The following is a 45,673-nucleotide window of genomic DNA, read 5'->3' on the forward strand; positions in this document are numbered from 1 at the left end:
AGATGTGTATAAGATACAATATAATATAAATAATAATATAATAGTGAAAGTCTATTTATAGCATAATAGTGAAAGCTTATTTATAAGCACATAATAGTAAAACTTTTGTTGCTGAGCATGAATGTTTCAATTGTTGAGCATATGGAAAATTTACTCATAAAAGCGCTTATAAATAGGCTTTTTATTTGTTTGAAAATAAATGAATTACGTTAAAATCGCTTATAAAAGTGCCTGTAATTAACCGATATATAACGAAAATTAATCTATGGTGCATAGTAAGATTAGATGGATTTACTAAAAATAAGATTAAAAGGGATAAATTTTGGTACTATTTTTACGAAAATAAAATGAAATTGTATGAAATTTAATTTTAAGAATACAGTAAAAATAAGGGTTTGTACATTGAAAATCATTCATGAAGAAAAATTCATCAAATTTAATTGCGTGAAATACTTTACAAGAAAAATGACTGGTGCTATAGTCACAGTACAGAAAGACATAACCACATAGAAGTGGAACAAAGAAAGACCTATTTAGATGAGGAAACGTGGACACTCCTAAAGAATTCTTTCAGAGTTAAGCGGACATGTGATGACTGTCTTCTGATTATATATTTCTTTATATAAGAAGGAAGGTTTTCATTATGAAAAAACAATTCGCAACAATGTTAGCAGCAACAGCAGTGTTAGGTGTAACAACAGCATTTGCTGCAAATCCATTCTCCGATGTAACTCCAGACAGCTGGGCATATCAAGCAGTATCCCAATTGGCACAAGCTGGTATCGTTAATGGTTATCCAGATGGCACTTTCAAAGGCCAAAACAACATCACTCGTTATGAAATGGCTCAAATGGTAGCTAAAGCTATGGCTAATCAGGACCGTGCAAATGCGGAACAACAAGCTATGATTAACCGCTTGGCTGATGAATTCTCCAATGAATTGAACAGCTTGGGCGTTCGCGTATCCCGCTTGGAAGACCGCGTAGGTAATGTAAAAGTAACCGGTGATATGCGTCTTCGTTATCAAGGTTCCGAAGATAAGGGCGTTTACAAACCAAACAGCAAATCCTTAACTGACGGCCGTGCACGTGTACAGTTCAATGCTAATGTAAATGATAAAACAGAAGCAGTTGTTCGTGTAAAAGGTAATTACGAATTCGGTGATTCCAGTAAGGATTCCCAAGCAAAAATCGATCGTGCTTATGTAGATCATAAATTCGGTAGCAACGTATCCGCTAAAGCTGGTCGTTTCCAACAGACAATTGGTGGCGGTTTGATGTACGATGATACATTCGACGGTGCTCAATTGAACCTCGGCAATGACAAAGTTCAATTGCAAGGTGCTTATGGTTACATGATTGACGGCGCTGCTGAAGGCAACTCCAAATCCGATAACCCATCCGTATCCTATGTCGGCTTGAAGGGTAAAGTTGGTAAAGAATCCTCCGTCGGCGGTTTCTACTCCAGATTATCCAGCGGTGACTTGAACCACAATGGTGTAACAGTTAACTCCGATAAACAAAATGTTTACGGTTTCAATGCGGACTTCCGTAAAAATAAATTATGGGCCGGCGGCGAATGGTTGAAAGCTTCCAACGTAGATAACTCTCAAGCTTGGACAGCAGGTCTTGGTTACGGTAACTACGACATCGCTAAGAAAGGTACATGGGATGTGAAAGGTCAATATTTCAACCAAAAAGCTAATGCACCTATCGTAAGCTCTACATGGGATCAAGCATATGACTTGACTAATACATCTAACGGTTACAAAGGCTACATGGCTTCCGTAGATTATGCGGTACAAGATAATGTAGGTTTGAGCGCCGGCTACGGTTTCAACTCTAAAGACCAAGACGGTAACGACTTATCCGACTTCTACCGTGCAGAATTGAATTACAAATTCTAATTTAGTTAGAATCATAAAAAAAGACTTCTTCGGAAGTCTTTTTTTATGAAATCTTTTGTATATAATAGTATATATAAAGAAGAAATTTTTTGTATTTATTGGAGTTGTGAGTAAGTATTGTCTAGTATTTAACTGTAAACAAAGCACTATATATTGTATGAAATCTTTATGAAGTATATTGTATAAAACGGGATACAGTTAATTAATGAATATATTATTGATTAGCAGTACTTAATAATATTTATGAGAATTAATATTGAAAAAGAAGATGAAATACAAAGATTGAACTTTTTTCAAAATTTATTAAAGCTTCATGAAGATAGGATATAACTGGCTTCATCGAATTTTCAAAAAAGAAAATTTGCTTGTTGAGAACAAAAATGAGAAAAAGGGGTTTACACTCAAAATTGGTTGTGCTAATATCACCGTACAAGAAGTGACAAACACATGAAACGAGGAACTTCGATATAGAATATGGTGAGGAAACGTGGACACTCCCAAGAATTCTTAATCTGAAGGACTGAGTAAAATGTGAATGTTATGACTTGTAACATTTTAATTTTTTTAGTTTTTCAGAAAGAAGGAATTCAACTATGAAAAAACAATTCGCAGCTCTTTTTGCAGCAACAGCAGTTTTGGGTGTAACTACTGCATTCGCAGCTAACCCATTCTCCGACGTAACTCCAGATTCCTGGGCATACCAAGCAGTTTCCCAATTGGCTAACGCTGGTATCGTTAACGGTTACCCAGATGGCACTTTCAAAGGTCAAAACAACATTACTCGTTACGAAATGGCTCAAATGGTAGCTAAAGCTATGGCTAACCAAGACCGCGCTAACGCTGAACAACAAGCTATGATCAACCGTTTGGCTGATGAATTCTCCAACGAATTGAACAACTTGGGTGTTCGTGTAGCTCGTTTGGAAGACCGCGTTGGTAATGTAAAAGTTACTGGTGATGCTCGTCTTCGTTATCGTGATTCTTCCAAGAAAGCTTGGAATAATGGCAAATCCAAATTCGACGGCCGTGCTCGTGTACAATTCAATGCAAATGTAAACGATCGCACTGAAGCAGTTGTTCGTGTAACTTCCGGCAACTTTGAATTCGGTGATTCCCGTGAAGGCGGCAATGCAGATGCTAAAATCGACCGCGCTTATGTAAACCATAAATTCGGCGAACGCGTATCCGCTAAAGCTGGTCGTTTCAACCAAGTTATTGGTGGCGGTTTGATGTTCGATGGCACATTCGACGGTGCTCAATTGAACGTTGGCAACGACAAAATTAAGGCTCAAGCTGCATACGGTTACATGGTATCCGGCGAAGCTGAAGGCATGACTAAAGAAGAAAACGTAACTAACACATACATCGGCTTGAACGGTAAAGTAGGTAAAAACACAACAATTGGTGGCTTCTACAACCGTGTAAACCAAGATACTGACAATGATTACAAAAATATTTATGGCTTCAATGCGGATGCTAACTTCAACAAAGTTTGGGTTGGCGGTGAATGGTTGAAAGATTCTAAAGTAGATCGTTCTCAAGCTTGGACTGCAGGTCTTGGTTATGGTAACTACGACATCAAAAAAGCAGGTACTTGGGATGTGAAAGGTCAATACTTCAACCAAAAAGAAAATGCACCTATCGTAGATACTACTTATAATCAATTCTACACTACAAATGCTAAAGGTTGGATGGCAACTGTTGACTATGCATTGCAGAACAATGTTGGTTTGTCCGCTAATTACGGTTTCGACTGGAAAACTCAAAGCGGTGCCGATCTTGGTGACTTCTACCGTGCAGACCTTAACTACAAATTCTAATTTGATAGTTAAACATATAAAAGAGACTCCCTCGGGGGTCTCTTTTTTGTATATATTTATATGTACATTGTTAAAGCTATTAATAATTTTAATGAATTTTCAGTGAATGAGGCTATTGCTATTCCTTTTTGGTATGGAAATCATCCTTTATCTTATGGCTATTATGAATGAATACTCTGTATATTTCGTTATATTATGCATTATTCGCATATACTCAGGTATTTACATTTTTCATGTATGGCCGTAAGATGAGAATATAAATGGTAAGACCAAGGGGGAATGGCTATTTTTCTTGCACTACACACATTCAACCTTGTATGAGGACCTTGGAGAGGAGGCCCGATAGGACCAGACAATTCTGTCTGGTCCTATTTTTATTCCTCTATAAAATGGTATAATAAAGAGTATATTATTTGTTATATAAAGGAGGCGGGCATGGATCCTTCTTTTTCTCATATACAGATGGTGGCTATCGATTGTGATGAGACATTGGTACGCAGTGATAATACCGTATCGGATTATACCGTTGATGTGCTGCAACGGTTGCAGAAAAAGGGCGTTGCCGTTACGATTGCAACGGGGCGTATGTATCAGACGGCTCGTCCCATCGGGGAGGCATTACAGCTTGGCAATGTACCGATGATTTTATTTTCCGGCGGGCTGATTCAGGAATTAACCACCGGTCAGAAGCTGTTTGAACAGACCGTGCCTCTCACAGCGGTACGGCGAATCTTTCAGATGGCGGAAAAACATCATTGGCATATACAGTCCTATGTAGATGACCGATTGTTATGTCATCATCCGACGTGGCAATCCGAGCTGTATGAACGTCAGACGGGGGCGAAGCCCGAGTTCTTAGGTGATGATCTGTACGGTTTGAACAGGGAACCGAATAAGCTGATTGCTATCGATAAAGCGGAGCATATTGACGGCATTATCGACAGTTTACGACCATCGGTGAGTGATATGGTTACGATGGTGAGAAGTCAGGCTGATTTTCTGGAAATCATCGCACCTCATGTATCAAAGGGGCATGCATTGCAACGGTTGGCCGATTCTAATGCTATCCCTTTAGAACATATCGTATCGTTCGGCAATGCGGAGAATGACATTTCCATGCTGAGCAGGACGGGATTTTCCGTGGCCGTTGAGAACGCGACATCTGCTGTGAAAGCTATGGCAAAGGGCATTTGTGGGCATCATAATGAGGATGGTGTGGCACATTGGATTGAAGAGAATCTTTTATAATGGAGACAGGATATGGAAGCATTTCGTTTATTAATTGTAACGGGCATGTCCGGTGCCGGTAAGACACAGGTATTACAAGCTCTTGAAGATATGGGATATTTATGCGTCGATAATATCCCGCCTATATTGATTCCCAAATTGAGTGAAATCTGTCGTCAAGGCGGAGAAAAAACGAATCGCGTGGCCCTTGTCGTAGATATTCGGGGGGGCGAATTTTTTGAAGCCCTGTCCGCATCTCTTGACAGCTTGAAAGAGATGAAGGTGGATTATGAAATTGTATTCATGGATGCTACCGATGAAACATTGATACGGCGTTATAAAGAGAGTCGTCGCAGTCATCCGTTGGCTCCGGACGGACTCATCACGACAGGTCTTAAAAAGGAACGTCAGATCTTAAATTCCGTACGTCATAAGGCGGATTTCATCATCGATACGACGAACATGAAGACAGCCAGCCTGAAAGAGTATTTGAAGACCCGTTTCACTCAAGCTGATGACGGGCACGGTATGTCTATCACCGTGGTGAGCTTCGGATTTAAATACGGTATTCCTCTCGATGCGGATATGGTATGGGATGTACGATTCCTGCCGAATCCTTTCTATATTCCCGAGTATCGTCATAAGACCGGCCGCGTAAAGGTCGTCAATGATTATATTCATTCCTTTGAGGTGACGGAAGAGTTTAAACGGAGATATTTTGATACCATGGATTTTCTCGTGCCGAATTATGAGCAGGAGGGAAAATCTCAATTTATCATAGCTGTCGGCTGCACGGGTGGTATGCATCGCTCCGTGGCGATGGCGGAGACCTTATATGCTCATTTATTGCAGAATGGATATCATGTATCCGTTGAACATCGGGATATGATGAAAAATAATGTGGAAGAGGATTTTAATCCTCATGAAATTAATACACTGTGTGACTAGATAGGGGTTATTATGTTACGAAAAGGATGGTTCCGGTGGCTGATTCCGGGTCTAAATATCAAACGTTGGCTTACCCTGTTCAGTCTCGGTGTAGGTCTATTGATCATCGGCATTTCCTTGATGTTTAACTATCAATGGTTAGCCGTTCTTGAAGATATCGTGCTCGCGTTTTCTTATGAAATGACGGGCTTTTACAATTATAATATACTCGTCGCCGTTGGTGTTGTGCTCATCTCTGTCGGAGGTGTACTGATGCTGATCGGTACGAGTAAGGTCGTTAAGACCATTATTCGCGCCGTTTTACCGAATCCGGACAGCAAGGTGTCGGATATTATCTTTCAGAATATTCGCCTTGATAAAGGTCCTAAAATCGTCGTTATCGGCGGCGGTACGGGTCTGTCCAATTTATTGCGCGGCTTGAAAACTCATACGTCGAATTTATCGGCTATCGTTACTGTCGCTGATGACGGTGGTTCATCGGGCCGTCTGCGTGAAGACTTTCAAATGATTGCACCCGGTGATTTACGAAACTGCCTGGTTGCGTTGGCGGAACAAGAAGGTGTTATGGAAAATCTGTTCCGATATCGATTTGAAGGAGATAATGAATTATCAGGACACAGCTTCGGTAATCTGTTTATCACGGCCCTTGCGCAGGTGTATGACGGTGATATAGAGGAAGCCTTAGAGGCGGCCAGTAAGTTGTTGCGTGTACGCGGGCGCGTTATTCCGTCATCTACGGAATTTATTAAATTGCGCGCGGAAATGACAGATGGTACTATAGTTGAAGGTGAAAGTAATATTCCTAATTCGGGTAAATGTATTCGCCGCATGTACAGCGATCCGGCATTGCCGAAGCCGGAAGGGGCCGCATTGCGTGCCATCGATGAAGCCGATTTTATCATCATTGGGCCGGGGAGCCTGTATACGAGCATTATTCCGAACCTGCTTACCGATAAAATTGCATCTCACATTAGAGCAAGCAAAGCGAATAAGATTTATATCGCCAATGTTATGACTCAACCGGGGGAAACATCAGGCTATACATTAAATGACCATGTGGAGGCGCTTATCGCGCACGGCGGAGAGGGAATTATTGATACGGTTCTCGCTAATGACGGACCGTTGCCGATTCAGATGGTCGAACAATACAGCGCCGTCGGTTCAGAGCCGGTGGCGATCGATTCAAAGAAATTGCAGGCCAAAGGCATTCGTACGATTCGCGCGACGTTGATCAGTTCTCAGAAGCCGGCTGTTCACGATCCGGAGCGATTGGGCAAGGTCATCATGGATATCGTCCATGCTATGCAGTCCAATACGGAGCCGCATATTCTGGAATATTATTTACAACGGGATGATCATTAATCAGAGGAAATCCATATGTCATTTGCAGAAGATGTAAAAAATGAATTATGCCAATATGAATCATCCGGTGATGTGGATATGGCCATGAAAATTGAGGCGTCCTGCTTGTTGCGTATGAGCGGATCCATTATTCTGGGCCCTAACGGGGCCGTAGGCATTCGGCTGGCAACCGCCAATAATGCGGTTGCCCGTCGTCTGTTAGGCATTTTAAAAAAGCAATATGAACTGCCTACAAATGTACTGGTACGGCAGGGACTGAATTTAAGAAAAAAGAATATGTATACATTGTCCGTGGAGCCCTCTGCGGAAGGACGTCAGGCATTGGAAGATTTGGCCCTCTGGCCTATGACGGCACAGATTCCCAGAAGCTGGCTCAAATCGATGGAATCCCGTCGCGCCTTTTTGAGAGGGGCGTTTTTAGGGGGCGGATCCGTTAATAAGCCGCAGAGTGATTATCATCTGGAATTCATGACCGGCAATGAAGCTTTTGCGAGGGAGATTATTTATGTATTGAAATTATTTCATCTTCATGGCGGTCTGACGGAGCGTAAGGATGAGTTTGTGGTGTATCTCAAGGAAGGGGACGCCGTGACGAACTGCCTTCAAATCATGGGGGCTCAGTCGGCATTGATGGACTTTGAGAATGTGCGGATTATGAAAACCGTGCGTAATCAGATTAATCGTCAGGTGAATTGCGAGACGGCGAATCTGCAAAAAATTGTAGATGCCGCGGTTCGTCAGGTCAAAGCCATCCGTATTGTTGATGAATATTTAGGTATCGACAAATTACCGGAGAAATTGCGTGTTGTGGCCGGATTGCGACTGGAGAATCCGGAAGCCAGTTTAAAAGAGCTTGAAGAAATGATGAACGGTAAATTGTCTAAATCCGGTATTGGTCATCGTTTAAAAAAAATTGAAGCGTTAGCGCTAACTTATGACCCGAACGGTCTGGAAGAATTATAGAGGTGAGAGAGTATGTTTTCATATCAATCAAAATATTGTGTGGCTGCGGCGATGGCCGCGATGGCTGCGCTTACGGGGCATGTGGAGGCACGCGATATTGACTTAAAATCCATAGGATATTTTCAATTTTCGCCATTGCCGCCATCCTTGGTGTCCCAGACGGATACATTGTTGCTATCCGACAGCCCTGAATACGTAGGTCCTGTAGGTGGTACGCTCAGCGCGGGTACGATTAACGGAAACGGGCGTATCTATTTCTATCATGTAAATGAAATGTCGCAACCTCATAAGATGGCCATCGTTCTGGAAAATCAGACGCCATATGCGAGTACTGTGCATGTTATGAGACAGCTTAAGTCCGTAGCATCGAAGGATTATTTTGCGGCCGGCCGCGATTTATCACGTCAGGATTTAGAACATCCTCTTGATGAAAGTCCGACGGCAAAGCCTCTATATTCTTTGAGTATCCCTCCGAAAGGTCGGCAGCTCATATTCTCGGATTTAGAAAATACACCGGTCCCTCAGGATGCATTATTTACGGGCCTTGTAGATATTAAAACGGATGCACCCGTTTATGCGCGTGTTATGATGCTCCCTATGGATCTTAATTCGGTAGAGGCGTCTCACTGGGTTAATAATTTACCGATCGATGAAATCCAATTGCGCGGTACCTATACAGGGGCCAAGCGTAATATGGAGGTAACGACGCCGTACGATACAGCTCTTGGCGGTGCTTATGTGGAAATCGGTAATGATAGAGAGGATGTTTTCATCAACGGTGTAGATGAAATGCAGAATAAGGCATTCGTTCGGGACCGCGGTAACTATGGTGTATCGTATACTTTAAAAATTCCTACGAAGGGCGAGGAACCGTTCCGTCTGTATTTTAATCCTCTCGGTGGACCTTATTCCGGTTCTTTTACGGTGAAAGCTTTGCATCAGCAGGGGGCTCGTCGAGGTGAAACGGATACTCGTACATATCATATCGGCGGTGCGGATGGCGTTTCGGCTTTAGGTGACGGAACGATTCTGGATAGCCGATTGATGGGCAACTATAATGCGGGGGATGAATTGACGTTATCCTTTATGCCTGCCGGTGCATCCAATTTACCAATTCGATTCCTATTCATTCCTGAATCATTGGCGAATCCCCAGCAACAGCAGACGATCGCCGTGGAAGTATCTAAAGAGGCTAAAGACAGCTTGGGACATCCTACGGAAGGGCTCAAGAACATTCCGGTAGGGACTTCAAAAGGTGCCGAAAAAGGTCGCATCGATACAACGAAGCCGGGTGCTGCTGATAAGGTGAAATCCGCAGAGTCAATTGCTCATGAGGAAACCAAGAAGTTAAGCGATAAGGCGGCGGCTGAGGCTAAGCGCGAAGAAAAATTGAAGCAGGCGAAAAAACTGGAAGAAGTGTTTGCCCGCAAGAAGGCCGAGGAAGCGCGTGTTGCTGCGGATAAAGCGGCAGAAGAACGCAAGGCTGCTGAAGCGAAACAGGCTGAAATAGAACGCAAGATGGCGGAAAAAGCCGAGGCGGATCGAAAGGCGGCCGAGGAAAAGGCCGCTAAAGAGGCTCAGTTGGCAGCTGAAAGGGAAGCTCTCAAGGCGCGTGAAGCGGAAGAGGCGCGACAAGCGGCAGAAGCAAAACGGATTGAGGATACGCGCAAGGCGGAAGCTGCAAGAATTGAAGCGGCTCGTAAGGCTGATGAGGCTCGACAAGCAGCTGAGGCGAAACAGGCCGAAGAAGCGCGCAAAGCGGAAGCGGCGCGAATCGAGGAAGAGGCAAAGAGTGCTGAGAATGCCAATAAAGAAGCTGTAGCTCGAATCGAGGCGGCCCGTAAAGCGGAAGCGGATCGTCAGGCGGCGGAGCGAAAACGTGCTGAGGATGAACGTAAAGCTGAACAGGCACGGCAAGCTGCTGAGGCTAAACGCATTGCGGCCGCTCATAAGGAAGCGGTAGCACGAATTGAAGCGGCTCGTAAAGCCGAGGAAGCACGCCGAATTAAGGAAGCAAAACAAGCGGAAGAAGCACGCAAGGCTGAAGCTGCGAGAGTTGAAGCGGCCCGTAAGGCGGAAGAAATACGTAAAGCGGCAGAGGTTAAACGGATTGAAGAAGAACGTAAGGCCGAGGAAGCTCGCATCGTAGCAGAAGCTAAGCGCGCCGAAGAAGTGCGAAAGGCCGAGGAAGATCGAAAGGCGGCAGAAGCGAAACGCGCTGAAGATCAACGTCGAGCAGAGGCCGCCCGTATTGAATCCGAACGACAGGCGGAATTGGCGCGTCAAGCTGAGGCAGCTCGTCAGGCGGAACAGGAACGATTGGCTGCGGAACGTGCCGAGGCGGAACGACAAGCGGCGGAGGCGAAGCGTATTGCGGAAGAACGATACCAGGAACATCTCATGGCGGAACGCAAAGCGGAAGAGGCTCGTCAGCAGGCGTTGGCTCAAGCGGAAAGCGAACGGAAAGCGAAGGAGCGCGCCGAGGCGATTCAACGTCTTCAGGAACGACAAACTTACGAGCGTCGTAAAGCGGAAATGGCACGTCAACAGTTGGAAGCGGAACGACAAGCGGCGGAACGCGCTCGCAGAGGCCGATCCTTCGAAGAGTTGGATGATACCTCTAACAGCGCATCGAAAGTATATATTCCGGATGCTATATCCATTGAAGAGTTGACGAAACCGAGACCGACAGCTTCTCAGAATACGCGCCCTCGTGAACAGCGTGAACAGGAGCAGCAGGAACAACAAACGCAGCAACAGGAACCGCAAAATCAACAGCAGGAGCAGCAGAACCAGGAACAAAATAATGAACAACAGAACCAACAAAACGGAGCTCAAAACGGCTGATGATTTTTTCGTTTTTACATTGACTTTCACAGGAGGATTCAGTACAATTAATGGAGATATAATGCTGAAGGCGGTACGAGAGACCGCTGCATTACACAATACCTTTTAAATTGGTCCAGAGAGGCTGAAAAAGGAATATAGTTAAAGTGCCCTCAAGGGCTTCTTTGTGTAAACTATTAGACCTTTTGCTCTGGGCAAAAGGTCTTTTTTGATATGGTGAGTTAGGAGGAAATCATGGGACAAGTTAGCTTGCATGGCAAACATCTATTGGGTTTGCAGAATGTGTCCGCTGAAGAAATCAGATTGATTTTGGATGTGGCGAAGAAGATGAAGAAGGTCGTCCTGTCTGATGACAAGAAGATTCCGTTTTTGAAAGGGAAATCTATCGTTAATCTCTTTATGGAACCCAGTACACGGACCCGCAGTTCTTTTGAATTAGCCGGTAAATACCTGGGTGCTGATGTCATCAACATTACACCGAGCGGCTCGTCCATGGGCAAGGGTGAAAGCTTCCGCGATACATTGCTCACATTGGCCTACATGGGAACGGATGCTATCGTTATGCGTCATAGCGCAGAAGGGGCGCCTTTGTATGCCACAAAGGCAGTAGATCCTATCATCATCAATGCAGGTGACGGGGCGCATGAACATCCTACTCAGGCTCTACTCGATATGTATTCCATATTGGAGAAAAAAGAGTCTATCGAAGGTCTGAAGATCGTTATCCTCGGGGACATCATGCATAGCCGCGTTGCAAGATCCAGCATTTACGGTCTCACAAAAATGGGGGCCGATGTTCATTTGGCTGGTCCCCGTACCATGGTATATCCGGAGTTTGCGAAAATGGGCGTCACCGTTCATCACGATGTGCGTGAGGCCGTTGCCGATGCGGATGTAGTCAATGTACTTCGCATTCAGCTGGAACGTATTCACTCCGCTTTATATCCGACTAACCGTGAATATGCGCGTATTTTCGGTATCAACCAGGACGTATTAAAATTGGCAAAGGATGATGTCATGGTGATGCATCCGGGTCCGATGAACCGAGGCCTTGAAATCGCTCCTGATGTAGCTTATTCGGATCAATCGGTAATTCAGGAACAGGTACGCAACGGCGTAGCGATTCGTATGGCGGTATTGTACTTAACAATTCATGGAGGTGACGGTAGTGAGCTTGCTTATTAAGAATGGTACGGTAGTTAATCCGGCAAAACAACAACATGAAGTAGCGGACGTTCTCGTGAAAGATGGTAAAATTGCAGCCATCGGTCAAAATTTAAGTGCAGACGGTGCCGAAGTATATGATGCGACGGGCCTCATTGTAGCACCGGGGCTTATCGATATTCACACACATTTACGCGAACCCGGTCAGGAAGCGAAGGAAGATTTTCATTCCGGTACACAGGCGGCGGCAGCCGGCGGCTTTACCCGCGTCGTAACGATGGCGAATACAACACCTGTTGTGGATAATGCGGCCCTCGTGAGAGGTTTGAAAAAACAGGCGGAACTGACCGGTGTCGTGAAGGTTGAATTTATCGGCGCCGTGTCCAAAAATCTTGAAGGTAAGGAACTGGCGGAACTCGGTGATATGGCGGAAGCGGGCGTCGTTGCGTTCTCCGATGACGGTCACTACGTAGAAAATGCGGCATTTATGCGCCGCGCTTTGGAGTACTCGTCCATGTTCGACAAGATGGTTATCGATCATGCAGAGGATATTACGTTGACGAAAAACGGTCATATGCATGAAGGCTTTGTATCCTATGAACTGGGTGTTATCGGACGACCTGCGGTAGCGGAGGATTTGGCCGTGGCTCGTGATATTCTGTTATCTGAAATGACGGGCGGTCATATTCACATCGCTCATGTAAGTAGTAAGAACACCGTGGATATGGTGCGCCGTGCAAAGGCTAAAGGCCTCAATGTAACCTGTGAAGTGACGAGCCAACACTTGTCCTTTACGGATGAATACTTACGAGATTATAATCCCGCTTTCAAAATGGCGCCGCCAATCCGATCGGAAGATCATCGTCAGGCCCTCTTGGAAGGTTTAAAAGACGGTACCATCGATGCGATTATTACAGACCATGCACCGCATGCGTTTGAAGAAAAAGACCACGAGTTCTGCTGTGCGCCTAATGGTTTCAGCGGCCTTGAAACATCGTTGGCCGGTGTTATTACGAATGCATACGGCCCTGATAAACTCAGCATCGATCAGGTCGTGTACCACATGAGTACGCGTCCGGCGGAATTGATGCGTCTTGATGCAGGTGTTCTTGAAGTCGGTAAACCGGCAGATATTACCGTGTTCAGTGATACAGAAACCTGGACGGTAGATCGCAATCAATTCTATACAAAAGGTAAGGTCAGCCCATTTGACGGTATGACCGTTACGGGCAAGGCTAAACTCACCGTAGTGGATGGTGAGATTGTTATGAAGGAGGGCGTAGTCCTAAGATGAAAGGCAAGTTAGTACTCGAAGACGGATCCGTATTTGAAGGGTCCTTGTTAGGTGGCGCTCCTACAGTAGGTGAGGTCGTGTTCAACACAGGTATGACCGGATATCAGGAAATCCTGACAGACCCGTCCTATGCGGATCAAATTATTACATTGACCTATCCCTTGATAGGTAATTACGGTACATTGAATGCTATTACGCAGGGACCTAAACCGTATTGTAAAGGCTTTATTGTCGGTGAACTGTGCGATTTTCCGTCCAACTGGCAAAATGAAGGCCTGTTTAGTGAATACCTTCGTCTACATGGCATTCCCTGCCTTTATGATGTGGATACGCGTGCGATTACGCGTGCTATCCGTAATCACGGTGTAATGAAGGGCGTTCTGGTACGCGCCGATTATCTGATGGAGGATATTGAAAAATTCTTTAAACAGGAATTGCCCACCGATCAGGTCATGCGAGTTACTACGAAGTGGCAGGGTATGCGCGGCGATAAAAATGCCGAGTTCCACGTTGCCGTTATGGATTACGGTGTGAAAGAGAATATCCTTCGTTCTCTGGAGACGGCGGGATGTCGTCTCACCGTATTCCCGGCTGATTCCAAGGCGGAGGAAGTACTGGCCGTGAATCCGGACGGTATCTTCCTGTCAAATGGACCCGGAGATCCTAAGGATCTCGGCTATGCGGTGGAAGAAGTCAAAAAAATGTTCGGTAAGAAGCCGATTTTCGGTATCTGCATGGGTCATCAGGTATTGGCGCAGGCCTATGGCGGTTCTACGTTCAAATTAAAATTCGGACATCGCGGGTCGAATCATCCTGTACAGGACTTTCGGACCGGACGCGTATATATTACATCTCAAAATCATGGCTTTGCCGTAGATGATACGACATTGCCTGATGATGTGGAGGTGACGCATCGCAGCGTAAATGACGGGACCGTAGAAGGTATGCGTCACAAGACCTTGCCGATTTTTTCTGTTCAATACCATCCGGAAGCCTCTCCGGGACCGACAGATAATTTATATTTGTTTGATGAATTTGAAGATATGATGAGAAAGGGACGATAATATGACCACAGAAGCAAAAAAGGTACTCGTAATTGGTTCTGGGCCAATTATCATCGGCCAGGCGGCGGAGTTTGATTACGCCGGTACACAGGCCTGTCGTTCCCTTCGTGAAGAGGGCTATAAAGTAGTTCTGGTTAACTCCAATCCGGCTACGATCATGACGGATACGGATATTGCGGACCGCGTATACGTGGAGCCTATCAGTCTTGAATTTGTTACAGAGGTCATTAAAAAGGAACGTCCTTGGGGGCTCTTGGCGACATTAGGCGGTCAGGTGGGACTTAATATGGCCGTACAACTGTCCGAAGCGGGCGTTTTAAAAGAATACGGCGTGCAGTTGCTCGGTACCACATTAGAGGCCATCAAACAGGCGGAAGACCGTGAACTCTTTAAGGAGGCGATGGAGAAAATCAATCAACCGGTTCCTGAATCGGATATTTTTAACGACCTTGAGGAGGCCGTAGCTTTTGCGAACCGTATCGGTTATCCGATCATCATTCGGCCGGCTTATACATTGGGCGGTACCGGCGGCGGTATTGCGCACAATGAAGATGAAATGTATGAAATTACACGTCGCGGTTTGAAACTTTCACCAATCCATCAGATCCTGGCGGAACGTTCCGTTGCGGGCTGGAAGGAAATCGAGTACGAAGTGATGCGCGACAGTGCGGATAACTGTATCATCGTATGTAACATGGAAAACATCGACCCTGTAGGCGTGCACACGGGCGATTCCATCGTCGTGGCGCCAAGTCAGACGTTGAACGATATTCAATACCAGATGCTTCGTACCGCATCTGTAGATATTATCCGTTATCTGAAAATCGAAGGCGGTTGTAATGTACAGTATGCGTTGAATCCGAATAGCAACGAGTACATCGTTATCGAGGTAAATCCTCGTGTATCCCGCTCCTCCGCGTTGGCGTCCAAGGCGACGGGCTACCCCATTGCAAAGGTGGCTGCAAAAATCGCGGTCGGTATGACACTCGATCAGATTACGAATGCTGTAACAGGCGAAACCAAGGCGTGCTTTGAACCGACGCTTGACTACGTGGTAACCAAATTCCCGCGGTGGCCTTTTGAAAAATTCAATTTGGCTGACCGAACATTGGGGACTCAAATGAAGGCGACCGGCGAGGTTATGGCCATCGACCGTTCTTTGGAAGGTTCTCTATTGAAGGCGATCCGTTCTCTGGAAATCGGATTAGACCATATCGAACTTAAAAAGATCGCCCACGAATCTATGGAGCAATTGATTGAACGTTTGCATCTCGTAGATGATGAACGCATCTATGTTGTAGCCGAAGCACTCCGCAAGGGCATCAGCGTAGAAAAAATTCACTATATTACAAAAATTGATAAATTCTTCATTGAAAAAATCAAGAATATCATAACTGTAGAAAAAGCGTTAGCTGAAAACGGTTTGACCGAGGATGTATTGCGTAAGGCAAAACGCTACTCCATGACCGACTCCGTCATCGCCCGTTATGCACATACGACAGCGGATGAAGTACAAGCGAAACGCAAGGAATGGAATATCGTTCCTACTTATAAATATGTAGATACATGTGCAGCCGAATTTGAAGCGCACACGCCATACTACTACTCTGCATATGCAACAGAGGATGAGGTGCGGCCTCTAGGGGACAAATCCGTTGTGGTTCTCGGTTCCGGTCCGATCCGCATCGGTCAGGGCGTGGAATTTGATTACTGCTCCGTACATTCCTCCTGGGCGCTTCGCAAGGCGGGCTATAAATCGATTATCATCAACAATAATCCGGAAACCGTTTCAACCGACTTTGATACATCCGATTCCTTATACTTCGAGCCGTTAACCGTGGACGATGTAATGGAAATCATCAAAAAGGAAAATCCTATCGGTGTCATCGCTCAATTCGGCGGTCAAACGGCGATTAACTTGGCGGGACCGTTGGCTGAACGGGGGGTAAAAATCCTCGGCTCCTCCGTGGACAGTATCGACATGGCGGAAGACCGTGAACGCTTTGATGAATTGTTGGCGAAACTTGGCATCTCCCGTCCTGTAGGGGCTCTTGTGACGTCCGATGAAGAGGCGCAAGCGGCGGCTAAGAAACTGCAATATCCGTTGATTGTCCGTCCTTCCTATGTGTTGGGCGGTCGTGCGATGGAAATCGTATATAATGATAAAGAACTCGACGTATATATGAAAGAAGCCGTAGTTGCCTCGAAGGAACATCCGGTTCTCATCGACCGTTACATGGTCGGTATGGAGGTAGAGGTTGACGCTATTTCCGACGGTACCGATGTATGTATTCCGGGGATCATGGAGCAGATCGAACGTGCCGGTGTTCACTCCGGTGACTCCATGGCCGTATATCCGGCACAACATCTGAGTCAGGATATCATCGATCAAATCGTTGATTACACATGTCGTATCGCAATCGGCCTCAATGTTAAGGGCGTCCTCAATATCCAATATATCGTGGCTGACGGCGCACTGCATGTTATCGAGGTAAATCCTCGTTCCAGTCGTACGGTGCCGTTCATTTCCAAGGTTACAGGCATCAATATGGTGGAATGCGCAACGCGTATCGCCCTCGGTGAAAGCTTAAAAGATTTAGGCTTGCCGTCAGGTCTCGTTCCTAATAAACCATATGTGGCCGTAAAGGCGCCGGTCTTCTCGTTCTCCAAAATGGGGCTCGTGGAAATCGCTCTCGGTCCTGAAATGAAGTCCACCGGTGAAGTTATGGGTATCGGTCGTACGTACTCGGAGGCATTATTTAAGGCTATCAACGGCGCGAATATGCGTATTCCTGAGGACGGTACGATTCTTATGACCGTTGCGGACCGCGATAAAGAGGAAGCTAGTCAGCTGGCAAAAGGCTTTATCGAACTGGGGTATCATATCGAGGCGACGGGCGGTACCGGTAAATACTTTAAAGACCATGGCGTTGACTGCAAGGTGGTCAATAAAATCTCCGAAGGCAGTGATAACTGTGCGGATCACATCCGTCAGGACAAGGTTGATCTTGTGCTCAACACATTGACGGCAGGTAAACGTCCTGAACGGGAAGGGTTCCAGTTGCGCCGCCTCGCCGTAGAAATGGGGACACCTTGTCTAACAAGTCTCGATACGGCCCGTGAAGTATTGCGTGTTGTGGTAAATCGTAAGAATAATGCAAATTATAATGTAGAGGCATTACAGGATTTTGAATTGGAGTAAAACATGAGCGGTTATGTGGAAAAGGGCGAAGTCGTTCGCAATGAGCAGATAGGTTCCGATGTATGGATTATGGATGTCCACGCACCGAAACAGGCAGCGGAGGCTAAGGTGGGACAGTTCTGTAATGTGCGCGTTACAGATTCTACGGCTCCATTGTTGCGTCGTCCTATCAGCTACGCCGGATTTGATGCGGAAAAGGGAATAATTACCCTCTTGTACCGCGTCGTAGGTGCGGGAACGGATATTATGACTCGTCTCGTGCCCGGGGATAAGCTGGATTGTCTGGGGCCTTTGGGTAAACCTTTTATAACGTCCGAGAATATGCTTCTCGTAGGCGGCGGTGTCGGTATTGCACCGATGCTGTGCATCGCTTCTCATCTGAACGCGGATGAAGAGGCGCAGGTGATTTTAGGCTTCAGAAATGAATCGGAAACCTTTTGGGCGGATCTGTTTGCCGATACGCCCGTGAAAGTACATATCACAACTGATGACGGCAGTGTCGGTACGAAGGGCTTTCCGACGGCTGTCATGCCTGAACTGATTTGTGCGAATGCCTTTACATCCGTCATGACCTGCGGCCCTACGCCGATGATGAAAGGTGTTGCCCAGGTGGCGCGCGATCTTTCCGTGCCATGCCAGGTTTCATTGGAAGAGCGCATGGGTTGCGGTACCGGCGGTTGTCTCGGTTGTGCTTGTGACGGGGCAGGAGGTAAACGCTACAAGGTATGTAAAGACGGTCCCGTATTCCCCGCTGAGGAGGTGTTCTTTTAATGAGTGAACGCGATTTAAATAACACTGTTAGACCAAATCCGAAGCTTGCCGTGGACTATTGCGGAATTAAGATGAAGAATCCTGTTATCGCCGCATCCGGTACATTCGGGAACGGACCGGAATATGCAGGCTATTTGGATCTCAGTAATGAGGTAGGGGCCATTTCCGTTAAAGGATTGACCCCGAAGGGACGCCACGGTAATCCGGGGACCCGCATTTCGGAAACGCCGTCCGGCGTGTTGAACTGTATCGGACTTGAAAATCCAGGTGCGGAGCATTTTGTATCGGATGTTCTGCCTACCTTGAAGCAATACGATGTGCCGTTATTGGCGAATATGTCCGCCGGAACCATCGAGGAATTCGCCTGGATGGCGGAGACCCTTTCCGTAGACGGTATTGCCGGTCTTGAAGTCAATGTATCCTGTCCGAATGTCGCTTGTGAAGGCATGGCTTTCGGCGTCGATCCGAAGGTGGTGGAGCAGGTGACGAAGGCGGTTCGGAGGGTGACGAACAAGCCGGTTATCGTGAAACTTTCACCTAATGTTATGGATATCGTGGAAATCGCAAAGGCCGTCGAAGCAGGCGGTGGTGACGGGGTGAGCCTCATCAATACACTCTTGGGTATGGCTATCGATATTCATCGTCGTAAACCGGTGCTGGGGAATATCTATGGAGGACTCTCGGGGCCTGCCGTAAAACCTGTGGCACTTCGCATGGTGCATCAGGTCTATAAATCCGTGAACATTCCGATTATCGGTTTGGGCGGCATCATGACGGGAACGGATGCCGTCGAGTTCATGATGGCCGGTGCCTGTGCCGTTCAGGTGGGAACCGCCACCATGGTGGATCCGACGGCAATCGGACGGATTGTACGAGAAATGGGCGATTATGTAGAACGATATAACCTGAACAGCATCGGCGATATCGTCGGGGCTGTTCATGATGCTTAAACCGGAAATTTTGGGCATAACAAAAGACCTAGTATATAATGTACTAGGTCTTTTCTTATCCTCATATCGTCTGGCTTAGGATTAATCAATCGGCGAATGCTGTTATACATAGGCTTTATAGAAGTCGATAAATTGTTGCGCCACAGGGGAAAGTGAATGCCCTTTAAGCGTAATGAATGCTTTTTTAAAGTCTCCTGAGAATTCAGGTAATTTAATACGGGCCATCTTGCGGTGGTTGACCATTTCCTTCGCATCCATCGGAACGAGTGATACGGTACGTCCAGAAGATGCCCATTCGATGGCGGAACTCTTGGTGGTCGTAATAGCGATAGCGTTCAGTTGTGTCATGTCTGTCAGGCTTGATTGTATAATCATGCGTACCGAGCCGCCTGAGAGCGAGAGAGGACATTTTTTGATGTCATCCCATGTGATCGTATCGTGTTCTCGATCGGTCCAGAATACATCGCGTCGGAATATAGCATATAAATGTTCCTCCTGCGTGAGGAGAATGTCGAATTTGTCAGTATCAACCATTTGAATATTGGCTATGCCCAGCTCGGCACTGCCGTTGATGAGTTGGCTCACGACATTTGTCATGAGTCCTTCGTAGATTTCAAAGTGTACCGATGGATATTTTATGGAAAAAGCCGGCAAGTACTGTTGTACAATCGGTGTAGATCGGGAGGCGGATGTTGCGATACGCAATGTGCCCTCAATGCGTGAGTTTAACTGCTGAACCGCATTGTACGTGGACTCTTCAATCGAGCATAGTTGCTGCGCTTTTTCATAGAAAATCTTGCCTGCATCGGTGAGTTGTAAATTAGTCCCTCGTTGTCCCCGTTTGATATTGATGAGCTGCGCTCCGAACTCAGCCTCTAAATATTTTAACTGTTTACTTAAAGCGGGCTGTGTAATATGCAGAATTTCTGCAGCCTGTGTCATATTGCCAGTTTGAACGAGGGTAATAAAGTTGTGGTAATAAGATGTATCCATGTGATCTCCCTATTATACATAAAACAGATAATAAAAATTTATAACTGACAAAACAATCGTTATTTCACATTTTACAGAAAGCTATATATACTATACAGCAGAAACGAGATACAAAACAAAATCAATATAAAAAGTTTTGTTTATCTCATTAAAAATTTTAATGTGTTTCTGTGAGCAAGAAAGTGGGTACTATTATGGGCGTAGTAAAAAGAACTTTAAAACAGGCAATGCGTAATTGGGAAGCACGTAAGCTAATGACTGCACACAATTCCGTTAATCGTAAAAAACAATTGGAACGGGTATGGCCTCATCCGTTGACTTCCGAAAAACGTCGTCAACTAGGGCAGGGTGTTTTAAGTTTAGGTCGCCATAGCGGCTAATCATTACATTTGATTTTGTATCAGCTGTAATCGTTTAGTTTAACGGCAGTACCACTTCAATAGAATCTAAAATTTCGCAAGTTGCAGCTCCATGACTGAGGTCTTGGAGCTCTTTTTGCGCCCGCTCCATATCATCAGGGGGCACTAAAATCGTCAATGTTACGTGTTCGTTGAATAAGGCATCATAATGGAACTGTTGATCTTGTAAATAGCGTTCTATTGCACCATATAAAGGGTAATCAATCGTCACCTGCAGTTGTGCTCGTGTCGTATGTAGTTCTTTCGGTGCAAGGCGCAATGTTTCCGCAACGGAGTGTGAATATGCCCGAATCAAACCGCCTGCGCCCAATTTTATGCCGCCGAAATAGCGTGTGACCACGACGGTCACATTTGTAATACCCGTTTTTTTGAGTACTTCCAACATCGGTTTACCTGCCGTGCCGGACGGTTCTCCGTTATCGGAGGAACGTTGCTGTTCCTGTTTCGGGCCGATGGCAAAGGCCGTGCAGTTGTGGCGGGCATCCCAGAATTCCTTGTTAATGCGGGCGATAAATTCTTGTGCTTCGGTCTCCGTCGTACAAGGAGAGACGGTCGTAATAAAACGTGACTTTTCAACTATATACTCGTGACGGAATTCTTTGGCGACAGAGGTAAACTCTATGGTAGGGATTGTTGATTCTGACATATATTCACCTCCTTAAGAATCAATCTATATATTTATTCATCATCACTTTATTATAATCTATTTATGAAGGCTATGTATAGGCTGAAAGAATAACCCTAGAATAACCCTGTATATTTAGTAGGATATTGACTAAGTGAGAATCTGTGTTATTATAAAATTATAATTAATTATATGTAAGCATATATTCATTTAATGTGAATACCGTTATAGATAGAAGAAAGAAGTGTATATATGAGCGGCAGAAAACAAGAATTTGATATTACGGGGATGCACTGTGCGGCCTGCGTCAAGCGGGTTGAAAATGTGGTGTCCAAGGTTGACGGGGTAGCCTCCGTGAAAGTCAATCTGTTGACGCGTAAGGGCAGTGTGGAATATGCAGACGGTGCAAACGTAGAACCGCAACAGATTATCGATGCCATTACAAATATCGGATTTGGGGCGACTGAAGCGGATGAAACAAAACAGGAAATTGAAAAGGTGAATTTAAAACCTCATATCATCCGACTTGTCATAGCCGCATGTATGGCGATACCGATGATGATTAATATGACATTGCATCGCTTCGGTTTTGAGGCTCTACCGGTATGGGTGGAGTTTGTCCTTGCTACTATTGCTCAGTTCGGACCGGGACTCATGTTCTATAAGAGTGCGTGGAGCGCTGTCAAAAATGGGGCGCTTACCATGGATGTTCTCGTGGTGATGGGCACATCGGTGGCGTATCTTTTCAGTATTTATAACTGGCAATTTCATCCGGAATTAGGTGCTCACGGCATCTACTTTGAAACCTCCGCATGGCTTATCACATTTATCCTCCTCGGTAAACTATTAGAGGAAATCGCGAAAGGACGTACATCTGAGGCTCTTCAGAAATTGATCGCCTTGCAACCGGCGACGGCTCACGTATTGCGGGACGGCGAATTCGTGGATATTCCTACATCAAAGGTCGTGGCCGGAGATGTGGTTCAGGTGCGGGCCGGTGAAAAAATTCCTGTAGACGGCATTGTGACGGACGGTTACTCCACCGTGGATGAGGCGATGCTCACCGGTGAAAGCTTGCCGGTAGAAAAACAGGTCGGTTCCGAGGTTATCGGGGCTACGATTAACTTGAGCGGTGCTTTCACAATGGAAGCGAAACGCATCGGTTCCGATACAATGCTGTCTCAAATCATCAAGGTCGTGGAGGAAGCACAAACATCGAAGGCGTCGATACAACGTATTGCCGATGTGGTGGCACAATATTTCGTACCGACCGTTATCGGCCTTGCCGTATTGACCGGTTTGATATGGTATTTTATCATGGGCGACAGCCTCAATGTGGCACTTATCAATGCGACGGCTGTTCTCGTCATCGCCTGCCCATGCGCCTTGGGCCTTGCGACACCGACATCGATTATGGTCGGATCCGGACTTGGGGCGGAGCATGGCGTTCTCATTAAAAGTGCGGAATATCTTGAAAAAGCAGGTAAACTGAATGCTGTCGTTATGGATAAGACCGGCACACTCACACAAGGTGTTCTCGATGTGACGGCTTTCAAAAATTATAGCGGCGATGAAGCGCGCAATATGAATCTCATGATGGCCCTTGAACAAGGTACATCGCATCCGATTGCGAAGGCTATGGTGTATTACGGTGAGGATCGTGGCTATAAGTCCGGTGTAGAACTGGGATCCTTTGCAGATGTGCCGGGAAAAGGTTTACAAGGCTCATATCAAGGTGTGTCCGTTCAGCTGGGGCATAGTCGCTGGATGGCGGAATTAGGCTATGATTTGAGTGCTGTTGAAGAGGACATACTCACTTATGAATCGCAGGGGGCCTCTGTTTCGTTGTTGGCCGTAGACGGTGTGATTACCGCACTTTGGGCCGTAGAGGATGAGTTGCGTCCTGAAACTGTTTCCGTAGTGAAAGAATTACAATCTCAAGGTATCGAGGTATGGATGCTTACGGGCGACAATCGACGTACTGCGGAATACATTGCGAAACAGGCGGGGATTTCCCATGTCATCGCAGAAGTATTACCACAGGACAAGGCAAGCAAGGTCAAAGAATTACAAGATAAAGGCCTCGTGGTCGGTATGGTCGGGGACGGCATCAATGATGCGCCGGCCCTTGTGACGGCGGATATCGGGTTTGCCATCGGCAGCGGTACGGATATCGCTGTAGAAGCGGCGGATATCGTTCTCGTACGCAATGATTTACATACACTGGTGCAGGCCGTACACCTCAGCCGCAAGACCATGACGAATATCAAGCAAAATCTGTTCTGGGCGTTGATTTTTAACTGTATCGGTATTCCGTTGGCCGCTGTGGGGGCTTTAAATCCTATGATTGCCGGTACGGCGATGGCGTTCAGCTCTGTAACGGTCGTAAGTAATTCGCTTCGTTTAAAACGGGCTAAGATATAAGCCGAAGAACAATGTGGGGATAGGATATACTCCATATGTCGATGAGATTATTTTAATAAAGAACACCTGTGCGACTGTCGGTCTTAATGATCGAATGCAATCGCATAGGTGTTTTTAATTCCTATGAACTCGGTATTTTTAGAGCGTGTATGATTTGGTATACTGAATATAGTTAATAATAGGATAATTATATAAAAAGAGAGGCGTTTACATATGAAATTAAATACCCGTGATATTGTATATATCGGTTTTATTGCAGCTCTATGTGCCGTAGCTACGACGATACGCGTTGAAATTCCCGGCGGTGCCATGGTGCATCTCGGATCGGCGGCGCTTTTTACGACGTCTATTTTATTCGGCGGTTTATATGGCGGATTGGGCGCGGCTATCGGGTCGGCTTTATTTGATTTATTCGGCGGACATACGCAATACATCGTATTTTCGTTCTTTATCAAGGGGGTAGCCGGATTTATTGTAGGCGGGATGACAGCCGGTTATTTGCCTCCGTCTATCAATAAACCGACGGCGTCCTTCGGTCGCATTCTCGCGGCGCTTATCATCGGTGCTCTTTGGACTGCGTTTGGCTACTTCCTTGCTTGGTGGTTTGTTCTTGAAAGCGCCGTTGTGGCGGCAAGCAAGATTCAATATTCCTTGATTACCAGTGCAGCGGGGATTGTTGTCGCTATTGTGTTGACTCCTAAACTACAGGCTGTAGTGCGGAGATTGTTTACGAAGAACTGAATAAATGAGCCGCCATCTCTAACTGTTTTTAGAGATGGCGGCTCATTTATTGTGTTCTATTTTTACATATTGTACAGATGATTTATATACTTAGAAATTACAGAGGTCATTTAAGTTCTCAGCCATAGTAGGGTGTGTAAATATCTGGTTTTTGAAATAGGTATATGGAATAGCGTTATCCATCGCCATTTTTATGAGATTGATAAGTTCTTCAGAGCTTTGAGAATACAGTGTAGCGCCGAGTATTAAATCATTTTCTGTATTTACTACGATTTTAAAAACGCCCTTTAGATTATTGTTTACATGGGCTCTAGGCATTGTAGCAACGAGGAGTTCTTTCGTTTTAACCGTATAGCCTTTGTCGATGGCTTCCGCCTCTGTAAAACCGACACGGGAGAGTGGAGGTGTTAAGAAGGTTGTGTGTGGCACATTTTTTCGATCCTTTAATGTATATTGTCCTGTACCTGTTAGTGCACCGAAGACGATTCGGAAATCATCGAGGGATACATAGGTGAACTGAGGGCCGCCGTTTACATCGCCTACGGCGTAGACGCCCGGAACGGAGCTTTCACATGTATCATTGACAATAACGGCACCACGTTCGTTGGTGATAATATCCGTATGTTCCAGTCCGATATTCGCTGTATTTGCCTTGCGACCTGTGGCGTAAAGGACAGCATCAAAGGTATAGTTTTTATTATCCGCCGTAATGACCGGTTTATCAGCATCATTTGATACGGAGTCTAATTTGACAGCATTGAAAATGGTGATTCCCTGTTCTTTTAAATACTCATTTGCTAATTGCTGAACGATGGGTTCTTCTCGTTTTAAAATAGAGAAATCGATATTAAAAACAGTTACCTTGGTACCTAGCTTGGCGTACAAGCTTGCAAATTCAAGACCTATAGGGCCGGCGCCGATAATGCCTAATGTGCCTGGCCGAGGTGATAGCTGTTGAATTTCTGTACTGTTATAGAAGCCTTTAGCGGTGTCAATTCCTTGAATGTCCGGTTTGATTGCTATAGCACCTGTATTAATAACGATGGTATCAGCGGCTAATTTAATGTTCTCATCACCGGCCGTTACCGAAATTTCCTTATTGCCCGAGAATTCGCCATGGCCTGTATAGACATCGACATGAGGATTTGTATTAAGCATATCAAAATTTTTATTTCGTAATCGCGATGTAACAACCTCACGTTGGGCCAGTACCTGATCGTAGGATAAGCCTTTTGAGGCGGCCATAATCATCGCCTTTGTCGGAATACAAGCGATATTAATACATGTGCCGCCGTACATAAGAGGATTTTCTTCAATCATGGCTACAGATTTTCCCATAGAGCCTAGTTTTGCAGCTAAGGTTTTTCCGGCCTTACCGAAGCCGAGAATTATGATATCGTATTGTTTAGTGGTCATGGACTATCTCCTTTATATTGAAAATATTAGATGTATATATTATAGCATATTATTATAGATATAAAAGCAGTAAAAAGAAAATAATATCATTTAATAAAAGGCGGAACTGGGGCATAAATTTTTGAGGCTATGGTCACCTTCGGACGCACTATTAAGTCTGTCCCGTTTATTTATAACGATTCGCCTCTATGAAACCTGTGTGTTAAGTAAATCTACTTGACACATCTTTTTTTATCCTGTATCATATGTAAAGTAATATAACTTGACAGTGATGGAGGTGGCCAAATGGAGGAACGAGTACTCATAAGTTTGCTCTTGGATTTCTACGGGCCCTTGTTGACGGACAAGCAGCGATTGTCCTTGCAGCTTCATCATGAAGATGACATGTCTCTCGGCGAGATCGCCGAGGAACTGGGTGTATCGCGTCAGGCCGTACATGATAATTTACAGCGGGCTCGACACATCTTGAATGAATATGAAAGTAAATTGCACCTGGTGGCGCAATACGAAGCGCGTGAGCAGGTGCTGAAAGAATTAAAAAGTACGTTGCCCACGGATGTGCTTTCACAACCGCGGGTACAACAGTTATTGACGCAAATGGAGGGATAATATGGCATTTGATAGTTTATCGGAAAAGCTGCAAGACGCCTTTAAATCCTTAAAGGGAAAGGGCAAAATTACGGAAGACGATGTCAATCTTGCATTGCGTCAGGTGCGAACGGCTCTTTTAGAGGCGGACGTTAATTTCATGGTGGCAAAGGATTTTGTTAAATCCATTAAAGAAAAAGCCCTCGGTGAAGAGGTGTTCGGTTCCCTGAATCCGGCTCAAACGGTTATTAAAATCGTAAATGATGAGTTGACGGAACTGCTGGGCGGTACGCAAAGCCGTATCATGATTTCCAGCAAGCCGCCGACGATTATCATGTTGGTCGGCCTTCAAGGTGCCGGTAAGACGACGACGGCCGGGAAATTAGCCGTATACCTTCGCAAACAAGGTAAGCATCCGATGCTCGTAGCGGCCGACGTATATCGCCCGGCGGCAATTACGCAGTTACAGGTGGTCGGTAAGCAGATCGACATTCCTGTCTTTGCGGATGAAACACCCGGTGCTGACCCTGTAGATATTGCACGCCGCGCCGTCGAGCAAAGCACGCATATGTTAAAGGATGTTGTTATCATCGATACCGCAGGTCGCCTGGCGATTGACGAGCCTTTGATGCAGGAACTGTCCAACATCAAAGCGGCTGTTCGACCTCATGAAATCCTGCTGGTTGTGGATTCCATGATCGGTCAGGATGCGGTGTCGACGGCTCAGACATTCAATGAAAAATTGGGCGTTGACGGTGTTATCCTTACAAAACTCGATGGCGATGCCCGCGGTGGTGCGGCATTATCCATCAAGGCCGTAACGGGCTTGCCGATTAAGTTTACCGGTGTCAGCGAGAAGATGGATGGATTTGATGTATTCTATCCGGATCGTATGGCTTCCCGTATCCTCGACTTGGGCGATTTTAAAACACTGATTGAAAATGTGCAAGGTGCCATCGACGAGGAAGAAGCCCGTGAAATGGCCAAGAAAATGGCTAAAAATAATTTCACCTTGGATGACTTCCTGAAGCAGATGAATCAGGTGAGAAAGTTAGGTCCGTTGCAGAATATCATCGGCATGTTGCCGGGCATGGGACAGATTAAGGATCAATTAAAGGATCTTGATTTGAACAGCAAAGAGGTGCGCCGCATAGAGGCCATCATAACATCCATGACCGCAGCGGAGCGGGAGAATCCGAATATACTTAACGGATCCCGTCGCAAGCGTATCGCACAAGGTTCGGGTACACAGGTACAAGATGTAAATCGTTTGTTGAAACAATTTGAAGAAGCGCGGAAGATGATGAAGCGCATGAAAGGGTTACGAGGCGGTAAGGGCGCTTTACCGAAGATGCCTAAATTACCGTTTATGTAATACATGGACAGGGGCGCTGAACCTGTCCAGTCATATCAGTATAAGGAGGTGAATTTCACATGTTAAAAATTCGTTTGACTCGTTTAGGTGCTAAAAAGGCTCCTTTCTACCGTATCGTAGTTGCTGATTCCCGTGCTCCACGTGAAGGCCGTCCTGTTGACACAATCGGTCAATATGATGCTACAAAGAATCCGGCTATCGTTAATGTAGACGAAGAAAAAGCTTTGGCTTGGTTAGCTAAAGGTGCTCAGCCTACTGACACTGTTCGCTCCTTGTTCAAAAAAGAAGGCGTTATGCAAAAATTTGCTGACGCTAAAAAGTAATTAATAGAAAGGCATACTGCGATGGTAGAATTAATTTCATTAATTGCAAAATCATTGGTGAAGCAGCCTGATGCCGTTTCTGTTACCATGGTTCAAAAGGGCAATATAGAGGTTTATGAACTTCACGTTGCCCCGGAGGATATGGGCAAAGTTATCGGAAAACAAGGACGCATAGCAAAGGCCATACGTTCCGTTGTTAAAGCGGCGGCTATTAAAGAGAACAAAAAAATATCTGTTGATATTGTGTAAAAGGGAGTAATTAGAATGGAAGAAATAACATTACGTGTCCCTGTAGCAGTAAAAGCAAAAGTAACAGAAGACTTGAAAGCGAAGATTACAGCGGATCTTGAAACTCGCCTCGATATGGTGAATAAAGATCTGGAACAAATCGAGTTTCAGGCACAACGTATTTTAGCTGATGCAGCTAAAGTTGACGCTACAAGTCTTACTGCGATTCGTCAACAAATCGACGAAGAGAAAAATAAACGCTTGGCTTTCAAAGAAGAAGTAACAGCTAAATTGAAAGAGGCTCAAGAATTAAGCTTGGGAACTGAAATTACTCAAGGCACATTGGAGCAAACGGTTACCGTTAAACTCGGGGATGATTTGGATGCCTTGATGGGCGCTGAAATCCTATTAGAAGACGGTAAAATCGTTGCGTTTCGTCAATAATGAAGCATAACGATTTCATCACAATAGGTGTTATCATCGCCCCGCACGGCGTGCGGGGTGATCTTCGTATTATGCCTCAAACCGACTTTCCTGAGCGGTTTATGCATATGGATGCCTGTTACATCGATGGTAAAGAATATCACGTTGCATCCGCCCGCTTTCACAAGCAATATGTATTAGCATCCTTTAAGGAAATTCCGGACCGTAATGCGGCTGAATTATTCGGTAAGAAAGAAATTCAAGTGCGCCGCGAGAATCTGGTGGAGTTGCCTGAGGGTCGTTATTACATTTTTGATATTATCGGTCTTGAGGTACAAGATACAGAGGGAAATGTGCTCGGCACGGTGACTGATGTGTTGCAGCCCGGTGCCAATGATGTATATGTGGTTTCCAAAGAAGGGGAACCGGATCAATTGTTTGCGGCTATAGAGGATGTTATTAAGGACATCGACATGGACCGACAGTTGATGATCGTAGATCCGCCTGAATGGATATAATCCTTTGGGCGGCTTTGCTTTATCCATATATAGGTGTTTTATGCTGAAAGCCGACCGTATGAGGCTGTACAATCATCGGCTATATGGTCAATACATCATAAAATAGCTATATGTAGGTAGAGTATAATATTATAATAGAGTATGTAGATAGATGCTTTAAAAGGTGCGTACAGAGTATATGTATAACCGAAAGTATAAGCTGATTAAAGAAAATCTTGTTTGATTTTGGAGCACATTAATCTTATGTGTATTGTGATAAAGGGGGGGCGCCATGAGAATCGATATTGTATCATTATTTCCCGAATTTTTTGATGCCTTTTTTAATCATTCCATCATCAAACGGGCTATCGAGGCGGAACGGTTATCTATGGGCGTGACGAATCCTCGCGATTTCAGTCATAATAAACATGGTCAGGTGGATGATACGCCATACGGCGGCGGGGCGGGTATGCTCATGATGGCGCCTCCTATTTTTGAGGCTGTTGAATCTGTTATCAGCACCTATGAAAGTAAATTTAACGCCTTTAATCTCATTGATCGTGCTGAAGTTTGCGATGAAATGAGTTTGATCGGAACTCCGAATAAAGATATACGTCGTCGCGTCGTATTCATGGGGCCTACCGGTACTCCGTTTACGCAGGAGAAGGCACGCGAACTGGCAACATATGACCAACTTGTACTTGTATGCGGACACTATGAGGGTGTCGATTATCGCGTGGAAGAGCATTTAGTGGATGAAACGATTTCTATAGGTGATTATGTACTGACGGGTGGCGAGCTGCCGGCGATGGTCGTTGCCGATGCGGTGGCGCGTATGATCCCGGGTGTTCTCGGTGCGGCCGGCGGCGCTCAAGAGGATTCGTTTTATGAGCCTTTACTAGAAGCACCTCAGTACACAAAACCACCGGAGTTTAGAGGTTGGTCGGTTCCGGATGTGTTGCGAAGCGGTCATCATAAAAATATCGCCGCATGGCGTCAAAAGGAATCGTTAAAGCGGACTCGTCTGTTGCGTCCCGATTTGTTAGAACGGCCTTTAACGAAAGAAGAACTTAAGATTTTAAAAGAAATTGTGGCAGAAGAATCAGAACAGCTGTCTGATTAAGCGATTAGCTGTAGTGAACAATTTAAATGAATTTGTTAGGGCTATTCTTGCGAGGTTGTTTATGGAGTTTAATTGTTACGATGTCCTGGAGGTTCAGGGCAGTCGATACGTAATTACAGAAAAAATAAAATATATTGAGATTATTCCAAAAGCGGATCAGGAGCAGTCTTACAAAGCCAAGCCGTCTATGCAAAAGTCACCCGGTGATTATTGGCATGAATATGGACTCGAGGCTATAGAGGGAGCGGATAAAATATGGGTAACCATTGAATATAATGATAATGAGTGGTGCACCGTTTCCAGAACGAGCTATCATAAACGACCGGGAAAGGGCTTTACGTTACATCAAATCGGCTTAGAAAAGGTTGTCGAGGTTGATGGCGAAAGTGGTGCCTCTGTAGGTGACCGAGCCGGATATAAGGAATATCAACTGCCCCGTGAGGGTGGCGCCAGCGTGTTCTTTGAGGAAAATTGGTTCAAAGGGGAAAAAATGTTTGCCGAAGGGGCTCGTGTGCCTCTGATGAATATTCGCCTCTGTAATGATGCGGCAGCTGTTGCTATACGTGAAAAGAGGCGTAATAAGCGTCTAAAGAAACGGATAGGTGCATTGGCTGCAGGACTCGGGTATGTTGTACTATTTACGCTCTTCCTTGTCGGTTCAGACGATGACTTTTCATGGCATGGTATACGTAGTACATTTGGATTTCCCTATACCGTAAAGGAACATATGCATGATACCTCCACATATTATACGAAGACGGATTCGGACAGTGGAGACGTGTATACTTCGAATTTAGACCCTGTCAGTACCGCATTAGATTTGATTGACTCTGTGCAGGGGGATATCAGAAATGAAGGTGATGACTTACAAGAAGGGCATGAAGTCATTGTATTTTATTCAGGAGACTCTGCGTATATCATCACCAATACGGATGGACAGACGCGCGTTAAGGTGTGTGATCAGTCGAAATTGACACAAGAGGATCAAAGTATCATTAATCGTACTGTATCAAAGGGGCATACACTTGACTCTTATGCGCTCATGATTCGCCAACGGGACAGTCGAGGCCGTGACAGCTTATATAATACGGGCACAGCCAACACATCGAGTAACACATTGAATTCGAATGTGAAGTTACGATATTAGGAGGATTACCATGATCTATATATCTGATGTATTATTGACGATTTTTTATGCTTGTTTTGGTATATTATTGATGTTGACCGCCAATACGGTTATCGATTTTTTTGTCCCCGGTAAATTCAGTGAAGAAATAAAGCGCGGTAATTGTGCTGTAGCATGGCTTTCAGCGGGTTCATTTATCGGTATCGGTGAAATATTGCGCTCCGTTATTATGTCGCCTGCAGTGACCGCTGCGGATACCTCCTTGTTGCATGGTGTGGTAGCAAGTATCGTGTATGCCGTGCTTGGTATCGTGCTATTTGTAACAGGTTATATGTTTATTAACTTGTGGCATCGTAAATATAATTTATCTGAAGAGATTATGGGTGGTAATACGGCTGCGGGTATCCTCGTATTCGGCATTTTTGTAGGCCTTGCCCTCGTTGTTAGCGGTGCTGTGCACTAAGGAAGTGTCCTATGTATAAGCCAAGTAAGAAAACAATATACATAACGAGTGCCTTTGCCGCTGTTGCGGGTATCGTCGGCGTGTATTCATACTGGAACGATATCTCTTATGCTGTTTGTGATAAAGTCTACCCGGAAGCGAATGAAGGGGAGGTTCGATTAAAGGATAATCAGGGAAATCGCTATTCTTTATTGAATCATGGAGATGGTAAAGAAACAGCTTTATATGATGACGATCGTTCCGTCACCTTTCATCGTGATAATAGCGGGAATCTGGTATGGGATGCGGGCCTGGCCGGGCTCTTACCTGGTATTGCTGCAGGGTATTATGCATTTCATGGTTTTAATGCCCCTCAAGCCCGAATGGATGCAAAAACCATGACCTATCGCGTGGCGGCACCGTTAAAACCGTATGAGGAACCCTATGTATATACCGCATCCGGGTCGAATGTGCACAGTTCTGTTGGGCGAAGAACCTATAAAGACTATGAGAATCGTAGAAGTAAGAAAGCAGCCTCTATAGGTCAGAAATCCGGTTTCGGCAGCGCCGGTGTTCGTTCCTCCGGCAGTTCATAATGGAGGGCGATAGCATGAAGTCGTATATTGATGAGCTTGATACCGCTATATTGCCGTTTGTAGATTATGAAGGCTATGACGACCGTTATCCGGCTCTTTCGGCACAATTTTTTTCAGCTGAGTTTTATGATGAAATACGTCATGCATCGCGCATGTTATTCCAGATATTCTGTAAGGCTGCCAAGGTGTTTCAGCAGGCTCCTGATGAGTTTGCCCTCAATATGGATATGCCGGAAAATCTGATTCCTTATCTTCATCGATGGAATCCATTGGGATTACCTACGTGGTTATCTCGATTTGATTTCGTACTTGATACACAGGGGCGATTACACATGGTGGAAATCAATGCGGATACGCCTTGCTTTCTGATTGAAAGTTATTATGCAAACGGGGTAGCGGCTCGCTTTTTTGACAAGCCGGATCCTAATATAGATGCCCGTTATGAATTAGAATGTTTCTTGCGCCGTGTGTATCAAGCGACGTCTCGTGAAAATCAGAATACGACAGCTCTCGTCAAAGAGAATCCTTTTGTATTTGCTTGCTTTCATGATTATCCAGAAGACTACGGAACTACCAAGTTCCTCATGAATGCTATGAAAACCGCCTGTCCTGAGGCGGACGTACGATTTTTATCATTCTATGATATGGTCATTGATGATGCCGGTATTCTGTTATCTGATGGCAGTCATGCAACGAATCTTTACAGATTGCATCCGATGGAACTTTTAATTGATGAAACTACATCGGATGGGGAACCGTTAGGTGAAATGTTCCTGGATTTGTACAATGAAGGCAAGTTTAATTTGTTCAACCCACCGGAGGCGATTATATTGCAGAATAAGTCGTTTATGTCCCTGGTGTATGCTTTATACTTAACGAACCAATTTTTTACGGGGCCCGAAAGAGAAATTATAGAACGTTATCTGACCCCGTCTTATTTTGAAAGTGATTTCTCTGGCCTAGACGACGGACTTTATATTCAAAAGGAAATCTGGGGGCGTGAAGGGCGACATGTACAAGTCGTCCGAAAGTATGGGGCTCAAACTGAGCTTTATATGGAAAAGGTCGTAGATAATTACGATGATATAGTCTGTCGTGACAGTAAAAAGGTCATGTATCAGGATTTTGTAAATCAGAAGCATTTTACTCACACCGTGGACAGTGGTGTTAAAGCGGGATTTTTAACGCTGTCCTGCTTTATGTTGGGGGATAGAGCATCGGCCGTAGGTTGCCGTTTTTCACCTGAGGAAATTGCCGGTACAGAAGCGTATTTTGTACCGCTCTTGGTAGAATAATTTTTTATTATCTAAATATAATAGATTATAAATGTTATTTGGTACTTATACGATTTTGTTGAACCGGTATACCCTTCTTTTGTTTTATTGATTTTTAGGAGATATAAGGCTTTGGCTAATTTATATATCGGGCTTGTTCATTATCCCATTATGAATAAGCATAAAGATGTGATTACGACGGCGATTACGAATTATGATATTCATGATATTGCACGAGCGGCTATTACCTATGATGTATCCAAATACTTTGTAATCCACAATATACCGGCGCAACGACAGCTGGCTGCAACCATTATGGAGCATTGGAAAACCGGATTTGGCAGTACTTATAATCCGGATCGGAAGGATGCTTTCACAGGTGTAGAACTCGTCAATTCTATTGCCGTTGCGGTGCATAACATCGAGGAAATTGAAGGTGTGAAGCCGATTGTGGCCACGACCGACGCGCGTACGTATGACAATACAATTACCTATGCGCGTATGAGGGAACACCTTGAAAATGAGGCGCGCCCTGTGTTAGTATTATTTGGTACCGGTTATGGTATGACAAAAGAAACGATGGAAAGCTTTGACTATATTTTGGAACCCATATATGGCCATGGTGAATACAATCATTTATCCGTGCGCAGTGCCGTATCGATCATTCTTGATCGGTTGCGGGGCGAAGCATGGTGGAATAAATAGGAGGCATCTATGTCAGGACATTCTAAATGGGCAAATATTAAACATAAAAAAGGTAAAACCGATGCGTTAAAGGCTAAAATGGCCACGAAAATCGGCCGTGAGATCACCGTTGCGGCACGCATGGGCGGCGCGGATCCGACGGGTAATATGCGTTTGAAATTAGCGCTTCAGAAAGCTCGTGAAAACAACATTCCTAAGGATAATATTCAACGTGCTATCGATAAGGGCGTAGGCGCTACGGATATGAACGCATACGAGGAAATCGTATATGAGGGTTATGGTCCTGCCGGTGTTGCCGTTACCGTCGAGGTGATGACGGATAACCGCAACCGTGCCGCTGCAGATGTGCGCCATGCGTTCTCTAAACAGGGCGGTAACCTTGGTGAAAGCGGTTGTGTAGGTTGGATGTTTAAATCTAAAGGCGTATTCGTTATCGATAAGGACGGTCATGACGAAGACGAACTGACCTTACTCGCTCTTGATGCGGGTGCGGAAGACCTTAAGGCGGAAGATGACGTATTCGAGATTTATACAACACCGGAAGATTTTGATGCGGTAGAAGCGGCGCTTGCGGATGCGGGTATCGAAACAGAAGTGGCGAAGATTACGATGATTCCGGATACGACTATTGAGTTGTCCGGCGATGATGCGGTAAAAATGCAGAAGATGCTCGATGTGCTCGATGATCTTGATGATGTGCAAAACGTATATCATAATGGTATTTTGCCGGATGATGAAGAAGAATAATATACAGTCAGTGCTATAGTCTTTACATATAGATAGCGGATGGCTATAAACAGCCCCCTAATGGTAGATTCAAATCGGTCTTTCATTAGGGGGCTGTTTACTAACCGTGGTTAATTGTTTATCATTTTAAGGGATTAGTTGTACAAGAATTGATCTTCTTTTATTTTATGGTGCGGAGCATACGTTAAATTTAATGGAGAAAATTTGATTTTTCTGCGGTAATTCATGAATTTCGATGTTCTTATATGCTATAATAAAATAGATTATGTGATGGAGGTAAGCGGAGGCTTATCTCATTTTTAAACTAAGGGGGTTAGGGTGCGTATTATTGGTATCGATCCGGGCACGGCTATATGCGGATATGGCATTATAGACGTGAAAGGCAGCAAACTGACTCCGGTGGCTTACGGGGCGATTACAACTCCCAAGGAATTGACCGATTCACAACGCTTAGAGATATTATTTAACGATTTAAGTGATATTTTAGAGGAATATAAACCGGATAAATTCGGTGTAGAGGAATTATTCTTTAACCGAAATGTGACGACCGCTATCAAGGTCGGCCAGGCGCGCGGTGTTATTCTGCTCGCTGCTGAGCAGCAGCGCATACCGCTGTACGAGTATACGCCGTTACAGATTAAGCAGGCCGTTACAGGTTACGGTAAAGCGGATAAGAATCAGGTGATTTACATGACCATGAATATTTTGGGGATTCGTGAGAAGATCAAGCCTGATGATACGGCCGATGCCTTGGCGGTGGCAATCTGTACGGCTCATAGTTCTCACGGTGATAGATTAATGAGGTTGGTATAAATGATTGGATATGTAAGAGGCATCGTAACGCATCTTTTTAAAGAGTCCTGTTACGTTGATGTACACGGCGTAGGCTATCGGGTATATGTGCCGACTACTACACGACAACAATTGATAGAGGGGCAAGAGGTGACGCTCTTTACATATCTCAATGTACGTGAAGACGCGATGCAGCTCTACGGCTTTTGGACGGAGGACGAATATGAGCTTTTTATTTTACTCATTTCCGTATCCGGTATCGGTCCTAAGGTGGGGCTCGGTATATTGTCGGGCATGACGCCGGAGGCTTTCAAACTGGCTGTTATAAACGGTCAGGTACAACAGTTGACCAAGCTGCCCGGCATTGGAAAGAAGTCTGCGGAGCGGTTGGTTTTGGAGCTGAAAGACAAGTTAGCGAAGATGACTCGGATCAGTACGGCTGTACCGACTGCGGTTCAGCCGATAGGCATGAGCGCGAATGACGCGGTCAATGAGGCTGTTGAGGCGCTTGTTTCGTTGGGCTATGCGGAGCGCGACGTGGCGCCTGTCGTCGAGTCTCTTGATGACGGTAAACGCGATGTATCGGCATTGATTAAATCCGCCTTAGTTGAGCTTGGAAAGGGACGGTAAGCATGAACGAAGAAGTGCGCCTTGTCGGCAATGACGAACATGAAGAAGACATATGGCAATACAGCTTGCGACCGAAGTTTTTCAAGGAATATATAGGACAAGAGGAAGCTAAGAGCAATTTGAGTGTTTACATTCAAGCGGCTAAGCAACGTCAGGAGTCCCTGGATCACGTTCTTCTCTATGGACCTCCAGGCCTTGGAAAGACGACATTGGCAGGTATTATCGCCAATGAATTGGGTGTTAATTTCCGTATAACTTCAGGCCCTGCGATTGAAAAGGCCGGTGACTTGGCGGCTATATTGACGAACTTGGAATCTCATGATGTGTTGTTTATAGATGAAATCCATCGTTTATCTCGCAGTGTGGAGGAGGTATTATACTCCGCCATGGAGGATTATGCGTTGGATATCATTATCGGGAAGGGTCCGAGCGCCCGGTCGGTGCGTATCGATTTACCGAAGTTCACTTTGGTAGGGGCGACGACTCGTGCCGGTGCCCTGGCTGCACCGTTACGGGATCGCTTCGGCATTATCAACCGGCTTGAATATTATAAACAATCAGAACTGGAGTTTATTGTGACCCGGGCGGCGGAGATACTGAATATCGGAATTGAGCCGACAGGGGCCGGTGAAATTGCGCGTCGTTCAAGAGGAACGCCTCGTATTGCCAATCGTTTGCTCAAGCGGGTGCGTGATTTTGCACAAGTTGTAGGTGATGGGGTTATCACCAGAGATATTGCGGATGATGCGTTGCAACGCTTGCATGTGGATAAAATGGGGTTGGATCGAATCGATCGGCGTGTGTTACAGTGTATTATTGAAAAATATGACGGCGGTCCGGTAGGTATAGATACGATTGCGGCGGCTGTCAGCGAAGAGAGAGATACCATCGAAGATGTGTATGAACCATATTTGATGCAATTAGGCTTTTTAGGGCGCACACCGCGTGGGAGGGTGGCCACTAAATCGGCCTATGAACATCTTGGTATTTCACAAACAGGGAAAGAGCAATGAAAACGAAACGATTACAATTGATGATTATGGCCACATTGTTTTTAGGTGTCAATGTGGGCGGTGCTGTTACAGCGGAAGCCGCGACAATACAAAATAAGAGCGCTGCTGTAGCGAAAAAAACGACACCTTCTAAGGTTGTTATACCTAAATCCGGTATGCAGAAGAAATCTATATTTCGACCATTAGTGACTAAACCGGCACCGAAACCGGCGGTTACACAAAAGTCAACAAGTAAAGCGAATTCTGCTGCTGTAAAGAAGGCTACTACTGTAAAACCTTCGACTAAATCCGTAAACACAAATACAAAGTCGTCAGCGGCGAAGGTACAGAAGTCATCAGATACAAACAGTATTGCGGCAAATACGGACACTATTACGAGAAATAAAGTCGGCACTGTGGTGACGTCTTCCGCAGAGCATAAGGGGCAGGTACCGAATGTACGCGTTTTATTGGGCAGTCGTACGCAGGATGCAATGGTAAAACCTACATCTGACCTGGTTGTCTTAAATAGTGCCAACGGTCAGGTCACTCAGGTGGGAGCTAATCGTGGAACTACCATAGGCTTACGAGGTGGTAAAATCGCTGTTAACGGAAAGCCTGTTGACAGTGTGGTTACATTAAAACCTTCTAACAGCGAGGCTCCGTTTCTTTTTGAAGGAAAGAGCTATCGCGGGGGGCTGACCTTGCGCGCTAATAACGGTACGATGATGATTATCAATCTGGTGCCTTTAGAAGAATATTTATATGGTGTGGTTGCGCAAGAGGCCGTACCGTCCTGGCCGGCAGCGGCGTTGGAAGCGCAGGCCGTAGCAGCCCGTACATATGCATTGCATACGATGGAGCAAAATAAGGGTAAATTATATGATGTGAGCCCGACTACGGATCACCAGGTATATGCCGGTGTTGCCGGTGAATCGGCCGCCACTACTGACGCGGTCAGAAAAACTAAAGGTGTTGTTATGCTTTATAATCAGCGCCCTATCAATGCGTTATTCCACTCCGACGGCGGTGGCTATACAGAGGATAGTGCCAATGTGTGGGGTAATGATATTCCGTATTTGAAAGGTGTAAAGGATTACAGTACCGGAACGTCTACATCAAACTGGACGGTTACTACGTCGCGTCAGGCTTTGGAAAGCAAGCTGAATGCGGCAAGTAAGGGGGTCGGAAAATTGAAAAGTATTCAATTGACTCCGTTAGGTAAACCGGGTAAAGAAACATCTGACCGCGGTGTATCGGGGCGCATTAAGAGTGCTACTTTCATAGGCACATCCGGTAAAACCACCGTTGATGGTGATTCGTTGCGTAATATTTTGGGCTTGAAATCGACTTTGTTTGATTTTTATGTTAACCATAATCCGGAAAAGGGGAGCGGGAAAGCTTATCATAATTTTACAGGTAAAAACGATACCGTTTATATTAAAGGTCACGGTTGGGGTCATGGTCTCGGTATGTCTCAATGGGGTGCTGCGGAGATGGCAAAACAGGCGAAACCGGGAGATGCCAATTATTACCAAACAATTTTACGTCACTATTATAGCGGCATTACATTAAAGAAAATGTACTGATAAGGATTACGATGAAAGTTACAGATTTTGATTATGAACTGCCGGAAGAACTTATTGCTCAACATCCCGTGGAGCCACGTGATACAGCGCGTCTTTTAATCTTGGATAAGGTTACAGGCGCTGTTGAGCATAAAGCTCATTTTTATGATTTGTTAGATGAACTGCATGAAGGCGATGTGCTCGTATTTAATAATACGAAGGTTATTCCGGCACGACTCTATGGTCATCGTCGAGAATCCGGCGGTAAAGTAGAGGTTTTATTGCTCACGCCATGTGGTGAAAATCGCTGGGAATGCCTCGTTAAACCGGGGAAAAAATGCCCTGTAGGACAAGTTGTTGAATTTGATGATCGACTTAGGGGCACCGTATTAGATAAAACTGAATTTGGCGGACGTATTATTGAGTTTACCTGTGACGGTGTATTTGATGATATTATTCAGGAAATCGGTGAAATGCCGTTGCCTCCGTATATTCATGAAAAGCTGGAGGATAAAGATCGTTATCAGACGGTGTATGCAAAGGAAAAAGGATCTGCTGCGGCACCGACGGCGGGACTCCATTTCACGCCGCAGCTGTTGGATGCTATCAAGGCAAAGGGGGTATCCTTGGAATTTGTTACCCTCCATGTCGGTCTCGGAACTTTCAGACCGGTATCGGCCGAAATCATTGAGGATCATGAAATGCATAGTGAATTCTTTGTTGTTCCTAAAGATACAGCGGACCGCATAAACGCGGCAAAGCGCAACGGTTCCCGCATTATTGCGGTAGGAACCACATCGGTGCGTACGTTGGAGTCCGCTACCGATGATGATGGTATATTGCAGGGAATGAGTGGATGGACGCAGATTTTTATTTATCCCGGGTATCAATTTAAGATGATTGACGCTCTCGTGACGAATTTCCATCTGCCTCAATCTACATTATTGATGTTGATCAGTGCTTTAGCAGGCCGTGAACATTGTTTGGCGGCTTATGAAGAAGCTGTTCGAGAGAGATATCGCTTTTTCAGTTTTGGCGATGCAATGTTTATACGATAGGAGAGGACATGGCAAGTATTACCTATGAATTACAAAAGACCTGTCCTCATACAGGGGCGCGTGCAGGTCTATTACATACACCTCATGGTACGTTTCAGACGCCTATGTTTATGCCTGTAGGCACACAAGCCACGGTAAAAACGATGACGCCGGAGGAATTGAAAGACATGGGCTCTCAAGTCATCTTGAGTAATACGTATCATTTATTTTTACGTCCTGGCTCTGAATTGATTGAAGAAGCCGGCGGCCTTCATACGTTTATGAATTGGGATCAGGCAATTCTTACAGATAGCGGAGGATTCCAGGTGTTCAGCTTGGGAGACATGCGAAAAATCACGGAGGAAGGCGTTACTTTCAGATCACATATTGACGGATCGAAACAATTTCTGTCACCTGAGGTCGCAACAAAGGTACAGGAACAGTTGGGATCCGATATTGCGATGGCCTTTGATGAATGCATTCCGTATCCGGCAGATCATGATTATGCGAAACGCTCTACGGCACGTACCACTCGGTGGGCTCATCGATGTCAGGAGGCGCGTCATGCACATGACCGTCAAGGCATGTTCGGTATCGTCCAGGGCGGCATGTACAAGGATTTGCGTAAACAAAGCGCCGCGGAATTGGTTGCGATGGATTTTGAAGGATATAGTATCGGCGGTTTATCGGTAGGTGAACCGCATGATTTGATGAATGAAATTCTTGAATATACTACACCGTTATTACCGACCGATAAAGCCCGTTATCTGATGGGGGTCGGCACGGCGGACTGTCTGGTGGAAGGCGTGGCACGCGGTGTCGATATGTTTGACTGTGTATATCCGACTCGTGTTGCTCGCAACGGGATGGCTATGACCTGGAAGGGGCGTCTCAATATTCGAAATGCCGCTTATAGCAGAGACTGGGGCCCGTTGGAGGAAGGTTGCCAATGCTATACCTGTCAAAATTACTCTCGCGCTTATATTCGTCACTTGTATAAGGCGGAGGAAATTCTAGCGTTGAGACTCGTAACATATCACAATCTTTACTTTTTACTTGAGTTTATGCGTCAAATGCGTCAAGCTATCCTAGAGGACCGATTCCCTCAATTCAGAATGCAGTTTTGGGATAGTTTTAAAAAATAGTAATTTAGTCTAGTCAAATTTATCTTAGATGGCTATACTAGAAAAGAAATACAAATTTATTATCTAGGAGGAAAAATGGGAGATATCCAACAAATATTACAAACCAGCTGGCCGATTTTGTTAATGGTGGTGATTTTTTATTTCTTATTGTGGCGTCCGCAAAAGAAACAACAAAAAGAACGTGCCAACCTTTTGGGCAGTTTGAAAAAAGGTCAAAAAATCGTCACTATCGGTGGCATTTATGGAGAAATCATTGAGCTTGACGATGAAAAGGTGAAGGTACAGGTTTCTGAAAAGGTTGAATTGACCTTTGCGCGCACCGCTATTGCAAACGTGCTTTCCAAGAAAAATAAGGACGAAAAATAATGAATACGAAGGAAGCAGTGCGCCGGTCGTGTAAATCCGTGCGCGTTGCTTTATCGATTGAAGATTGTGAACGATGGACAACGTCGTTAACAGAACAAATTACTTTGAATCCTCAGTATCAGTCGGCAAAGACCGTCATGGCTTATTTAGCGATGCCGAAAGAGGCCAACTTAGACGGTGTAATCAGACATGCTTTAACATGCGGTAAATCTGTATACGTTCCCGTATGTGTCGATAAGACGACGATGATTGCGGTTCGTCTGCAGTCTTTGGAGGTTGTTACTCGTGGTGTTTTAGGTATACGTATTCCTCCTGAACCATATGATATCATCCAGCCGGATGATCTGGATTTGATTTTTGTACCCGGTGCGGGATTTGACCGTTATGGCGGGCGCATGGGAATGGGAAACGGTTATTATGACCGATTTCTCGAGGGGCTTTCACCATCATCCTATATAGGCGTGTGCTGGAGTGCTCAATTGAGCGATACACCGATTCCTATGGATGAGCACGATTGTCGGGTGGAACAGATTATTACAGAGCAAGGCATAGTGCATTGCGTGCAGTAGAAGGGAGCAACTATTTTGAAAGGCAAAGCTATAGTAAAGTTTTTAGTTGCCGTTGCTGTCATCATTGGGTTATTTGCGTACTTTATTCAACCTTTAGCGGGATCCTTGAAACAAGGTCTTGATTTACAAGGTGGTACGCATATCGTATTGGAAGCGGAAGATTCCGCGACCGGTGTGGCTGATAATGATGCGGTTGAACAGGCAAAACAGATCTTGGAGCGTCGTATTAATGAAATGGGGTTATCCGAACCGTTGGTACAACGTGAAGGGGCTCGTCGTATTATCATCGAACTGCCGGGGGTAAAAGATCCTGACGAAGCGATTAAACGTATCGGTAAGACAGCGGTATTGGAATTTAAAAATGATCAGGGCCAAACGGTAATGACCGGTGATGATTTAAAAGATGCGAAGGAAGAACTGGGACAGAATAAACAACCTCTTGTTGCTATTGAATTGAGCGATGAAGGGGCTAAGAAGTTTGCCGATTTGACATCTAAAAATATCGGTCGTCGCATCGCAATTACATTGGATGGTAAAGAGTTGACAAATCCTGTAGTACAACAAGCTATTACAGGCGGTAAAGCGACTATTTCCGGTAGCCAAACGTTGGAAGAAGCAAAAGATTTAGCGATTCTTTTGCGTTCCGGTGCATTGCCTGTAAAAATCAATGTATTGGAAGTACGTACCGTAGGTCCGTCCCTGGGGCAGGACTCGAAGGATAAATCCGTTGTAGCATTCAGTGCAGGCATTGCTATGATTATGATCTTCCTGATCGTTTTGTATCGCTTGTCCGGTATTGTAGCTAATCTTGCATTACTTGTGTACGTTCTGCTTCTACTACTCGTGTTGGGTAAGGGGTTTGCTGCAACCATGACATTGCCGGGTATTGCCGGTATTATCCTGTCTATGGGGGTTGCGGTAGATGCGAATATCCTCATTTTTGAACGATTTAAAGAAGAGGTATTTTCCGGTAAATCCATGCGTGTCGCTATGGAAGCCGGCTTTAGCCGTGCATTGGCAACCATTACCGATGCGAACGTATCCGTTATTATTACAGCGGCTATTTTGACGATTCTCGGATCGGGGCCTGTTCGAGGGTTTGCTATCAGCTTGGGTGTCGGTGTTGTGGTAAGTATGTTCACAGCGATTACTGTGAGCCATTTCTTATTGCGCTTATTAATCGATTGTAATTTCACGAACCATCCATTCTGGTTTGGTGCGAATATTTCCCCTGCCACAAGCGCAGATGCTTTTGCACCAAAAACTTTGAAAGGAGGTAAGCGCAAATGACATTAGATGTAATCAGACACCATCGCTGGTGGTTTGCCATTTCCTCTATTCTGGTTATTATCAGCCTTGTGTCGATTTTTACAAAGGGTTTTAACTTTGGTATCGACTATACGGGCGGTACCATCGTTGAGGTGGTATTTGACAAGCCCGTAGAGGTTAGCCAGGTTCGTGACGTTTTGAAAGTATATAATCTTGAAAGCGCACAAATTCAGCTTTCCGGAGATACGACAGGTGATACGTCCGGTGAGGATGTAATGATTCGTACTCGTAACTTGGAGCCTAGTGAAAGTGCAGCCGTTGTAGAATCCTTAACAAAATCTCTTGGGAATAATACGGTTAAGCGTATCGAAACAGTAGGTGCCGTTATCGGTTCCGAGGTGACGGAACATGCGATTTTAAATCTTGTTATCGCTTTTGCTGCACTTGCACTGTATATTTCATATCGCTTTGAATATAAAATTGCTGTTTCCGCATTAGCGGCCATTCTTCATGATTTGATTATGGTTTTAGGCGTATTCTCGTATTTTCAGTTAGAAATCGATGCGTCCTTCTTGGCGGCGATTTTGACAGTTGTAGGTTATTCGATGAACGAATCGGTTGTTATTTTTGACCGTATTCGTGAAAATACTCATACCCATAAGCGTACCGATACATTTGCGGACTTGGCAAATGCATCTATTACGCAAAGTATTCATCGCAGTTTTTATACTTTGGCAACGGTTATGTTCGCATGTGTATCCCTCTTTGTATTCGGTGGAGATACGACGAAAAACTTTGCATTATGTATGATTATCGGCTTTGCCAGCGGTGCATATTCTTCTATCTGCGTAGCTACTTCCTTGTGGGTTTTATGGAAAAGCCGTAATAAGAACGATATGCGCAATCAACAATAGTATAAGTATAGCTTTTGTGATATTTATTGTGAAAGCATGTAAAACCCCTTCGGGAATTTTCGTAATTCCTTAGAAGGGGTTTTGTATTTTCTACTATAGTTGCAAATATGAAAGAATTTTATAAGGGGGAAGGGTAGAATTTTAAATATACAATTAATATACTGTTTAAAAGAATAAATTACGTTAAATTACGTTGTAAAATGAATAAACGATGAAAATGAAGGGAGAGTGGAAGTATTTATTGACGTTTATTTTAGATATGCTATACTTATAAAAGTCATTACGTTACAGCTAAATATATATTGAATTTTTAATCTATAAAAGTTTAAAAAGTGCTTGACGAAATGAGTCAAACTTGATATCATAATCAAGTCGTCAGTTAACACGATGTTCTCTTTGAGAAATGCTTGAATATTAGATTTTATCTGGGTTAACTGGTAACAGATCTTTGAAAACTGAACAATGATAGGTAATCAATCAAAACGATTGAACATATGCCAGAGTGCGGGTTTTGACGATGTCAAAACCAACCATAATTCAAAGCTACTTAAGTGTAGCGACAACAAAACAAATGAGCTATTCAAATAGCTTCAAGATATCTTGGAGAGTTTGATCCTGGCTCAGGACGAACGCTGGCGGCGTGCTTAACACATGCAAGTCGAACGAAGAGCGACGGAAGCTTGCTTCCATCAATCTTAGTGGCGAACGGGTGAGTAACGCGTAATCAACCTGCCCTTCAGAGGGGGACAACAGTTGGAAACGACTGCTAATACCGCATACGATCTGACCTCGGCATCGAGGATAGATG

The 45,673-nt window shown here is 45.0% G+C and carries 42 protein-coding genes and 1 rRNA gene; 40 read left to right on the top strand and 3 right to left on the bottom strand.

What is annotated here, in order from left to right:
• Positions 1-643 precede the first annotated feature (643 nt).
• The 13 genes from VEHSUH05_RS02115 to VEHSUH05_RS02175 all read left to right on the top strand — a co-directional run bounded on the left by VEHSUH05_RS02115 (position 644) and on the right by VEHSUH05_RS02175 (position 19,518).
• The gene (locus VEHSUH05_RS02115; protein WP_054674724.1) at positions 644-1,906 is read left to right on the top strand and encodes an S-layer homology domain-containing protein; all 1,263 of its coding nucleotides are present in this window, start codon (positions 644-646) and stop codon (positions 1,904-1,906) included.
• A 593-nt stretch (positions 1,907-2,499) separates the two neighbouring features.
• A complete protein-coding gene (locus VEHSUH05_RS02120) occupies positions 2,500-3,726 on the top strand; it encodes an S-layer homology domain-containing protein (protein ID WP_054674726.1) in 1,227 nt (408 codons plus the stop codon).
• Between the two features lie 435 nt (positions 3,727-4,161).
• Positions 4,162-4,974: a Cof-type HAD-IIB family hydrolase gene (locus tag VEHSUH05_RS02125; protein WP_105090614.1), complete on the top strand. Its 813-nt coding sequence runs from the start codon at positions 4,162-4,164 to the stop codon at positions 4,972-4,974.
• A gap of 12 nt (positions 4,975-4,986) precedes the next feature.
• Positions 4,987-5,901, top strand: coding sequence for an RNase adapter RapZ (gene rapZ / locus VEHSUH05_RS02130; protein WP_105090615.1), 915 nt, complete (start codon positions 4,987-4,989; stop codon positions 5,899-5,901).
• Between the two features lie 12 nt (positions 5,902-5,913).
• Positions 5,914-7,263, top strand: coding sequence for a gluconeogenesis factor YvcK family protein (locus VEHSUH05_RS02135; protein ID WP_038116970.1), 1,350 nt, complete (start codon positions 5,914-5,916; stop codon positions 7,261-7,263).
• Between the two features lie 15 nt (positions 7,264-7,278).
• Positions 7,279-8,226: a DNA-binding protein WhiA gene (gene whiA, locus VEHSUH05_RS02140; protein WP_038116967.1), complete on the top strand. Its 948-nt coding sequence runs from the start codon at positions 7,279-7,281 to the stop codon at positions 8,224-8,226.
• A 12-nt stretch (positions 8,227-8,238) separates the two neighbouring features.
• Positions 8,239-11,073 (top strand): ATPase, encoded by a 2,835-nt coding sequence (locus VEHSUH05_RS02145; protein ID WP_245875913.1) that lies wholly within the window; start codon positions 8,239-8,241, stop codon positions 11,071-11,073.
• A 234-nt stretch (positions 11,074-11,307) separates the two neighbouring features.
• Entirely contained in the window at positions 11,308-12,258 is a 951-nt protein-coding gene (locus VEHSUH05_RS02150) for an aspartate carbamoyltransferase catalytic subunit (protein WP_105090616.1), read from the top strand.
• Positions 12,242-13,531 carry a dihydroorotase gene (locus VEHSUH05_RS02155; protein ID WP_105090617.1) on the top strand — a complete coding sequence of 430 codons (1,290 nt, stop codon included), beginning with the start codon at positions 12,242-12,244 and terminating at the stop codon, positions 13,529-13,531. The genes VEHSUH05_RS02150 and VEHSUH05_RS02155 overlap by 17 nt, the downstream gene beginning before the upstream one ends.
• Positions 13,528-14,595, top strand: a complete 1,068-nt coding sequence (gene carA, locus VEHSUH05_RS02160) for a glutamine-hydrolyzing carbamoyl-phosphate synthase small subunit (RefSeq protein ID WP_054674728.1) — start codon at positions 13,528-13,530, stop codon at positions 14,593-14,595. The genes VEHSUH05_RS02155 and carA overlap by 4 nt, the downstream gene beginning before the upstream one ends.
• Before the next feature lies 1 nt (position 14,596).
• Complete coding sequence (gene carB / locus VEHSUH05_RS02165; RefSeq protein WP_105090618.1) at positions 14,597-17,797, top strand: carbamoyl-phosphate synthase large subunit; 3,201 nt, start codon at positions 14,597-14,599, stop codon at positions 17,795-17,797.
• A 3-nt stretch (positions 17,798-17,800) separates the two neighbouring features.
• On the top strand, positions 17,801-18,568 hold the full coding sequence (locus VEHSUH05_RS02170; RefSeq protein WP_105090619.1) for a dihydroorotate dehydrogenase electron transfer subunit: 768 nt from the start codon (positions 17,801-17,803) through the stop codon (positions 18,566-18,568).
• Complete coding sequence (locus VEHSUH05_RS02175; RefSeq protein ID WP_105090620.1) at positions 18,568-19,518, top strand: dihydroorotate dehydrogenase; 951 nt, start codon at positions 18,568-18,570, stop codon at positions 19,516-19,518. Before VEHSUH05_RS02170 ends, VEHSUH05_RS02175 begins: the two co-directional genes overlap by 1 nt.
• Before the next feature lie 102 nt (positions 19,519-19,620).
• Here the strand turns inward: VEHSUH05_RS02175 and VEHSUH05_RS02180 are convergent, their stop codons facing one another.
• Entirely contained in the window at positions 19,621-20,511 is an 891-nt protein-coding gene (locus VEHSUH05_RS02180) for a LysR family transcriptional regulator (protein WP_038116950.1), read from the bottom strand.
• A gap of 194 nt (positions 20,512-20,705) precedes the next feature.
• On the opposite strand from VEHSUH05_RS02180, the gene VEHSUH05_RS02185 reads away from it, so the two are divergent.
• Positions 20,706-20,891: a hypothetical protein gene (locus tag VEHSUH05_RS02185; RefSeq protein WP_038116948.1), complete on the top strand. Its 186-nt coding sequence runs from the start codon at positions 20,706-20,708 to the stop codon at positions 20,889-20,891.
• Positions 20,892-20,925: 34 nt separating this feature from the next.
• Here the strand turns inward: VEHSUH05_RS02185 and VEHSUH05_RS02190 are convergent, their stop codons facing one another.
• Positions 20,926-21,576, bottom strand: a complete 651-nt coding sequence (locus VEHSUH05_RS02190; RefSeq protein WP_105090621.1) for a YigZ family protein — start codon at positions 21,574-21,576, stop codon at positions 20,926-20,928.
• A gap of 231 nt (positions 21,577-21,807) precedes the next feature.
• Here VEHSUH05_RS02190 and VEHSUH05_RS02195 point away from each other — a divergent pair, with 231 nt between their 5' ends.
• Entirely contained in the window at positions 21,808-23,979 is a 2,172-nt protein-coding gene (locus VEHSUH05_RS02195) for a heavy metal translocating P-type ATPase (RefSeq protein WP_105090622.1), read from the top strand.
• A gap of 213 nt (positions 23,980-24,192) precedes the next feature.
• The gene (locus tag VEHSUH05_RS02200) at positions 24,193-24,720 is read left to right on the top strand and encodes an ECF transporter S component (protein WP_105090623.1); all 528 of its coding nucleotides are present in this window, start codon (positions 24,193-24,195) and stop codon (positions 24,718-24,720) included.
• Positions 24,721-24,810: 90 nt separating this feature from the next.
• Here VEHSUH05_RS02200 and VEHSUH05_RS02205 read toward each other — a convergent pair whose 3' ends face one another.
• Positions 24,811-26,136: an FAD-containing oxidoreductase gene (locus VEHSUH05_RS02205; RefSeq protein ID WP_054674732.1), complete on the bottom strand. Its 1,326-nt coding sequence runs from the start codon at positions 26,134-26,136 to the stop codon at positions 24,811-24,813.
• 285 nt (positions 26,137-26,421) lie between these two features.
• On the opposite strand from VEHSUH05_RS02205, the gene ylxM reads away from it, so the two are divergent.
• From ylxM to VEHSUH05_RS02325, 24 genes are all read left to right on the top strand, one after another.
• The gene (gene ylxM / locus VEHSUH05_RS02210) at positions 26,422-26,745 is read left to right on the top strand and encodes a YlxM family DNA-binding protein (protein WP_038116936.1); all 324 of its coding nucleotides are present in this window, start codon (positions 26,422-26,424) and stop codon (positions 26,743-26,745) included.
• A 1-nt stretch (position 26,746) separates the two neighbouring features.
• The gene (gene ffh / locus VEHSUH05_RS02215; RefSeq protein ID WP_054674733.1) at positions 26,747-28,099 is read left to right on the top strand and encodes a signal recognition particle protein; all 1,353 of its coding nucleotides are present in this window, start codon (positions 26,747-26,749) and stop codon (positions 28,097-28,099) included.
• Between the two features lie 59 nt (positions 28,100-28,158).
• On the top strand, positions 28,159-28,422 hold the full coding sequence (gene rpsP / locus VEHSUH05_RS02220; protein ID WP_038116931.1) for a 30S ribosomal protein S16: 264 nt from the start codon (positions 28,159-28,161) through the stop codon (positions 28,420-28,422).
• 21 nt (positions 28,423-28,443) lie between these two features.
• On the top strand, positions 28,444-28,671 hold the full coding sequence (locus tag VEHSUH05_RS02225) for a KH domain-containing protein (protein ID WP_038116928.1): 228 nt from the start codon (positions 28,444-28,446) through the stop codon (positions 28,669-28,671).
• A gap of 15 nt (positions 28,672-28,686) precedes the next feature.
• Positions 28,687-29,094, top strand: a complete 408-nt coding sequence (locus VEHSUH05_RS02230; RefSeq protein WP_038116924.1) for a YlqD family protein — start codon at positions 28,687-28,689, stop codon at positions 29,092-29,094.
• Entirely contained in the window at positions 29,094-29,591 is a 498-nt protein-coding gene (rimM, locus tag VEHSUH05_RS02235; RefSeq protein WP_105090624.1) for a ribosome maturation factor RimM, read from the top strand. Before VEHSUH05_RS02230 ends, rimM begins: the two co-directional genes overlap by 1 nt.
• A gap of 271 nt (positions 29,592-29,862) precedes the next feature.
• Positions 29,863-30,693, top strand: coding sequence for a tRNA (guanosine(37)-N1)-methyltransferase TrmD (trmD, locus tag VEHSUH05_RS02240; RefSeq protein WP_105090625.1), 831 nt, complete (start codon positions 29,863-29,865; stop codon positions 30,691-30,693).
• 61 nt (positions 30,694-30,754) lie between these two features.
• Positions 30,755-31,840, top strand: a complete 1,086-nt coding sequence (locus VEHSUH05_RS02245; protein WP_038116915.1) for a hypothetical protein — start codon at positions 30,755-30,757, stop codon at positions 31,838-31,840.
• Positions 31,841-31,850: 10 nt separating this feature from the next.
• Entirely contained in the window at positions 31,851-32,282 is a 432-nt protein-coding gene (locus VEHSUH05_RS02250) for a DUF350 domain-containing protein (protein ID WP_038116912.1), read from the top strand.
• Positions 32,283-32,293: 11 nt separating this feature from the next.
• On the top strand, positions 32,294-32,857 hold the full coding sequence (locus VEHSUH05_RS02255; RefSeq protein ID WP_038116909.1) for a hypothetical protein: 564 nt from the start codon (positions 32,294-32,296) through the stop codon (positions 32,855-32,857).
• A 14-nt stretch (positions 32,858-32,871) separates the two neighbouring features.
• A complete protein-coding gene (locus VEHSUH05_RS02260) occupies positions 32,872-34,152 on the top strand; it encodes a glutathionylspermidine synthase family protein (protein WP_105090626.1) in 1,281 nt (426 codons plus the stop codon).
• A 111-nt stretch (positions 34,153-34,263) separates the two neighbouring features.
• A complete protein-coding gene (locus tag VEHSUH05_RS02265) occupies positions 34,264-34,836 on the top strand; it encodes an RNA methyltransferase (RefSeq protein WP_105090627.1) in 573 nt (190 codons plus the stop codon).
• Between the two features lie 9 nt (positions 34,837-34,845).
• Positions 34,846-35,583, top strand: a complete 738-nt coding sequence (locus VEHSUH05_RS02270; RefSeq protein ID WP_054674745.1) for a YebC/PmpR family DNA-binding transcriptional regulator — start codon at positions 34,846-34,848, stop codon at positions 35,581-35,583.
• A 318-nt stretch (positions 35,584-35,901) separates the two neighbouring features.
• Entirely contained in the window at positions 35,902-36,396 is a 495-nt protein-coding gene (gene ruvC / locus VEHSUH05_RS02275) for a crossover junction endodeoxyribonuclease RuvC (RefSeq protein ID WP_105090628.1), read from the top strand.
• Complete coding sequence (ruvA, locus tag VEHSUH05_RS02280) at positions 36,397-37,005, top strand: Holliday junction branch migration protein RuvA (RefSeq protein ID WP_054674749.1); 609 nt, start codon at positions 36,397-36,399, stop codon at positions 37,003-37,005.
• 2 nt (positions 37,006-37,007) lie between these two features.
• Entirely contained in the window at positions 37,008-38,018 is a 1,011-nt protein-coding gene (gene ruvB, locus VEHSUH05_RS02285; protein ID WP_105090629.1) for a Holliday junction branch migration DNA helicase RuvB, read from the top strand.
• A complete protein-coding gene (locus tag VEHSUH05_RS02290) occupies positions 38,015-39,586 on the top strand; it encodes a SpoIID/LytB domain-containing protein (protein ID WP_105090630.1) in 1,572 nt (523 codons plus the stop codon). Before ruvB ends, VEHSUH05_RS02290 begins: the two co-directional genes overlap by 4 nt.
• Positions 39,587-39,597: 11 nt before the next feature.
• A complete protein-coding gene (gene queA, locus VEHSUH05_RS02295; RefSeq protein ID WP_105090631.1) occupies positions 39,598-40,623 on the top strand; it encodes a tRNA preQ1(34) S-adenosylmethionine ribosyltransferase-isomerase QueA in 1,026 nt (341 codons plus the stop codon).
• Positions 40,624-40,631: 8 nt separating this feature from the next.
• Positions 40,632-41,747 carry a tRNA guanosine(34) transglycosylase Tgt gene (gene tgt / locus VEHSUH05_RS02300; RefSeq protein WP_038116887.1) on the top strand — a complete coding sequence of 372 codons (1,116 nt, stop codon included), beginning with the start codon at positions 40,632-40,634 and terminating at the stop codon, positions 41,745-41,747.
• A gap of 75 nt (positions 41,748-41,822) precedes the next feature.
• Positions 41,823-42,113, top strand: coding sequence for a preprotein translocase subunit YajC (gene yajC, locus VEHSUH05_RS02305; protein WP_038116884.1), 291 nt, complete (start codon positions 41,823-41,825; stop codon positions 42,111-42,113).
• Entirely contained in the window at positions 42,113-42,682 is a 570-nt protein-coding gene (locus tag VEHSUH05_RS02310; protein WP_054674751.1) for a 5-formyltetrahydrofolate cyclo-ligase, read from the top strand. The genes yajC and VEHSUH05_RS02310 overlap by 1 nt, the downstream gene beginning before the upstream one ends.
• Positions 42,683-42,697: 15 nt before the next feature.
• Positions 42,698-43,972 (top strand): protein translocase subunit SecD, encoded by a 1,275-nt coding sequence (secD, locus tag VEHSUH05_RS02315; RefSeq protein ID WP_105090632.1) that lies wholly within the window; start codon positions 42,698-42,700, stop codon positions 43,970-43,972.
• Positions 43,969-44,865, top strand: coding sequence for a protein translocase subunit SecF (gene secF, locus VEHSUH05_RS02320; RefSeq protein ID WP_038116875.1), 897 nt, complete (start codon positions 43,969-43,971; stop codon positions 44,863-44,865). Before secD ends, secF begins: the two co-directional genes overlap by 4 nt.
• A 597-nt stretch (positions 44,866-45,462) precedes the next feature.
• Positions 45,463-45,673 (top strand): 16S ribosomal RNA (locus VEHSUH05_RS02325); the annotation flags it as partial.

Source organism: Veillonella denticariosi JCM 15641, from assembly GCF_002959855.1.
Taxonomy (GTDB): domain Bacteria; phylum Bacillota; class Negativicutes; order Veillonellales; family Veillonellaceae; genus Veillonella; species Veillonella denticariosi.

Coding starts and splice junctions, on each gene's coding strand:
- ruvB (WP_105090629.1), top strand. CDS start 37,008: ATGAACGAAGAAGTGCGCCTTGTCGGCAATGACGAACATGAAGAAGAC.
- VEHSUH05_RS02200 (WP_105090623.1), top strand. CDS start 24,193: ATGAAATTAAATACCCGTGATATTGTATATATCGGTTTTATTGCAGCT.
- VEHSUH05_RS02255 (WP_038116909.1), top strand. CDS start 32,294: ATGTATAAGCCAAGTAAGAAAACAATATACATAACGAGTGCCTTTGCC.
- VEHSUH05_RS02270 (WP_054674745.1), top strand. CDS start 34,846: ATGTCAGGACATTCTAAATGGGCAAATATTAAACATAAAAAAGGTAAA.
- trmD (WP_105090625.1), top strand. CDS start 29,863: ATGAGAATCGATATTGTATCATTATTTCCCGAATTTTTTGATGCCTTT.
- ffh (WP_054674733.1), top strand. CDS start 26,747: ATGGCATTTGATAGTTTATCGGAAAAGCTGCAAGACGCCTTTAAATCC.
- VEHSUH05_RS02230 (WP_038116924.1), top strand. CDS start 28,687: ATGGAAGAAATAACATTACGTGTCCCTGTAGCAGTAAAAGCAAAAGTA.
- VEHSUH05_RS02120 (WP_054674726.1), top strand. CDS start 2,500: ATGAAAAAACAATTCGCAGCTCTTTTTGCAGCAACAGCAGTTTTGGGT.
- VEHSUH05_RS02185 (WP_038116948.1), top strand. CDS start 20,706: ATGGGCGTAGTAAAAAGAACTTTAAAACAGGCAATGCGTAATTGGGAA.
- VEHSUH05_RS02125 (WP_105090614.1), top strand. CDS start 4,162: ATGGATCCTTCTTTTTCTCATATACAGATGGTGGCTATCGATTGTGAT.
- VEHSUH05_RS02250 (WP_038116912.1), top strand. CDS start 31,851: ATGATCTATATATCTGATGTATTATTGACGATTTTTTATGCTTGTTTT.
- VEHSUH05_RS02225 (WP_038116928.1), top strand. CDS start 28,444: ATGGTAGAATTAATTTCATTAATTGCAAAATCATTGGTGAAGCAGCCT.
- carA (WP_054674728.1), top strand. CDS start 13,528: ATGAAAGGCAAGTTAGTACTCGAAGACGGATCCGTATTTGAAGGGTCC.
- VEHSUH05_RS02170 (WP_105090619.1), top strand. CDS start 17,801: ATGAGCGGTTATGTGGAAAAGGGCGAAGTCGTTCGCAATGAGCAGATA.
- tgt (WP_038116887.1), top strand. CDS start 40,632: ATGGCAAGTATTACCTATGAATTACAAAAGACCTGTCCTCATACAGGG.
- VEHSUH05_RS02310 (WP_054674751.1), top strand. CDS start 42,113: ATGAATACGAAGGAAGCAGTGCGCCGGTCGTGTAAATCCGTGCGCGTT.
- VEHSUH05_RS02260 (WP_105090626.1), top strand. CDS start 32,872: ATGAAGTCGTATATTGATGAGCTTGATACCGCTATATTGCCGTTTGTA.
- carB (WP_105090618.1), top strand. CDS start 14,597: ATGACCACAGAAGCAAAAAAGGTACTCGTAATTGGTTCTGGGCCAATT.
- VEHSUH05_RS02150 (WP_105090616.1), top strand. CDS start 11,308: ATGGGACAAGTTAGCTTGCATGGCAAACATCTATTGGGTTTGCAGAAT.
- rimM (WP_105090624.1), top strand. CDS start 29,094: ATGAAGCATAACGATTTCATCACAATAGGTGTTATCATCGCCCCGCAC.
- rpsP (WP_038116931.1), top strand. CDS start 28,159: ATGTTAAAAATTCGTTTGACTCGTTTAGGTGCTAAAAAGGCTCCTTTC.
- whiA (WP_038116967.1), top strand. CDS start 7,279: ATGTCATTTGCAGAAGATGTAAAAAATGAATTATGCCAATATGAATCA.
- queA (WP_105090631.1), top strand. CDS start 39,598: ATGAAAGTTACAGATTTTGATTATGAACTGCCGGAAGAACTTATTGCT.
- ylxM (WP_038116936.1), top strand. CDS start 26,422: ATGGAGGAACGAGTACTCATAAGTTTGCTCTTGGATTTCTACGGGCCC.
- rapZ (WP_105090615.1), top strand. CDS start 4,987: ATGGAAGCATTTCGTTTATTAATTGTAACGGGCATGTCCGGTGCCGGT.
- VEHSUH05_RS02180 (WP_038116950.1), bottom strand. CDS start 20,511: ATGGATACATCTTATTACCACAACTTTATTACCCTCGTTCAAACTGGC.
- yajC (WP_038116884.1), top strand. CDS start 41,823: ATGGGAGATATCCAACAAATATTACAAACCAGCTGGCCGATTTTGTTA.
- VEHSUH05_RS02195 (WP_105090622.1), top strand. CDS start 21,808: ATGAGCGGCAGAAAACAAGAATTTGATATTACGGGGATGCACTGTGCG.
- VEHSUH05_RS02245 (WP_038116915.1), top strand. CDS start 30,755: ATGGAGTTTAATTGTTACGATGTCCTGGAGGTTCAGGGCAGTCGATAC.
- VEHSUH05_RS02190 (WP_105090621.1), bottom strand. CDS start 21,576: ATGTCAGAATCAACAATCCCTACCATAGAGTTTACCTCTGTCGCCAAA.
- ruvA (WP_054674749.1), top strand. CDS start 36,397: ATGATTGGATATGTAAGAGGCATCGTAACGCATCTTTTTAAAGAGTCC.
- VEHSUH05_RS02115 (WP_054674724.1), top strand. CDS start 644: ATGAAAAAACAATTCGCAACAATGTTAGCAGCAACAGCAGTGTTAGGT.
- VEHSUH05_RS02145 (WP_245875913.1), top strand. CDS start 8,239: ATGTTTTCATATCAATCAAAATATTGTGTGGCTGCGGCGATGGCCGCG.
- VEHSUH05_RS02175 (WP_105090620.1), top strand. CDS start 18,568: ATGAGTGAACGCGATTTAAATAACACTGTTAGACCAAATCCGAAGCTT.
- secF (WP_038116875.1), top strand. CDS start 43,969: ATGACATTAGATGTAATCAGACACCATCGCTGGTGGTTTGCCATTTCC.
- VEHSUH05_RS02135 (WP_038116970.1), top strand. CDS start 5,914: ATGTTACGAAAAGGATGGTTCCGGTGGCTGATTCCGGGTCTAAATATC.
- VEHSUH05_RS02290 (WP_105090630.1), top strand. CDS start 38,015: ATGAAAACGAAACGATTACAATTGATGATTATGGCCACATTGTTTTTA.
- VEHSUH05_RS02205 (WP_054674732.1), bottom strand. CDS start 26,136: ATGACCACTAAACAATACGATATCATAATTCTCGGCTTCGGTAAGGCC.